General features: G+C 58.6%; 55 protein-coding genes and 1 tRNA gene (2 of these 56 only partly in view). 23 read left to right on the top strand and 33 right to left on the bottom strand.

Annotation, left to right across the window (positions count from 1 at the left end; genetic code table 11):
• The 3 genes from clpB to rluD form a co-directional block, all read right to left on the bottom strand.
• Positions 1-950: the 5' end (the start) of an ATP-dependent chaperone ClpB gene (gene clpB, locus ACW5XC_RS15050; RefSeq protein WP_005339779.1), read on the bottom strand. Its footprint begins 1624 nt before the window's first position; the window shows 950 of its 2574 coding nt (coding positions 1-950); it begins with the start codon at positions 948-950; its stop codon lies off the left edge, out of view.
• Positions 951-1152: 202 nt separating this feature from the next.
• Positions 1153-1890 carry a peptidoglycan editing factor PgeF gene (gene pgeF, locus ACW5XC_RS15045; RefSeq protein ID WP_042054830.1) on the bottom strand — a complete coding sequence of 246 codons (738 nt, stop codon included), beginning with the start codon at positions 1888-1890 and terminating at the stop codon, positions 1153-1155.
• A 112-nt stretch (positions 1891-2002) separates the two neighbouring features.
• Positions 2003-2983, bottom strand: coding sequence for a 23S rRNA pseudouridine(1911/1915/1917) synthase RluD (rluD, locus tag ACW5XC_RS15040; RefSeq protein WP_042054831.1), 981 nt, complete (start codon positions 2981-2983; stop codon positions 2003-2005).
• Between the two features lie 117 nt (positions 2984-3100).
• Here rluD and ACW5XC_RS15035 point away from each other — a divergent pair, with 117 nt between their 5' ends.
• Complete coding sequence (locus ACW5XC_RS15035) at positions 3101-3856, top strand: outer membrane protein assembly factor BamD (RefSeq protein ID WP_019446583.1); 756 nt, start codon at positions 3101-3103, stop codon at positions 3854-3856.
• Positions 3857-4000: 144 nt separating this feature from the next.
• Here the strand turns inward: ACW5XC_RS15035 and ACW5XC_RS15030 are convergent, their stop codons facing one another.
• From ACW5XC_RS15030 to yqhD, 8 genes are all read right to left on the bottom strand, one after another.
• Positions 4001-5329 (bottom strand): CoA-disulfide reductase, encoded by a 1329-nt coding sequence (locus tag ACW5XC_RS15030; protein WP_042054832.1) that lies wholly within the window; start codon positions 5327-5329, stop codon positions 4001-4003.
• Between the two features lie 98 nt (positions 5330-5427).
• Positions 5428-6828: an L-cystine transporter gene (locus ACW5XC_RS15025; protein ID WP_005341918.1), complete on the bottom strand. Its 1401-nt coding sequence runs from the start codon at positions 6826-6828 to the stop codon at positions 5428-5430.
• Between the two features lie 134 nt (positions 6829-6962).
• On the bottom strand, positions 6963-8264 hold the full coding sequence (locus ACW5XC_RS15020) for an L-cysteine desulfidase family protein (protein WP_042054833.1): 1302 nt from the start codon (positions 8262-8264) through the stop codon (positions 6963-6965).
• Positions 8265-8285: 21 nt separating this feature from the next.
• Complete coding sequence (locus ACW5XC_RS15015) at positions 8286-8954, bottom strand: helix-turn-helix transcriptional regulator (protein ID WP_042054834.1); 669 nt, start codon at positions 8952-8954, stop codon at positions 8286-8288.
• Between the two features lie 147 nt (positions 8955-9101).
• Complete coding sequence (locus tag ACW5XC_RS15010) at positions 9102-9881, bottom strand: substrate-binding periplasmic protein (protein ID WP_042054835.1); 780 nt, start codon at positions 9879-9881, stop codon at positions 9102-9104.
• Positions 9882-9979: 98 nt separating this feature from the next.
• The gene (pntB, locus tag ACW5XC_RS15005) at positions 9980-11464 is read right to left on the bottom strand and encodes a Re/Si-specific NAD(P)(+) transhydrogenase subunit beta (protein ID WP_005339759.1); all 1485 of its coding nucleotides are present in this window, start codon (positions 11462-11464) and stop codon (positions 9980-9982) included.
• 11 nt (positions 11465-11475) lie between these two features.
• Positions 11476-13002: a Re/Si-specific NAD(P)(+) transhydrogenase subunit alpha gene (gene pntA / locus ACW5XC_RS15000; protein ID WP_021231470.1), complete on the bottom strand. Its 1527-nt coding sequence runs from the start codon at positions 13000-13002 to the stop codon at positions 11476-11478.
• Positions 13003-13509: 507 nt separating this feature from the next.
• Positions 13510-14673: an alcohol dehydrogenase gene (gene yqhD, locus ACW5XC_RS14995; protein WP_042054836.1), complete on the bottom strand. Its 1164-nt coding sequence runs from the start codon at positions 14671-14673 to the stop codon at positions 13510-13512.
• A gap of 157 nt (positions 14674-14830) precedes the next feature.
• Here yqhD and ACW5XC_RS14990 point away from each other — a divergent pair, with 157 nt between their 5' ends.
• The gene (locus ACW5XC_RS14990; RefSeq protein WP_042054837.1) at positions 14831-15733 is read left to right on the top strand and encodes an AraC family transcriptional regulator; all 903 of its coding nucleotides are present in this window, start codon (positions 14831-14833) and stop codon (positions 15731-15733) included.
• 17 nt (positions 15734-15750) lie between these two features.
• Positions 15751-16263: a lipocalin family protein gene (locus ACW5XC_RS14985; protein WP_042054838.1), complete on the top strand. Its 513-nt coding sequence runs from the start codon at positions 15751-15753 to the stop codon at positions 16261-16263.
• Between the two features lie 65 nt (positions 16264-16328).
• Here ACW5XC_RS14985 and ACW5XC_RS14980 read toward each other — a convergent pair whose 3' ends face one another.
• The gene (locus ACW5XC_RS14980; RefSeq protein ID WP_005357549.1) at positions 16329-18221 is read right to left on the bottom strand and encodes a methyl-accepting chemotaxis protein; all 1893 of its coding nucleotides are present in this window, start codon (positions 18219-18221) and stop codon (positions 16329-16331) included.
• Positions 18222-18428: 207 nt separating this feature from the next.
• A complete protein-coding gene (locus tag ACW5XC_RS14975) occupies positions 18429-18926 on the bottom strand; it encodes a lactoylglutathione lyase family protein (protein ID WP_042054839.1) in 498 nt (165 codons plus the stop codon).
• A 100-nt stretch (positions 18927-19026) separates the two neighbouring features.
• Between ACW5XC_RS14975 and ACW5XC_RS14970 the strand changes: the two genes are divergently transcribed.
• Positions 19027-19899: a LysR family transcriptional regulator gene (locus tag ACW5XC_RS14970; protein ID WP_042054840.1), complete on the top strand. Its 873-nt coding sequence runs from the start codon at positions 19027-19029 to the stop codon at positions 19897-19899.
• A gap of 152 nt (positions 19900-20051) precedes the next feature.
• Here the strand turns inward: ACW5XC_RS14970 and ACW5XC_RS14965 are convergent.
• A tRNA-Trp gene (locus tag ACW5XC_RS14965) sits at positions 20052-20128 on the bottom strand.
• A gap of 201 nt (positions 20129-20329) precedes the next feature.
• Here ACW5XC_RS14965 and ACW5XC_RS14960 point away from each other — a divergent pair.
• The 5 genes from ACW5XC_RS14960 to ACW5XC_RS14940 all read left to right on the top strand — a co-directional run bounded on the left by ACW5XC_RS14960 (position 20330) and on the right by ACW5XC_RS14940 (position 23239).
• Positions 20330-20872 (top strand): hypothetical protein, encoded by a 543-nt coding sequence (locus tag ACW5XC_RS14960; RefSeq protein ID WP_042054841.1) that lies wholly within the window; start codon positions 20330-20332, stop codon positions 20870-20872.
• Positions 20873-20971: 99 nt separating this feature from the next.
• The gene (locus tag ACW5XC_RS14955) at positions 20972-21166 is read left to right on the top strand and encodes a hypothetical protein (protein WP_013724188.1); all 195 of its coding nucleotides are present in this window, start codon (positions 20972-20974) and stop codon (positions 21164-21166) included.
• The gene (gene pyrB / locus ACW5XC_RS14950; protein ID WP_005339735.1) at positions 21147-22067 is read left to right on the top strand and encodes an aspartate carbamoyltransferase; all 921 of its coding nucleotides are present in this window, start codon (positions 21147-21149) and stop codon (positions 22065-22067) included. Before ACW5XC_RS14955 ends, pyrB begins: the two co-directional genes overlap by 20 nt.
• 15 nt (positions 22068-22082) lie before the next feature.
• Positions 22083-22547 carry an aspartate carbamoyltransferase regulatory subunit gene (gene pyrI, locus ACW5XC_RS14945; RefSeq protein WP_005339730.1) on the top strand — a complete coding sequence of 155 codons (465 nt, stop codon included), beginning with the start codon at positions 22083-22085 and terminating at the stop codon, positions 22545-22547.
• A gap of 200 nt (positions 22548-22747) precedes the next feature.
• A complete protein-coding gene (locus ACW5XC_RS14940) occupies positions 22748-23239 on the top strand; it encodes an arginine repressor (RefSeq protein WP_005339728.1) in 492 nt (163 codons plus the stop codon).
• 132 nt (positions 23240-23371) lie between these two features.
• On the opposite strand, the gene ACW5XC_RS14935 is transcribed toward ACW5XC_RS14940, so the two are convergent.
• The 4 genes from ACW5XC_RS14935 to arcA form a co-directional block, all read right to left on the bottom strand.
• On the bottom strand, positions 23372-24778 hold the full coding sequence (locus ACW5XC_RS14935; RefSeq protein ID WP_005339725.1) for a YfcC family protein: 1407 nt from the start codon (positions 24776-24778) through the stop codon (positions 23372-23374).
• Between the two features lie 123 nt (positions 24779-24901).
• Positions 24902-25906 carry an ornithine carbamoyltransferase gene (gene argF / locus ACW5XC_RS14930; RefSeq protein WP_021231476.1) on the bottom strand — a complete coding sequence of 335 codons (1005 nt, stop codon included), beginning with the start codon at positions 25904-25906 and terminating at the stop codon, positions 24902-24904.
• Positions 25907-25985: 79 nt separating this feature from the next.
• Positions 25986-26912 carry a carbamate kinase gene (arcC, locus tag ACW5XC_RS14925; protein ID WP_005339719.1) on the bottom strand — a complete coding sequence of 309 codons (927 nt, stop codon included), beginning with the start codon at positions 26910-26912 and terminating at the stop codon, positions 25986-25988.
• 62 nt (positions 26913-26974) lie between these two features.
• A complete protein-coding gene (gene arcA / locus ACW5XC_RS14920) occupies positions 26975-28195 on the bottom strand; it encodes an arginine deiminase (RefSeq protein WP_005339718.1) in 1221 nt (406 codons plus the stop codon).
• Between the two features lie 747 nt (positions 28196-28942).
• Between arcA and ACW5XC_RS14915 the strand changes: the two genes are divergently transcribed.
• From ACW5XC_RS14915 to ACW5XC_RS14905, 3 genes are all read left to right on the top strand, one after another.
• A complete protein-coding gene (locus tag ACW5XC_RS14915; protein WP_005339717.1) occupies positions 28943-29119 on the top strand; it encodes a hypothetical protein in 177 nt (58 codons plus the stop codon).
• Between the two features lie 97 nt (positions 29120-29216).
• On the top strand, positions 29217-29864 hold the full coding sequence (locus tag ACW5XC_RS14910) for an AAA family ATPase (protein ID WP_005339716.1): 648 nt from the start codon (positions 29217-29219) through the stop codon (positions 29862-29864).
• Position 29865: 1 nt separating this feature from the next.
• Positions 29866-30234 carry a hypothetical protein gene (locus ACW5XC_RS14905; protein ID WP_005339715.1) on the top strand — a complete coding sequence of 123 codons (369 nt, stop codon included), beginning with the start codon at positions 29866-29868 and terminating at the stop codon, positions 30232-30234.
• A gap of 737 nt (positions 30235-30971) precedes the next feature.
• On the opposite strand, the gene hemN is transcribed toward ACW5XC_RS14905, so the two are convergent.
• The 4 genes from hemN to ACW5XC_RS14885 form a co-directional block, all read right to left on the bottom strand.
• On the bottom strand, positions 30972-32345 hold the full coding sequence (hemN, locus tag ACW5XC_RS14900; RefSeq protein WP_042054842.1) for an oxygen-independent coproporphyrinogen III oxidase: 1374 nt from the start codon (positions 32343-32345) through the stop codon (positions 30972-30974).
• A 31-nt stretch (positions 32346-32376) separates the two neighbouring features.
• Positions 32377-32817 carry a DUF2489 domain-containing protein gene (locus ACW5XC_RS14895; protein WP_042054843.1) on the bottom strand — a complete coding sequence of 147 codons (441 nt, stop codon included), beginning with the start codon at positions 32815-32817 and terminating at the stop codon, positions 32377-32379.
• Positions 32818-32828: 11 nt separating this feature from the next.
• Positions 32829-33416, bottom strand: coding sequence for a Der GTPase-activating protein YihI (yihI, locus tag ACW5XC_RS14890; RefSeq protein ID WP_042054844.1), 588 nt, complete (start codon positions 33414-33416; stop codon positions 32829-32831).
• An 836-nt stretch (positions 33417-34252) separates the two neighbouring features.
• Complete coding sequence (locus ACW5XC_RS14885; RefSeq protein ID WP_005339710.1) at positions 34253-34870, bottom strand: c-type cytochrome; 618 nt, start codon at positions 34868-34870, stop codon at positions 34253-34255.
• 142 nt (positions 34871-35012) lie between these two features.
• Here ACW5XC_RS14885 and yihA point away from each other — a divergent pair, with 142 nt between their 5' ends.
• Positions 35013-35669, top strand: a complete 657-nt coding sequence (gene yihA / locus ACW5XC_RS14880) for a ribosome biogenesis GTP-binding protein YihA/YsxC (RefSeq protein WP_042054846.1) — start codon at positions 35013-35015, stop codon at positions 35667-35669.
• Positions 35670-36444: 775 nt separating this feature from the next.
• On the opposite strand, the gene ACW5XC_RS14875 is transcribed toward yihA, so the two are convergent.
• The 9 genes from ACW5XC_RS14875 to ACW5XC_RS14835 all read right to left on the bottom strand — a co-directional run bounded on the left by ACW5XC_RS14875 (position 36445) and on the right by ACW5XC_RS14835 (position 43209).
• Positions 36445-36705 carry a DUF1488 family protein gene (locus ACW5XC_RS14875; RefSeq protein ID WP_042054847.1) on the bottom strand — a complete coding sequence of 87 codons (261 nt, stop codon included), beginning with the start codon at positions 36703-36705 and terminating at the stop codon, positions 36445-36447.
• Complete coding sequence (gene aroE, locus ACW5XC_RS14870; protein WP_042054848.1) at positions 36702-37523, bottom strand: shikimate dehydrogenase; 822 nt, start codon at positions 37521-37523, stop codon at positions 36702-36704. The genes ACW5XC_RS14875 and aroE overlap by 4 nt, the downstream gene beginning before the upstream one ends.
• 103 nt (positions 37524-37626) lie before the next feature.
• On the bottom strand, positions 37627-38535 hold the full coding sequence (gene hemF / locus ACW5XC_RS14865) for an oxygen-dependent coproporphyrinogen oxidase (protein WP_042054849.1): 909 nt from the start codon (positions 38533-38535) through the stop codon (positions 37627-37629).
• A 112-nt stretch (positions 38536-38647) separates the two neighbouring features.
• Positions 38648-39208, bottom strand: coding sequence for a Sua5/YciO/YrdC/YwlC family protein (locus ACW5XC_RS14860; RefSeq protein ID WP_042054850.1), 561 nt, complete (start codon positions 39206-39208; stop codon positions 38648-38650).
• Positions 39209-39343: 135 nt separating this feature from the next.
• Entirely contained in the window at positions 39344-39847 is a 504-nt protein-coding gene (purE, locus tag ACW5XC_RS14855; RefSeq protein ID WP_005339704.1) for a 5-(carboxyamino)imidazole ribonucleotide mutase, read from the bottom strand.
• A gap of 74 nt (positions 39848-39921) precedes the next feature.
• Positions 39922-40479, bottom strand: a complete 558-nt coding sequence (locus ACW5XC_RS14850) for a DNA topoisomerase family protein (RefSeq protein ID WP_042054851.1) — start codon at positions 40477-40479, stop codon at positions 39922-39924.
• Positions 40480-40534: 55 nt separating this feature from the next.
• Positions 40535-41008, bottom strand: coding sequence for a DUF494 family protein (locus ACW5XC_RS14845; protein ID WP_005339699.1), 474 nt, complete (start codon positions 41006-41008; stop codon positions 40535-40537).
• Complete coding sequence (gene dprA / locus ACW5XC_RS14840) at positions 41001-42116, bottom strand: DNA-processing protein DprA (protein ID WP_042054852.1); 1116 nt, start codon at positions 42114-42116, stop codon at positions 41001-41003. Before dprA ends, ACW5XC_RS14845 begins: the two co-directional genes overlap by 8 nt.
• A 1-nt stretch (position 42117) precedes the next feature.
• Complete coding sequence (locus tag ACW5XC_RS14835) at positions 42118-43209, bottom strand: LysM peptidoglycan-binding domain-containing protein (RefSeq protein WP_042054854.1); 1092 nt, start codon at positions 43207-43209, stop codon at positions 42118-42120.
• A gap of 108 nt (positions 43210-43317) precedes the next feature.
• Between ACW5XC_RS14835 and def the strand changes: the two genes are divergently transcribed.
• From def to ACW5XC_RS14810, 5 genes are all read left to right on the top strand, one after another.
• A complete protein-coding gene (gene def / locus ACW5XC_RS14830) occupies positions 43318-43830 on the top strand; it encodes a peptide deformylase (protein ID WP_005357510.1) in 513 nt (170 codons plus the stop codon).
• A 12-nt stretch (positions 43831-43842) separates the two neighbouring features.
• Positions 43843-44787 carry a methionyl-tRNA formyltransferase gene (gene fmt, locus ACW5XC_RS14825; protein ID WP_042054856.1) on the top strand — a complete coding sequence of 315 codons (945 nt, stop codon included), beginning with the start codon at positions 43843-43845 and terminating at the stop codon, positions 44785-44787.
• Positions 44788-44847: 60 nt separating this feature from the next.
• A complete protein-coding gene (gene rsmB, locus ACW5XC_RS14820; protein ID WP_042054857.1) occupies positions 44848-46140 on the top strand; it encodes a 16S rRNA (cytosine(967)-C(5))-methyltransferase RsmB in 1293 nt (430 codons plus the stop codon).
• A 79-nt stretch (positions 46141-46219) separates the two neighbouring features.
• Positions 46220-47596 carry a Trk system potassium transporter TrkA gene (gene trkA / locus ACW5XC_RS14815; protein ID WP_005339689.1) on the top strand — a complete coding sequence of 459 codons (1377 nt, stop codon included), beginning with the start codon at positions 46220-46222 and terminating at the stop codon, positions 47594-47596.
• Between the two features lie 96 nt (positions 47597-47692).
• Positions 47693-49135 carry a TrkH family potassium uptake protein gene (locus tag ACW5XC_RS14810; RefSeq protein WP_042054858.1) on the top strand — a complete coding sequence of 481 codons (1443 nt, stop codon included), beginning with the start codon at positions 47693-47695 and terminating at the stop codon, positions 49133-49135.
• 250 nt (positions 49136-49385) lie between these two features.
• Here ACW5XC_RS14810 and typA read toward each other — a convergent pair whose 3' ends face one another.
• Positions 49386-51197, bottom strand: coding sequence for a translational GTPase TypA (gene typA / locus ACW5XC_RS14805; protein ID WP_005339679.1), 1812 nt, complete (start codon positions 51195-51197; stop codon positions 49386-49388).
• Positions 51198-51548: 351 nt separating this feature from the next.
• On the opposite strand from typA, the gene glnA reads away from it, so the two are divergent.
• From glnA to add, 5 genes are all read left to right on the top strand, one after another.
• Positions 51549-52958, top strand: a complete 1410-nt coding sequence (gene glnA / locus ACW5XC_RS14800; protein WP_005339672.1) for a glutamate--ammonia ligase — start codon at positions 51549-51551, stop codon at positions 52956-52958.
• A gap of 115 nt (positions 52959-53073) precedes the next feature.
• Positions 53074-53652, top strand: coding sequence for a DUF4124 domain-containing protein (locus tag ACW5XC_RS14795; protein ID WP_005356205.1), 579 nt, complete (start codon positions 53074-53076; stop codon positions 53650-53652).
• 86 nt (positions 53653-53738) lie between these two features.
• Positions 53739-54794 carry a nitrogen regulation protein NR(II) gene (gene glnL, locus ACW5XC_RS14790; RefSeq protein WP_005356202.1) on the top strand — a complete coding sequence of 352 codons (1056 nt, stop codon included), beginning with the start codon at positions 53739-53741 and terminating at the stop codon, positions 54792-54794.
• A 9-nt stretch (positions 54795-54803) separates the two neighbouring features.
• Positions 54804-56222 (top strand): nitrogen regulation protein NR(I), encoded by a 1419-nt coding sequence (gene glnG / locus ACW5XC_RS14785; RefSeq protein ID WP_041209491.1) that lies wholly within the window; start codon positions 54804-54806, stop codon positions 56220-56222.
• Between the two features lie 141 nt (positions 56223-56363).
• Positions 56364-57365, top strand: a complete 1002-nt coding sequence (add, locus tag ACW5XC_RS14780) for an adenosine deaminase (protein WP_042054872.1) — start codon at positions 56364-56366, stop codon at positions 57363-57365.
• A 151-nt stretch (positions 57366-57516) separates the two neighbouring features.
• On the opposite strand, the gene rmuC is transcribed toward add, so the two are convergent.
• Positions 57517-57671, bottom strand: the final stretch of a protein-coding gene (rmuC, locus tag ACW5XC_RS14775; RefSeq protein WP_042054860.1) for a DNA recombination protein RmuC. Its footprint extends 1186 nt past the window's final position; 155 of the gene's 1341 nt are visible here — the last part of the coding sequence; the start codon falls outside the window, past its right edge; the stop codon is at positions 57517-57519.

The following is a 57671-nucleotide window of genomic DNA, read 5'->3' as shown; positions in this document are numbered from 1 at the left end:
TCCAGGGTGGTGGCGCCGACGCAGTGCAGGTCGCCACGGGCCAGCGCAGGTTTCAGCATGTTGCCCGCGTCCATCGCCCCTTCGCCCTTGCCGGCACCGACCATGGTGTGCAGCTCGTCGATAAAGAGGATGACGTTGCCCTCCTCCTTGGCGAGATCGGTCAGTACGGCCTTGAGCCGCTCTTCAAACTCGCCGCGATACTTGGCACCGGCCACCAGCGCCCCCATGTCCAGCGACAGCACCCGCTTGTTCTTGAGCCCTTCCGGCACTTCGCCGTTGATGATGCGCTGGGCCAGCCCCTCCACGATGGCGGTCTTGCCGACACCGGGGGCACCGATCAGCACGGGGTTGTTCTTGGTACGGCGTTGCAGCACCTGAATGGTGCGGCGGATCTCGTCATCACGGCCGATCACCGGGTCGAGCTTGCCGATTTCGGCCCGCTCGGTCAGATCGATGGTGTACTTCTCCAGCGCCTGACGGTTCTCCTCGGCGTTGGCATCCTCCACCTTCTTGCCGCCACGCACCTTGTCGATGGCCGCTTCCAGTTTTTCCTTGGTCAGCCCCTGAGCGCGCAACAGCTCGCCCAGCGTTCCCTTGTCGTCGAGGGCCGCCAGCACGAACAGTTCGGAGGAGATGAACTGATCCTTGCGCTGCTGGGCCAGTTTGTCGCAGACGTTGAGCAGACGGCCAAGGCCGTTGGAGAGCTGCACGTCTCCTTCCACACCGCTGACGCGCGGCAGGCGATCCAGCTCCTCACCGAGACGGGAGCGCAGGGCGTTGATATCCATCCCGGTCAGGGTGAGCAACGGACGGATAGAGCCGCCATCCTGATTGACCAGTGCGGTCATCAGGTGAACGGGTTCGATGAATTGGTGGTCACGACCCAGTGCCAAAGACTGGGCATCGGAAATAGCAATCTGGAATTTGCTGGTAAGGCGATCGAGGCGCATTGCACTCCCCCTTCAAACAGGCAGACGCCGCTTGCGCGGCAAACAACATAACTTTCTGAGATGAAAGATGAGGCCCGTACGGGCTATTTCAAGGGGCGATACTGGTTATTTTTTCTGCAAGAGGGGGCAAGAGCAGGATCCCCGCCTCTCTCATATGGCTCTGGTCTTGGGAGAGACGGGGTATTACTTGGCGGGTGATTGCTTAGCGGGCCAACCAGATGAGGGAGGCCATCCGGCCGGTCTGACCGTCGCGACGATAGGAGTAGAACTGCTCGCTATCGCTGAAGGTGCAGTATTCGCCGCCATAGACGGCGGTAACGCCAGCGCGGGCGAGGCGCAACCGCGCCAGCTGGTAGATATCTGCCAGCCATTTCCCCTCATTGGACGAAGGGACGAACGCCGCTCCTGCTTCAGCCTGCTCCGCCATAAAGGCCTCGCGCACCTCGCCACCCACTTCAAATGCGATAGGGCCAATGGCCGGGCCCAGCCAGGCCAGGATCTCGCCCGGCTCGCAGCCCATGGCGACGATGCTCGCCTCCAGCACGCCCTCTTTCAGTCCACGCCAGCCTGCGTGGGCGGCGGCCACCACGGTACCGGCCCGATCGCAGAACAGCACCGGCAGACAGTCAGCCGTCATCACGATGCAGGCCTGATCCGCCTCATGGGCGCAGGCAGCATCGGCATCCGGCGCCCGCTCATAATGGCTGCTGACCGGATGAACCACGGTGCCATGCACCTGATTAAGCCAGTTGAGGGGCCCCGGGATGGCGGCCACCAGCTGCAGCCGGGCCCGGTTGGCCTCGACTCGCACCGGTTCATCCCCCACATGGGCACCCAGATTGAGGCCGGCAAAGACTCCTTCGCTGACACCACCATCACGGGTGGTCGAAAGAGCCCTGACACACGCCGGGGCTGGCCAGTCAGGTTCGATCCATTTCATCTGTGACTCCTTCAATTCACCGATATAAAAACGGGGCTCCTGCAAGGGAACCCCGTTTGGCATCTATTCGGGCCGGATGACGCCAGAAACCGACGCAGCAGGCCCTATCACATCAATTCCAGACTAAATCATCCGGATTGGCGAGAGTATCCGCGCGCAGCACTTCCATCAGCTCCACCATGTCTTGTGGTGTAGCTGAGTGCCACTGCATCACTTCCCCCGTGATGGGGTGAGCCAGTTGCAGCATGGTGGCATGCAGCGCCTGACGGTTGAAGTTACGCAGTGCCAGGGTCAGCTCGGGGGTCGCGTTGCGCAGCGGGCGCAGACGACCACCATAAGCTGGATCACCCACCAGCGGGTGTTTGATATGAGCCATGTGGACACGGATCTGGTGGGTACGGCCGGTCTCCAGACGCAGACGCAGACGGGTGTGGCCACGGAACTTCTCGTGCACCCGGTAGTGAGTCACGGAAGGACGACCATTGGGCACCACGGCCATATGGGTACGCTGGGTCGGGTGACGGCCGATGGGCGCATCGACGGTGCCACCTGCGGTCATGTGACCGATGGCGATAGCTTCGTACTCACGAGTGATCTGGCGCGCCTGCAACGCTTCCACCAGATGGGTCTGGGCGGGTACGGTTTTGGCAACCACCATCAGACCAGTAGTGTCTTTATCCAGACGGTGCACGATACCGGCACGGGGCACCTCGGCAATGCCGGGGTAGCGATGCAGCAGGGCGTTGAGGATGGTGCCATCCGGCGTACCTGCGCCCGGGTGAACCACCAGACCGGCCGGTTTGTCGATCACCAGAATGTGTTCATCTTCATAAACGATGTTGAGCTCGATATCCTGGGCATCCCAGCGGGTATCATCTTCCAGCTCGACATTCACATGCACCTGCTGCCCGGCCAGAATCTTCTCGCGCGGGGTGTTGGCAACCTGACCGTCCAGGGTCACTCTGTCCTGTAAAATCCACTCCTTGATGCGGGTGCGGGAGTAGTCTGGAAACAATTCGGCCAGGGCCTGGTCGAGTCGCTGCCCGAATTGGTGATCCTGGAATTCGCCTGTCAGTTCAATATGCTGGCTCATGTATGGTCTCTTGAGCGGGGGGTATCAATTCGAAATAATCCGGGTATTCTAGCTTTTCTTTTAGCCAAGCATAACGGATACTTTGCCAATTTCGTGGAAATGGACCGGATGTTGTTGATGGGAAAGAAGTCTCACCTGCTGATGTCGCTCGCCTTGGTCGCTACCTTGATCACAGGCTGTTCCAGCACCAAACCCAAGGTACCCGACGAACCGCCGGAGACCCTGTACCAGAAAGCACGCCTCAAACTGGACGTTGGCAATTACGTGCAAGCCACTGAATTGCTGGAGGCTTTGGACTCTCGCTACCCGTTCGGCGCCTACTCCAATCAGGTGCAGCTTGACCTCATCTATGCCTACTACAAGCAGGATGATACCGCTCAGGCGATCGCCAATATCGACCGTTTTATCCGCCTCAATCCGGCGCATAAAAATATCGATTACGTTTTCTATATGCGCGGCCTGACCAACATGGCGGCGGATTACAACTTCTTCCAGAGCCTGTTCGGTATCGATCGGGACGACAAAGACCCTGCTTATGCCCGTCAGGCATTCCAGGATTTCAAGACCCTGCTGCAAAACTACCCCAACAGCGTCTATGCCGCCGATGCCCGTGCCCGCATGATTGGCCTGAAGAATCGTCTGGCCCGATATGACCTGAGCGTGGCCGAGTATTACGTGAAGCGTGATGCACTGGTCGCGGCCGCCAACCGGGCCAAGCTGATTGTCGAGACCTACCCCGACACAGCCGAAACCGAGAAGGCACTGGAGATCATGGTCGAGTCTTACGACGCCCTGAAGATGCCGCAGCTGGCCAAGCATGCCCGCGAAGTGCTGGCCAAGAACTACCCGGAGAACCGCCTCGGCCGTGGCTGAGTGATACGGATCAACCGGTAACAAAAACCGATGCCAAGGCATCGGTTTTTTTATCGCTGCAATTTAGCCACTGATATTACCCGCAGAGACTCTGCAGACCAGGGTCAGCGTGACGGCGCCTTCCCAACGCCGTCATTGCAACGCTTACTTCGCGACATTACCCGCCACGTTCAGGGCATCCCAGGTGCGGGAGAAGGGCGGCGCGTAGGCAAAGTCCAGCATGCCGAGCTGCTCGGTGGTCACTCCCATGGTGATGGCCACCGCCAGCGCGTCGATGCGGTGGACCGCCCCCTTGCGACCGAGGATCTGACCACCCAGCAGCCGCTTGCTGCCCGCCTCATAGACCAGTTTGACGTGAATGTCGGACTGACCCGGGCAGTAGTTGGTGTGGCACTTGTCCTTGATCACCACGGTGCGATAGTCGATGCCCATCGCCTTGGCTTCCTGCTCGGAGAGGCCGGTACGACCCGCCTCCAGCCCCAGCACCTTGAGCGCGGCGGAACCCAGAGTGCCGGGGAACTCCTGCTCGGCACCCGCCAGATTCTCGCCTACCATGCGCCCCAGCTTGTTGGCGATGGTGGCGAGCGGCACATAGACCTGCTGCTGCTTCACGCTGTGCCAGACGCTGGCACAGTCACCGGCTGACCAGACGTTGGCGAGCGAGCTGCGCCCCTGACGGTCCACCTTGATGGCGCCGTTACCGAGCCGCTCGATACCGGTATCGGCCAGAAACTCGGTGTTGGGCTTGACCCCGGTGCAGACCACCACGATATCGGCCTCGTACTCGCCCTGGCTGGTTCGCACGCCGGTCACCCGGCCATCCCCCAGCAGCGCTTCAACCCGCTCGCCAAGATGGAGGGAGACTCCCTGCTCGCGCAGTTCTGTTTCGATATGCTGGGTGATCTCGCCATCAAACGCATCGGGGATGACCCGATCCGCCAGCTCGATAAGACGCACCTCTTTGCCTTGATGGACCAGCGCCTCTACCACCTCCAGCCCGATAAAGCCGGAGCCAATCACCACAGCGCGGCGATTGTTCTTGTCTTGAACCGCAGCTTTGAGCGCAAGCCCGTCGGCCATCCGGCGCAGACCGAATACCCCTTGCTGCAGCAAACCGGGGATGGGGGGCATCACTTCGCGGGCACCGGTGGCGATCATCAGCCGATCGTAGCGGTCGGTGAAGGTGTCGCCGTTGTGCTCTACCACCAGAGTCTGGGCCGCCGCATCGACGCTCAATACCCGATGGCCAATCTTGACCTCGATCCCCTTGGCGGCGAACTGCTCGGGGGTGAACTCGGCCATGTAGCCGGGCTCCTGAAACTCGTCGCCGACAAAGTAAGGCAGGCCGCAGGCACCGAAAGAGATCACCTCGGAGGCCTCATACACCACGATTTCGGCATCTTTGGCCAGACGGCGCGCCTTGGCGGCCGCACTCATACCGGCGGCTTCGCCACCGATGATCAGAATTCTCATTGTTTTTCCTCTCAATGGCGCAGGGAGGGCATGCCCTCCCTGCGGTCTATGACGGGAAAGAGTCACCCCTTTCCACGAGCAGATCAACCGACAGCAAATCAGACGGTGGACTCTTCGCCGTCCAGACTCACTTCGTGATCGCTGTTGAACACATGCATGTCGGTCTCGCCCATCAGGCGGCTGGTGACCGTCCCTGCGGTGATGGAGCCGGAGACGTTGAGCGCGGTACGGCCCATGTCGATCAGCGGCTCGATGGAGATGAGCAGACCGGCCAGCGCCACCGGGAAGTCCAGCGCGGAGAGCACGATCAGTGCGGCAAAGGTGGCACCGCCGCCAATGCCGGCCACCCCGAAGGAGCTGACGGTGATGATGGCGATCAGGGTCATGATGAAACCGGGATCCATCGGGTTGACCCCTACGGTCGGGGCAATCATCACGGCCAGCATGGCCGGATAGATACCGGCACAGCCGTTCTGGCCGATGGTGGAACCGAAGGAGGCGGCGAAGTTGGCGATCCCCTCCGGAATACCCAGCGACTTGGTCTGGGTCTGCACGTTCATCGGGATGGAGCCCGCACTGGTACGGGAGGTGAAGGCAAACGCCAGCACCGGAGTGATCTTCTTGAGGAAGCGCAACGGGTTGATGCCGACCATGCTCACCAGCAGCAGGTGCACGACAAACATGATGGCAATGGCGCCGTAAGAGGCCATCACAAAGCTGAGCAGGTTGAGAATATCCGCATAGTTGGAGCCGGAGACCACCTTGGTCATCAGCGCCAGTACGCCGAACGGGGTCAGGCGCAGCACCAGAGTCACCATTCGCATCACGATGGCATGAGCCACAGCCACGAAGTGGCTGAAGCTGGCGAAGATCTCCGGCTTCTTGCGGGCGATGCCGGTAGCGGAGAGGCCGATGAAGATGGAGAAGATCACCACGGCGATGGTGGAGGTCTTGCGCGCCCCGGTCATGTCGAGGAAGGGGTTGGCCGGAATGAACTCCAGCATCATCTTGGCAAACGACATACTCTCGACGCTGCCGAGGGTGGTCTGCAGCGCGGCGCCACGGGCGCTTTCGGCGGCACCGGAGGTGAGCCCTTCAGCGGTCAGGCCAAACAGGTTGGACATCAGGATGCCTGCCCCGGCGGCGATGGCGGTGGTGAAGATCAGCACGCCTATGGTCATGGCACTGATCTTGCCCAGCGCGGTGCCGCCATTGAGCTTCAAGATAGCGCTGATGATGGAGACCATGATGAGCGGGATGATGATCATCTGCAGCAGCTTCACATAGCCGCTACCCACGATATCCAGATAGTCGATGGTCTGAACAATGACGGGCGAACCTGCACCGTAAAGCAGTTGCAACGCGGCGCCGAACAGAATACCGAGCCCCAGACCGGCAAATACCCGGCGGGTGAAGCTCACATGTTTTTCCTGTAACCGGTAGAGAAAGAACAGCAAGATGGCGGCGATGGCCAGATTGCCGATAACGCTAAATGTCATGGTATGACTCCCCAAAAAGCGGGCTTGGGCCCGAGAAACAAGAGCAAGCGCCATGCTTGCCCTAGCAACCGTGTCAGACGGTCTTCGCCGTCGTGACAAGAACAAGGGGGGTCTATCGCCCCCTTGTCACAGATTCACTGCTTCTGCTGTTTCGCTCGCATGATGTTGATGATTTCGATGTCGGTATCCAGCATCCCCTCTTTGGAGAGGCGGCCCAGATTGGCGATGGTCTGGTCCACGTCATCGGAGACGATCCCCTCGCTCTGGGGGACATGCAGGTTGTTGATGGCCATCAGCGAAGACTTTACCGCCGCCGAGGTGGAAGTGGAGACCTTCATGGAGCAGGCGCTGCCCGCGCCGTCGCAGATGATGCCGGAGACATCGCCAATCATGTTGTTGATGCAGTGGCTGATCTGCTGATACTGGCCGCCCAGCAGCCAGGTAATGGCGGCACCGGCCCCCATGGCGGCGGTACTGGCGGCGCAGAGGGCTGACAGCTTGTTCTGATAGGTCTTGATGTAGATGGCCACCAGATGGCTCATCACCAGTGCCCGGGTCAGCTGCTCGTCGCTCGCCTTGAGGAAGCGGGCAGCCGCGACCACAGGCATGGTGGCGGCAATGCCCTGATTGCCGGAACCGGAGTTGGACATGGCGGGCAGCATGGCACCATCCATCCGCGCATCGGAGGCGGCGGAGGAGAGGCGCATCGCCAGCGTCATCAGGTCATCGGAGAGCAGCTTGCGCTCCACCTGTTCGGTAAGGATCTTGCCGATCTTCAGACCGTAACCCTGCAACCCTTCATCTGCCAGCGCCTGATTCATGGTGGCGGCCTCGCGGATAAAGTCGATCTCCGCCAGCGGCACTTCCAATGCAAAATCGACGATCTCCCGCAGGGTCATGGCCGGTTTGGCGGATTTGGCCGGCTGGATCTGCACGCCGGGGGCACTGGCCTGCTCCATCAGCACCTCGCCATCCTTCTCCATCAGGATGATGCGGGTGTGGTCGGTGCAGATCACCACCCGGGCACTGTGCCCTTCAACTTCGGCCAGCACCTCGGCATAGAGCACGTCCGGCACATCCTTCACATCCACCTTGATGACCGGCAGCAACGTCTTGGCCGCTTCCACCTGTTCTGGTGTAAGGGTCTTGAGCACCTCCAGCCCGGCATCCGGGTTGCCCCCTGTGATGCCGACCGCAGCGGCCACCGGCAGGCCGATCATGCCGGTGCCCGGCACTCCGACCCCCATGCCGTTCTTGAACAGATTGCCACTGACCCAGACGCTGATGCGGGTCGGAGTCTCCCCCAGCAGCTTGCGGCAGTTGGCCGCCGCCAGCGCCACCGACATCGGCTCGGTACAGCCCAGGGCCGGCACCACTTCACGCTTGAGCAAGGTAATAAAGTCGGTCCATTGTGCTTTCATCGCAGTGTTTCTCATGTTCAGGGTGCCCGCAGGCAGTTATTGCTTGTTCAGATCCGCCTTGTGATTGCGGATATGCAGATAAACAGTATGACGGGAGATGCCGAGCATCCGGGCAACCAGCTGGGCAGCCTCCTTGATCTCGAAGATCCCCATGTCGAAGAGCCGGGTCACTATCTCCTTGTTGCGCACCGTGCAGGAGAGCGAATCGTCCCGATCCACCTTCTCAATCACCTGGCTCACCAGATCATCCACCGAGCTGGCAAAGGTCTCGTTGTTGAGCGGAGCCGGTGCCGCTGGCAGCGCAAAAGTATCGAGCAGGCTGCCAAGGGAGGTATCCAGACTGAAGTTCACGCAGAGCATGCCGATGGGCTTGCCCTGCCGGTTGCTGATGGTGATGGAGGAGGACTTCATCAGCGTCCCGTCGCGGGTACGGCTGAAGTAGCTGCTCCACTGGCTGCCCGCCTCCCCCTGCAAGCGGTTGAGGGCAAAGTCGGTGACCGGCGCCCCCTCCCGACGACCGGTGACATGGCCGTTGGCAATCTTGATAACCGATGCATCCAGCGTATCGAACGCATGCAACACCACCTCGCACCCTGCGCCAAACAGCGCGGCCAGCGCCTCGACCGCGGGCTCGAAACTGGCGATCAGATGACGTTCTTCATCCGTTAACGAATTGATCTGGTCAGTGGTGGCTACTGTGGACATATATGAGTAACTTTGAGTAAACCGCAGTTGATTCTACTATCAACAAGATCAACTAATGTTGAGCGGCATCCCCTTTTTGTTCGCCATTATGCCCACCTTTTAACAAAGTGCGACAAATTGTGAAGCGGCGCACAGCAGGGCAGCAACTCAGAGGTGATAGCGGGCCAGCAACTGCTTGTAGGCGGGAGTCTGTTTGAATGCCTTGAGGGCAGAGGAGAAGCGGATAGCCAGCTGGTCGTGGCCGGGCTTGTGGGTAAACGCGAGGAAGTTGCGGTTGTCGTCGGTCAGCAGGCGCGAGCCGTGGTTCACCTGATCCTGCAACCCCTGAGTGTGCAACAGATAACGACCGACCCGCTCGTTGAGCACCACCCCGTCCAGCCGACCGGCCATCATCAGATGCAGCTGTTTGATGGCATTCCCCTCCCCCGTCATCGGCATCCGGATCACCCCGGGATCGGTCAGAAAATCGGGGCTGTAGGCATAATCTTCCTGAATACCTATCCGCAGACCCTTGAGGTCGGAGAGCTGCTTGAAATCCACCGGACGAGCCGATGGATAGAAGAGCACTTCACCGCTGTAAGAGAGCGGCTCTTCGGGGTAGTGGAGCCAGTGCTGGCGGGAAGGTTCAAAGAAGACATCGAGCACCGCATCCCCCTGCCTGAGACGGGCCTGCTGCAGAACCCGCTTCCAGGGCAGTACCCTGATTTCGGTGCGATAACCCATCTGGCGCAACACGGTACAGGCCAGATCGAGATCGGCGCCAGCCAGCTCGCCATTGTCACCACGCATCACATAAGGGGGCCACAGCTCGGTCAGCAGCGTCAGAGTCGGCGGCTCGTCCGCTGCTACGGCCGAACCAGCACCAAACAGGAAGGCCAGCAGCCAGCCGTACAACCCGATCCTTCGCCAACCCTGACACCACATCATGGAGATCCCTCATGGTCCGTATGGATTGAGGATATACAAGGGATGAGCAATAAAAAAGGAGGCCGAAGCCTCCTTGATATCCAGTCTCTGAATGGCACTTACAGTGCTTTCAGGATGGCCTCGACGCTGGCCTTGGCATCGCCAAACAGCATCTGGGTATTTTCCTTGAAGAACAGCGGGTTCTGGACACCGGCGTAGCCAGTGTTCATGGAACGCTTGAAGCCGATGACATTCTGCGCTTTCCACACTTCCAGCACCGGCATACCGGCGATCGGGCTGCCCGGATCTTCCATCGCGGCCGGGTTGACGGTGTCATTGGCACCGATCACCAGCACGGTGTCGGTATCGGCGAAGTCGTCGTTGATCTCGTCCATTTCCAGAACGATGTCATACGGGACTTTCGCTTCCGCCAGCAGCACGTTCATGTGGCCAGGCAGACGACCGGCCACCGGGTGGATACCGAAGCGCACCTTGACGCCGCGATCACGCAGCTTCTGGGTGATTTCAGCCACCGGATACTGGGCTTGCGCCACCGCCATGCCGTAGCCCGGGGTGATGATGACGGAGCTGGAGTTTTTCAGCAGGTCAGCCACTTCCTCGGCGCTGGTTTCGCGGTATTCGCCCATCTCCTGATCAGCCGTGGAGGCCACGCCATCGGAGCCGAAGCCACCGGCGATCACGGAGATGAAGGAGCGGTTCATCGCCTTGCACATGATGTAAGAGAGGATCGCACCGGAGGAGCCCACCAGGGCACCGGTGACGATCAGCAGGTCATTGGAGAGCATGAAGCCCGCCGCCGCCGCCGCCCAACCGGAGTAGGAGTTCAGCATGGAGACCACCACCGGCATGTCTGCGCCACCGATGGAGGCAACCAGATGCCAGCCGAAGGCGAAGGCGATCAAGGTCATCACCAGCAGGGCGAAGGTAGAGCCGCCCGCGTTGACGAAGTAGACCATCAGCGCCAGCGAAGCGACCACGGCCAGCAGGTTCAGCTTGTGGCGGTGCGGCAGCATCAGCGGCTTGGAGGAGATCAGACCGCGCAGTTTGCCGAAGGCAACCACGGAACCGGTGAAGGTTACGGCACCGATGAAGACGCCCAGGAAGATCTCGACCAGATGGATGTTCAGCATGGCGCCGGTCAGGTGCTCGACCTGAGCAACGCTGTTGGCCTGCTCGAACGCCGCACGGGCGGCTGCCAGAGTGGCATCCAGATTGGAACCGACGGAGACGACGACCTCAGCAGGTGCAGAAGGGTGCAGATCGATGAAGCTGTTGAAGCCCACCAGCACCGCTGCCATACCCACGAAGCTGTGCAGCACGGCCACCAGCTCGGGCATCTCGGTCATTTCGACCTTGAGTGCCAGACGCACGCCGATGGCACCGCCGATCACCATGGCCAGAATGATCCAGTGAACACCACTGGTCTCCGGGTTGAATACGGTGGCGAGCAGGGCGATGGCCATACCCGCGATACCGAACAGGTTGCCATGCTTGGCCGTTTCTTGCTTCGACAGTCCCGCGAGACTGAGGATGAAGAGCACGGCGGCAACGATATAGGATGCTGTTACCAGTCCTTGAGACACGTTAAACCCCCTTAATCCTTACGGAACATCTTCAGCATGCGCTGAGTGACGGTGAAGCCGCCGAAGATGTTGATACTGGCAATCAGCACGGCGATGAACGCCAGCGCGGTGACCAGGGTCGACCCTTGCCCGATCTGCAGCAGGGCACCGACCACGATAATGCCGGAGATGGCATTGGTGACCGACATCAGCGGCGTGTGCAGGGCGTGAGAGACGTTCCACACCACGTAGTAACCGACCACACAGGCCAGGATGAATACGGTGAAGTGGGAGAGGAAGGCTGCCGGGGCAACGGACGCAATCCAGCCGAAGGCGGCGATACCGATGGCACCGAACACGAACTTCTTGTTGGAGGGCTTGGCCTCTTCTTTCTTGGCGGCCGGTTTGGCGGCGGCCGGTTTCTGCGGGGCAGCAGAGACGGAGATGGCGGGCGGCGGGAAGGTCACTTCACCGGCCTGGATCACCGTCATGTTGCGCTGAACCACGTCTTCGAAGTCGATGGCAACGTTGCCGTCCTTCTCCTTGCACATCAGCTTCATCAGGTTGACCAGGTTGGTACCGTAGAGCTGGGAGGATTGGGCAGGCAGACGGCCCGGCAGATCGGTGTAACCAATCACCTTGACGCCGTTGGCGGTGACATGCAGTTCACCCGGCACTGTGTATTCACAGTTACCGCCAGCCTGAGCGGCCATGTCCACGATGACGGAGCCCGGCTTCATGCTGTCGACCATCTCTTTGGTGATCAGCTTGGGAGCCGGCTTGCCCGGGATCAGGGCGGTGGTGATGATGATGTCCACCTCTTTGGCCTGCTGGGCGAACAGCTCCATCTCGGCCTTGATGAACTCATCGGACATGACTTTGGCGTAACCATCGCTGGATGCACCGTCTTCGCCACCGAAGTCCAGCTTGAGGAATTCCCCACCCATGGATTCGATCTGCTCGGCCACTTCCAGACGGGTATCGAACGCACGCACGATGGCACCGAGAGAACCGGCAGTACCGATGGCAGCCAGACCGGCAACACCGGCACCGATCACCAGTACCTTGGCAGGCGGCACTTTACCGGCTGCGGTGATTTGACCGGTGAAGAAGCGACCGAACTGGTGCGCAGCTTCAACCACGGCGCGATAGCCACCGATGTTGGCCATGGAGGAGAGGGCATCGAGGGACTGGGCACGGGAGATCCGCGGCACCATATCCATCGCCATCACATTGATGTTGCGCTCGGACAGCTTCTTGACCAGCTCAGGGTTCTGGGCAGGCCAGATGAAGCTCACCAGAGTGGCGCCATCTTTAATTTGTGCGATCTCGGCATCGGTCGGCGCATTGACCTTGAAGATAAGGTCGGCTTGCCAGACATTCGGCACCACGCTGGCACCGGCAGCCTCGAAGGCGGCATCATCGAAGCTGGCCGACAGGCCTGCGCCGGTCTCGATGGCGACCTCGAAGCCGAGCTTTTTCAGCTGCTCGACGGTAGCCGGGGTCGCTGCGACCCGGGTCTCACCGGCGAGACTCTCTCTCGGTATTCCAATCTGCATGACTATTCCCTGATGGTTAATAAACAATCGCTGCCCAGTGTCTCACTTCTGACGAAACAAGACATGACCAAAGTGCAGGTCCAGGGCTCTTTGTTATGAAAATCAGTAGGCTTTACCTCAACCTCCTGTCATGGTCAGGCCCCCGCTTTTCAGGCGCGAAGGTGATTAGTATCAAATTTTGGAGTTTTATTACAACCGCAGTCCCGACGGCACTCGTACAGAATTCAGCCCATCCCTGGCTACGATTAAAAAAAACAAACCAAATTAGAGGCTTATACCAGTAAAAACGGCTGAAAAAAGTGATCCAACCAGTCAAAAAAAATGTTTTACCGGCCCTCTATCTTAGCGTTTTTTGTTCTTACGAAATCCGCTTTCGTCGCACTTCTCGCAGCGAAACGCCGAAAAGTAACATTTTCCCAACAAAAGCGGGGCCGCTCAGCCGCCAGATGGCGGGAGAGGGCCCCGGCAATTCAATCGTTTCGCCCGTTTGGCACCGATTGGCGGCCCTTACCAGGCCGCTTCATAAATATGCTGGCTCTGCACCAGATCGATGTCGCCGTGCTCGCCCAGACGGGTCATACCGTGCTCACCCAGCTTGCCGATCAGGGTGTCGATCCCCAGATCTTTCAGACCGTAGTCGCGCAGTCGGGTCTTGACCCCCATCCGCTCGAAGAAGTCGCGGGTCGCGGCGATGGCATCGTCGATGCGCTCCGCTTCGCTGCCGCTGTTCAGACCCCACACCCGCTCTGCGTATTGCAGCAGCTTGGCATGTTTCTGTTTGCGCTTGGCCTGCAGCAGGGCGGGCAGCACCACCGCCAGAGTCTGGGCGTGGTCGAGGCCGTGCAGGGCAGTCAGCTCGTGACCCAGCATGTGGGTGGCCCAATCCTGCGGCACACCGGCGCCGATCAGGCCGTTCAACGCCATGGTGGCGCTCCACATGATGTTGGCGCGCACCTCGTAGTTGTGCGGCTCGGCCAGCGCCTTGGGGCCCTCTTCGATCAAGGTCAGCAGCAAGCCTTCAGCGAAGCGATCCTGCACCTTGGCGTTGACCGGATAGGTGAGGTACTGCTCCACGATGTGGACGAAAGCATCCACCACCCCGTTCGCCACCTGACGCTCGGGCAGGGTGTAGGTGAGCACCGGATCCAGCACGGCGAAGCGCGGCATCACGAACGGCGAGAAGAAGTGCACCTTGTCGCCACTGCTGCGACGGGTGATGACGGCACCCATGTTCATTTCGGAACCGGTCGCCGGCAGGGTCAGCACGGAACCGAGCGGGATGGCGGAACGCACTTCGTTGCCGACGGTCTCGAGAATGTGCCAGGGATCCTTGGCCAGATCGTAGTGCGCGGCAGCGGCGATAAACTTGGTACCATCGAGCACGGAACCACCGCCAACGGCGAGCAGGAAGTCGACCCGCTCGGCACGGGCCAGCTCCACTGCACCCATCAGGGTCTCGTAGGCCGGGTTCGGCTCGATGCCGCCAAATTCAAACAGGGTCATGCCAGCCAGCTCGTTGCGGATCTGCTCCAGCAAGCCGCTGCGTACCACGCTGCCGCCGCCATAGGTGATCATGACGCGGGCATCGCTCGGGAGCTGCTCGCGCAACTGGGCGATCTGCCCTTGGCCGAACAGGATTTTGGTCGGGGTATGGAGAGTAAAGTTGTTCATCGACATTGCCTTCTTCTGATAGTCAGGGCGGCCTGGCCGCGAAATCGTGATTGCATTTTTCTCCAGAATAACCCTACCATCAAGACAACATCCTGCTTGATTCTTGCCTATTTCTACAAAGCAGCAAAAACCGGAACTATCGAATCAAAGAGCACCCATGCAAAACCGTTACAGCGACCTCGCCGCCAGATTGACCCGCCACATCACTGCACCCGGCATCACCCCATCACCGGTGAAACAGGTCAACCTCATCTATACCACCGAGCACCATGGCCGCACCCCGGTGCTCTACCAACCGCGGATGATCGTTATCCTGCAGGGACACAAGGTGGGTTATCTGGCGGATCAGGTGTTTCGCTACGACCCCAACCACTATCTGCTGATGACCCTGCCGCTGCCCTGCGAGTGCGAGTGCTTCGCCTCCCCCGAGCAGCCGCTTATCGGTTTTACCATCGAGATCGATCTGGTCACCCTGCAAGAGCTGCTGCTGGAGCTGGGCGATGCCCTGCCCGCCCCCGCGCCGCAAAAGAGCGGCGTCCACTCGGTCCCCCTGTCCGAAACCATGTTCTGCGCTGCCGAGCGACTGATCGAGCTGATGGACAACCCGCTGCACGCCAGGGTGTTGGGACCGCAAACGGTGCGGGAGATGCTGTTCCACGCCCTCACCGAGGGGGGCGGCCCGGCGCTGCAGGCGCTCGCCAATCGCCACAACCATGTGGGCCAGATCGCCCGGGTGCTGCGTATGATAGAGTCCCGTTATGCCGACAACCTCACCATGGAGGAGCTGGCGCGGGAGGTGAACATGAGCGTCTCCGCCTTTCACCACCACTTCAAGGCGGTCACTGCCACCTCGCCGCTGCAGTACATCAAGTCGTTTCGCCTGCACAAGGCGCGGATGATGATGCTGCACGACGGTATCAAGGCGGGTACCGCGGCGGCCAGAGTCGGTTACGAGAGCAACTCCCAGTTCAGTCGGGAGTACAAGCGCTTCTTCGGCAGCACGCCGACGGATCAGGCCTCCCGCTTCCGGGATGGCCAGCTGCGCATCATCGAGGGATAACAAGAGAGGGATTACTTATGCGTTCACTGCTTTGCCTGTTCACCGCTTTGCTGCTGACAGCCTGTACCGGGATTGCCGATGGCATCCGCCCCGTTACCGGCTTCCAGCTCGATCGTTATCTTGGCACCTGGTATGAGATTGCCCGCCTCGACCACAGCTTCGAACGGGGGCTGGAGCAGGTGAGCGCCACCTACAGCCTGCGGGACGATGGCGGCGTCAAGGTGCTCAACCGCGGCAAGCAGAGCGATGGCAGCTGGCGCGAAGCCGAGGGCAAGGCCTACTTCGTCGATAGTCCTGACGAGGCGCGGCTCAAGGTGAGCTTCTTCGGCCCCTTCTACGGCGGCTACAACGTCATCGATCTCGATCCCGATTACCAGCTCTCGCTGGTGACCAGCTACAACCACGACTACCTCTGGATCCTCTCCCGCTCACCCAACCCGCCCAAGGCGAAGGTGGATGCGCTGGTCGCCAAGGCGAAGTCGCTGGGCTTTGCCACCGACCAGCTGATTTGGGTCAAACAGACTCTTTAAGCCAGTCGTGAAATAACAAAGGGCAGCCCGCGGGCTGCCCTTTCTGTTGCTGACGTGGCGGGATGTTAAAGCCGGAAGCGGCCGATCTCCTGCTCCAGCCGCTCGGTCAGCGACTTGAGTTCGGCCGCCTGCGCCGCCTCGTTGCCCGCCTGCTCGGCCAGCTCTTGCGAGACGTGGCGGATATTCTCGGTATTGCGGCTGATCTCGCCGGTCACTGAAGTCTGCTCCTCGGCCGCCGCCGCGATCTGGGTCGCCATGTCGCTGATGGAGCCGATCGCCTCGTTGATCCGGGCAAGGCTCTGGTTGGCCGCTTCCGCATCCTCGACGCTGGTACCCGCCAGCTGACGGCTGGTCTCCATGCCACCCACGGCGCGACGGGTGGTCTGCTGCAGGGTCTCGATCATCTGCTGGATCTCGTCGGTAGAGTCGTGGGTACGGCGCGACAGCACCCGCACCTCGTCCGCCACTACCGCGAAGCCGCGTCCCTGCTCACCGGCCCGGGCCGCCTCGATGGCGGCGTTGAGCGCCAGCAGGTTGGTCTGCTCGGCGATGCCGCTGATGGTTGCCAGAATGCCGCTGATCTTCTGGGCATGGCTGTCGAGCTCATTGATGATCTGGCTGGCATCGGCCACTTCGTCCGCCAGACCGGTAATGCTGCGCTGACTCTGGCCAACCTGGGATTGGCCGGCGACCGCCAGTGCGACCGCATCGGTGGCGGTAGTGGCGGCAAACTCGGCGTTGCCGGCGATCTCCTGGGTAGCGGAAGCCATCTCGGTCACCGCGGTCGCCACCATCACTATCTCGTCCTGCTGCTGGCGAACCCGCTGACTGCGGGCCTGCGCCCCGGCCGCCTGAGCGCGAGACTGTGCCGCCAGCTCGACGGTCACATCCCGCAACCGGCTGACGATACCGTGCAGCCGCGCCACGAACTGGTTGAAGTTCTGGGCCAGCTGACCCACCTCATCCTTGCTGTGAGTGTTGATGTGAACGGTGAGATCCCCCTCGCCGTGGGCAATGTCGTGCAGGGCGTGCGCGACCCGACCGAGATCGGCGAACAGGTATTTGAAGGTGGCGGTGAGCAGGGCGCTGAATACCAGCATCAGCACCAGGGTCAGCCCCACCAGCTCCCACAGCAGGCTGCTGAGCGGCGCCTCCAGCACATCGCGATACATCACCATGGCCAGCAGCCAATCGGTGCCCGGCACCGGTTGTACCGCCAGCAGCACGTCGCGCCCGTCGAGGGTGGCGGCGTGCAGCTCGCTGTTTTCGCGGCCCCACTGCTGGAAGGTGGCGGCAGAAAGTCCCGGCGCCAGCTCGGCGATGGGCTTGAGCGCCAGATCCTTCTGCGGATGGCCGACGATGAGGCCACTGCTGTCGAGCAGCATGGCGTAGCCCTCACCCTGCACCTTCATCGCCAGCACTTCGTCGATCAGCTTGTCGAGCGCCAGGTTGGCCCCCACGGCGCCGACCAGCTCCCCCTGATGGCGCACCGGCTCGGAAAGAGTAACCACCAGCTTCTGCATGGTGACGCTGACATAGGGGGCTGTGACGATCAGCTGCCCCGCCTTCACCGCATCCTGATACCAGGGGCGCTCGCGCGGGTCATAGTTGCCGGTGTTGAGGGAGGGATCCTGCCGGGTCATCACCCCCTGCGCGGAGCCAAAATAGGTGAGGCCGAAGCCGCCCGAGGTGTAGGCCTGCTTCAGGTGCGGCACCAGCTCGGCTTGGGGGTTATCGCTGATCAGGTTGACCAGCGCATGGACGGTGTTCTTGCGATCCGTCATCCATTCGCCGATAGCGACTGAGTAGGCGTGGCCATAGTTGACCGCCTCGCTCTGGATGGCGCTCATGGTGCGGGATTTTAGGGTGTGAAAGGCAACGATGCCGAGCAGTGATGCCATCAGCAGCACTACGCCAAGACTGGTGGCCAGCAGCTTGCCGCGCAGAGAGAGGGTCATGACGACGAATCCTTGTTGTTGTGTCAGGCAGGGAAAACCCTGATGTATCAAAGGCTATCGGCCGCAATATGAACAGACTTTAGTGAATCTGTATATTTTCCCATCTATCAACAACAGAACGCGCTATTCGTGTGAAGCAGATCGCTATTCCATGCTACTGACTCTTGTAACAACAAAGCAGCAGGCCGCCCGAAGGCGGCCTGTCACTTACCCCTGATATGCACCGGCGGAGTAGGTCAGCTCATAGCTGTGGCTGTAGATCTCGACGATATTGCCGAAGGGATCTTCCATGTAAACCATGCGGTAGGGTTTCTCACCCGGGTAGTACTCGCGTACCGGCATCCGCTGCTTGCCGCCCGCTGCGACGATGCGCGCTGCCAGCCCCTCGACATCCGGATCCTGCACGCTGAAGTGGAACACCCCGGTCTTCCAGAATTCGAAGTTGTTTTCGCGCTGCTCGCTGTTGGGAAACTCGAACAGCTCGATGCCGATCTTGTCGCCGGTGGAGAGATGAGCGATACGGAAGGAGCCCCAGCCCGGGCCAAACACGTCGTTGCACATCACGCCGATGGCGGAGTCATCCTCGGTGATGGTGGTCGCCGGCATGATGAGATACCAGCCCATCACCTTGGTATAGAACTCGACTGCCTTGTCGAGGTCAGTCACCGTGATGCCGATGTGGGAGAAGTTGCGTGGATAGGTCATACGTCACCTTGAAATTGTGTGTGGGAAACAGGTGACATGATAGGAAGGGGCGACATAATGAAAAATAAGGCCAAAGTAATGGAAGGTATAAATTAAATTTATGGTTAATCCACTCTGGCTCCACACCCTGGTGGTGGTGCATGAAACCGGCAGTTTTACCCGCGCCGCCGAGCGGCTGGATCTCACCCAGGCCGCCGTCAGTCAGCATATCTCGCGTCTCGAGGCCGAGTTTGGCACCCTGCTGCTGCGCAAGCCCCGTCAGCTGGAGCTCACTCCGCGCGGGCTGGTGCTGCTCGACTTCGCCCGCCAGCAGGCGCAGGCCGCCGAACAGCTGCGGGCGCGCCTCTCGGACGATGACCCTCACCGCGGCGCCATCACCCTGTCCACCCCGGGCAGCATCGGTCTGCTGCTCTATCCCCTGCTGCTCGACCAGCAACAGGAGCACCCCGGACTCACCATCCAGCACCGCTTTGCCCCCACCCCCGACATAGTGCAGGCGGTACTGGCGGGGCGCAGCGATCTGGGACTGGTGGATCAACCGCCGGAGCATCCCAGCATCGCCACCGAGCCCTTCGCCCGCGAACCCCTCTGTCTGGTGGTGCCCAACGACGGCGAGGAGCAGAGCTGGCAGCACCTCTGTCAGCTCGGCTTTATCGACCACCCGGATGGCCGCAGCATGGCACAACGCCTGTTGGGACGACGCTACCCCGGCCAGCGCGTTGACGAGATCCCGCTGCGCGGCTTTACCAACCAGATCGGCCTGATCCTGGAGCCGGTCGCCCGCGGCCTCGGCTTTACCGTGCTGCCCCGCTTCGCCGTCACCGCCTTTGCCCAGCAGGAGAAGGTCCGGGTGATCCAGAGCAGCATTGAAGTGATCGACACCCTCTGGCTGATCTACCGCGCCGAGTGGCCGCTCCCCGCCCGCCACCAGCGGCTGGTCACCGTGTTTAAACAGCGGGTTGCTGCACATTGAACGCTCTTGCGGCAGACATCGAGATCAATGTGGCCACAGTCACCGGGGCTAGCGGCTAGAAGGAGAAGAGAGAGAAAAGAAAGGAGAGAGGGATAAATTGGTGAACGCCGGAAATGCGAAAGGCCAGCTCAATGAGCTGGCCTTTCTGAAAATGGCAGGGGCGGCAGGACTCGAACCCGCAACCATCGGTTTTGGAGACCGCTGTTCTACCAATTGGAACTACGCCCCTGCAACAAACGAGGCGTAGTATACAAAGTGGAGATCAAAGGTAAAGGCTTTTTTTACGCTTTCGATGCGATTGCACAAATCCCGAACAAGTCGCGCTTGTTTGTGCAGCAAAGCGGGATAACTTGCTGTATTTGCAGCCCTGCCGGGGTAGGAATGGAACATAAATGGGGGTAGGGTGAAATCAGGTACCGGGAGGCCACTTATGCTCAATTACCGACTGCTCCAACAACTGGCGCCCCTCAACTTCAGGGATGAACGCAAAACAGAGTCCCTGCCCGCCTATCTTGAACGGGTCGCGCCGCTGGTGCCCTTTATTCCTGAAAATGTGCTTTCCCAGTGGATTTACCGTCATTGGCGCGGTTTTGAGTCCAACTGGAGCTTTATCGATCTCGCCAGCCATCAGTTCACCTGTGAAAGCTGGCCCACCGCGCAGCTGGTGGATCAGGTGGACTCCCGCCATATGGAGGTGATCGAGCGCTGGGGCGAGATGCTGCGCAGCAATCGCTATGTGCGCCGCTCCTGGCTCGGCGAGAAGATGCTGAGCGACGGCACCTGGCCCGAACCTGTCATCGTGCTGGTGCCGGAAGAGGGTGCCAGCTACCCGAACGGGCAACCGCTGCCGCAACCCTACTGCTTGCTGGAAGGACACCACAGACTCGGTTATTTGCGCGCCATGGCCCGCGATGGGGAATCGCTGCAAGAGACGCACAAGGTGTGGATTTGTCGTCATGTTTCCGCCACTTAAACGTTTTTCATGCTGAAATTGGCATCGGAAATAAAATTTTGACAATTAAAAAAGCGGCCCTATAATCTGTCCGGTTTTGAAAAAGGTCGGGACGAAACGATGCAGTTTTTGATTCAGAAAACAGCCTTGCAGACGGGTGGTGCGCACCAGAGCGGCCCCGTTGTTTCCGGTTCCCACCCCAACGATCCCCAGTTATTTTTAAAAAAAGCCCCTGTTTCAGGGGCTTTTTTTTGTGCCCGAAAAACCTCCAATGATGTCAAAGGGAATGCAGACGATGACCAATCCACTCTATAAGAAACATGTCATCTCCATTTCGGACCTGACCCGGTCAGAAATGGAACTGGTAGTCTCAACCGCACAACGGTTGAAGGCTGAACCTGACACCAGCCTGTTGAAAGACAAGCTGGTTGCCAGCTGCTTCTTCGAAGCCTCCACCCGCACCCGCCTCTCGTTCGAGACCGCGGTACAGCGCCTTGGCGGCAACATCATCGGCTTCGCCGACGGTGGCAACACCAGCGCCAAGAAGGGCGAGACGCTGGCTGACTCCATCAAGATCATCGGCTCCTACTCGGATGCGGTGGTGATGCGCCACCCGAAAGAGGGGGCTGCCCGTCTGGCCTCCGAGTTCTCCCGCGTGCCGGTCATCAACGGCGGCGACGGCTCCAACCAGCATCCGAGCCAGACCCTGCTCGACCTGTTCACCATCCATGAGACCCAGGGTCGTCTGGACAACCTCAACGTCGCCTTCGTCGGTGACCTGAAATATGGCCGCACCGTGCACTCGCTGGCCCAGGCCCTCAGCCTGTTCAACTGCCGCTTCTTCTTCATCTCCCCGGAAGCGCTGGCGATGCCGGACTACATCTGCGAAGAGCTGGAAGAGAAGGGCATCCAGTTCAGCGTCCACCAGACCATGGAAGAGGTGATGCCGGAGCTGGACATCCTCTACATGACCCGCGTCCAGAAAGAGCGCTTCGACGAGACCGAATACAAGCACATGGCCGCCAAGTTCATTCTGGAGCTGGCGACTCTGGAAGGGGCCAAGCCCACCATGAAGATCCTGCATCCCCTGCCCCGCGTCGACGAGATCGATGTGGCGGTCGACAAGACTCCCCACGCTTGCTACTTCCAGCAGGCGGAGAACGGGGTCTATGCACGCCAGGCGCTGCTGGCACTGGTACTGAACGAAACTGTCTGAGCTTAGGGGAATATCATGTCTGACAAGAACCAACTGCAAGTCGAAGCCATCCGTCACGGCTCCGTCATCGATCACATCCCCGCTGGCCAGGGCATCAAGATCCTCAAGCTGTTCCAGCTGGTTGAAACCCAGGAGCGGATCACCGTCGGCTTCAACCTGAAATCCGGTGCGCTGGGCAAGAAGGATCTCATCAAGATTGAGAATACCCGCCTGACCGAGCAACAGGCCAACCAGCTGGCGCTGTTCGCCCCGAAAGCGACCGTCAACATCATCGAAGACTTCAATGTGGTGAAGAAGCACCAGCTGGAGCTGCCGGAGTTCATCGCCGGGGTGTTCCACTGCCCCAACTCCAACTGCATCTCCCACAACGAGCCGGTAGACAGCTACTTCCGGGTGCGCGAAGTGAAAGGCGTGGTGCGGATGAAGTGCAAATATTGCGAGAAGTCCTTCACTCAGGACATCGTCAGCGAGCGTTACTGATATCTGATTGGGCCCCGCGGGGCCCATTTTTGAACCCTGTCACATCACCGAATTTCCAGTCAGCTATAATTTGCCATCGCAAGATGGTAATGCCCGCTCATTCCCTGCATATAGATGGATTATCAGTGTTTTTGCCTGATAACTGACTGCTATGGCAGATATCGCGCGTTTACCTCCGGTCATCATCAAAGGAATTCGCCGTGGTCAAAACCCTCAGTCGTCCCGTTGCCCAAGAGCCCGACCTGGCCCAGCTGGATGCCTGTCGCCAGATCATCGGTCAGCACTGCTACAGCACCCAGGAAGAGATCCGCCGCGAGCTGTCGGAGCGCGGCTTTGCCGACATCAGCCAATCCACCATCTCCCGCCTGCTGCGCCGCCTCGGCGTGGCCAAGGCCCAGAATGCCAACGGCAAGAAGGTCTACACCCTGGTCGACGAGCAGCTGGAGCCCGCCGGCAGCACCCGCTCGATCCACGACATGGTGCGCGAAGTGGTGCACAACCAGCAGATGGTGCTGATCCACACCACTCCGGGCGCCGCCACCGTGGTGGCTCGCCTGCTGGATCGCAACGCCAATCCCGAGATCATGGGCGCCGTCGCGGGCAATGACGTGGTACTGGTCGCGCCGCGCCATATCAGCCGTACCCGTCAGGCCCATGCCGCCGTGGTGCGCACACTGGCGCAGGCCCGCTAAGCTCTCTCCCCCAAATGTATTGAGGCGACCCGCGGGTCGCCCTTTTGTTGCCTGCGACTTTGTGCCCATCACTTCTTGCGCCTATAAAAAACGGGAGCCCGAAGGCTCCCGCTTCATCTTGCTTGTTATCCCTCAGGAGAGCACGGCGCCCAGGCTCAGGCAGACCACGATCAGCACGGTCAGGATACCGAGCAACGGAGCCACCCACTTCAACCAGCGCACATAAGGCACCTTGGCAATAGCCAGGCCGCCCATGACCACGGCGGAGGTCGGGGTCACCAGGTTCACCAGACCGGAGGCAGACTGGTAAGCAGTCACCACCAGATCGCGGCCCACGTTGGCGAAGTCGGCCAGCGGCGCCATGATCGGCATGGTCAGTACGGCCAGACCGGAGGAGGACGGCACCAGGAAGGAGAGCACCACTTCCAGCACGAACATCACGTTGATAAAGACGATGGTGGAGAGGCCGGTCACGATCCCTTCTGCACTGTGCAAAATGGTGTGAGTGATCATACCGTTATCCATTACCACCACGATACCGCGGGCGATACCGATGATCAGCGCCACACCCAGCAGGTCGCGAGCACCGTCGATAAAGTTGGAGGTCAACTCCTCCTCGCTCATGCGGGAGATAAGACCAACGATGATGGCGGCAGCCAGGAACACGCCGGAGATCTGCGCCATCCACCAGCCCAGCACGGCCACACCGTAGATCATCACGGCGAAGGCAGCGACGAAGATACCCAGCACGATTTTACGGGTCAGGGTGAACTCCAGCATCTGGTCGCTCTTGTTGCCGAGAAAGTGGGCACGGTTCTCTTCCCACTTGTCAGCTACCAGGGATTTGCTCGGATCGCTGCGCACCATCTTGGCGTAACGCATGACGTAGGCAACGCAGAGCAACCAACCAGCCACCAGCATGGCGACGCGCAGCCAGATACCGTCGGTGAAGGAGATACCGGCGGCGTTGGCGGCAATAACGGTGGCAAACGGGTTGATGGTGGAACCGAGAGTTCCGATACCGGCGCCCAGCAATACGGTTGCCGCCGCCACCACAGGGTCGAAGCGTGCGGCCATCATCACCGGTACCAGCAGGGTGTAGAAAGGCAGCGACTCTTCGGCCATGCCGTAGATGGTGCCGCCTGCGGCGAACAGCGCCATCAGGATCGGGATCATCCACTCTTCCCGGCCGCGCAGGCGGTCGGTCACACGTTCAATACCGGCATCGATGGCACCGGTCTTGGTCACAATGCCAAGAAAACCACCGATGATCAGGATAAAGAGGGAGACGTCGATGGCGCCTGCCTCATAGGTGTCGTGGTTGTAGAGGCCATCGATAGGTGCCAGCAGCACATCGACTATCCCCTGGGGATTCCCCTCCACCAGTTTGTAGGTACCCGCCACCGGCACTTCTTTGCCGAGGGCTTCGTTCATGGTCATCTCATATTTGCCGGCCGGCACTATCCAGCTCAGGGCGGCCACCAGGGCGATCAGCACAAACAGTATCGTGTAGGCTGACGGGAACTTGAATTTGGTCATGGTCCAGCTTCCTTCTGTGGGTGTGGTATCCATGCAGGCTGCGGGTTGTAGGGTTAGAGGTATTATGCCGCTGTCACATGGTCGAAAAGCCGGGGGTCGCCCCCCGGCACCACTACTGCGACCTTAGTCGCCCAGCGTAGCAACCATCACTGCCTTGATGGTGTGCATCCGGTTTTCGGCCTCGTCGAACACGATGCTGTGCTCGGATTCGAACACGTCCTCGGTCACTTCCAGGCCTTTCATGCCATATTTGTCAGCCACTTCCTTGCCCATGGTGGTCTCGTCGTTGTGGAACGCCGGCAGGCAATGCATGAACTTCACATCCGGGTTCTTGGTGGCGTTGATGACATCCATGTTGACCTGATACGGGGTCATCAGTTTGACGCGCTGATCCCAGGCTTCTTTCGCTTCACCCATGGATACCCAGACGTCGGTGTAGAGGAAGTCAGCACCCAGCACACCCTCTTTCACATCTTCGGTCAGGGTGATGCGTGCGCCGGTCTCTTCGGCGATCTGGCGGCACTTGGCAACCAGCTCCTCTTCCGGCCAGAAGGCTTTCGGCGCGACCAGACGGATGTCCATGCCCATTTTGGCGGCGCCGACCATCAGGGAGTTACCCATGTTGTTGCGGGCATCACCCAGGTAGGCGAACTTGATTTGATCCAGACGTTTGCCCTTGCCGTGCTCCAGCATGGTCATGAAGTCGGCCAGGATCTGGGTCGGGTGGAATTCGTTGGTCAGGCCGTTCCAGACCGGGACACCGGCGTAGGCGCCCAGCTCTTCCACGATCTCCTGACCGTAGCCGCGGTATTCGATACCGTCATACATGCGGCCCAGTACACGAGCGGTGTCCTTCATGGACTCCTTGTGACCGATTTGGGAACCGCTTGGGCCAAGGTAGGAGACCTGAGCGCCCTGGTCGAAGGCCGCTACTTCAAACGCACAGCGGGTACGGGTGGAGGTCTTCTCGAAAATCAGGGCGATGTTCTTGCCGACCAGATGCTTGCGCTCGTAGCCACCGTATTTGGCTTTCTTCAGGTCGATGGCCAGGTCGATCATGTATTGGATTTCGCGCGGGGTGAAGTCCAGCAGTTTCAGGAAGTTACGGTTACGCAGATTAAAAGCCATGATGAGTTCTCTCTATATAAGTTTCAGACCAGTTCGGGCAGTAGTGTTGACTACGCATTCTCAGTACAGATGTCGGTAATTACGCATGTACGGTGCGGGTGGCGACGATATTGGTGCCGGCTTCCCCTTTGAGGATGGCGAGGCCATCTTCCAGCGAGCCGATGCCGACCATGCCGCCGGTCGCTTTGACAAATTCACAAGAGGCTTCGACTTTCGGCCCCATGGAACCTGCGTCGAACTTGACCCCGGCCAGCTCGTCCGGGCTGGTGACTCGCAGTGGACGCTGGGTCGGTTTGCCCCAATCCAGGTAGACAGCATCGGCATCGGTCAGGATCAGTAGGGCGTCGGCCTTGATCTGCTTGGCCAGATAGGCGGCAGACATGTCCTTGTCGATGACGGCTTCAATACCGGTCAGGCTCTGGCCATCCCAGGTCACCGGGATACCGCCACCACCGGTACAGATGATGAGGTGACCCTGGGCAATCAGGGTTTCGATGGCGTCGCCTTCGACGATGCGCTGGGGCAGCGGGGACGGCACTACGCGGCGGAAGAACTTGCCGTCAGCCTTGACCACCCAGTGCTTCTCTTCTGCCAGGGTGCGGGCTTCAGCCTCTTCGTAGACGGGGCCGATAAATTTGGTCGGGTTGGCGAATGCCGGATCCTTGGGATCGACCTGCACCTGAGTCAGCAGCGCGGTGACGTTGCGGCTCGGCATCAGGTTTTTCAGCTCCTGGATCAGCATGTAGCCGATCATGCCCTGGGACTCGGCACCCAGCACATCCAGCGGATAGGGGGATACCTTGGTGTATGCGCTGTTTTGCAGAGCCAGCAGGCCGACTTGCGGGCCGTTGCCATGCACCAGCACCACGTTGTACTCCTGAGCGATCAGGGCGATGGTCTTGGCGGCGGTGGCGATGTTCTTGCGCTGGATATCCGCTTCCAGTGGCTCACCACGACGGAGCAGTGCATTGCCACCCAGAGCGACGACGACAGTTGGTTTTTTCATAGTGGTTAATCTCGAGTTTGGTTCTGTGTGGCGCCAGCTTCTGCCGGCGCCACACCGTCTCATCAGATGCTGTCGCGTTCCATCGGGCAGCTCATGCAGCGGGCGCCGCCGCGGCCACGGCCCAGTTCATCACCCGGGATGGAGAGGACTGTGATACCGGCTTTGTCATATTTCTCATTGGTGTAGGTATTGCGCTCGTAACCCACCACCACGCCGGGACGTACGGTCAGTACGTTGTTGGCGTCGTTCCACTGCTCACGTTCGGCTTCGAAGCTGTCACCGCCAGTGGTGATGATCTTCAGCTGATCCACGCCCAGCGCTTTCTCGATAGCGGTGACGAAGTAACCCTCTTCCTTGATGTTCATGCCGGTGGCGCCGCCCGGAGTCAGGCTCCAGCACTGCACATCCTTGCGGATCACTTCCGGATAGACGGAGAAGGTGTCGATATCCATATGGGTCATTACGGTGTCCAGGTGCATGCAGCTGCGGTGTTTCGGCAGCTCCATGGCGATGACCTGTTTGGCCTGACCGTGTTTGAACAGGCTGCGAGCCAGGTGCTCGACACCTTGCGGGGTGGTGCGCTCGGACATGCCGATCAGCACGGCACCGCGGCCGATAACCAGTACGTCGCCACCCTCGATGGTGGAGTTGTCGTAGTCACGCTCCTCGTCACCGAAGTACTTGATGAAGTCCTGACCGGCAAACATCGGGTGCCAGCGATAGATAGCCTTCACATGGTTGGTTTCGCGGCGACGAGCCGGCTTGGCCATCGGGTTGATGGAGACGCCACCATAAACCCAGCAGGAGGTGTCACGGGTAAAGAGGTGGTTGGGCAGCGGCTCGATGATGAAATCGGTCGGAGCGTGCATGCCCACTACCATGTTGACACCGCTGTAGGGCATCTCGGAGTAGGTCAGGCCGCCGGAGAGAATGCGGGCCAGTTCGCGGTGCGGCATGTCAGCCAGGAAGCAGCGCACGTCGTTGGCAAAAGAAGAACCGAGGCGGTAGTCGGAGACCTGATGTTGCAACAGCCAGGTTTTGGCTTCCGGCACATCAAGTGTTTCCGCCAGCAGATTGGTCAGCAGGAAAACTTCGACATTCTGATCGCGCAGTACCTGAGCGAATTTGTCGTGCTCCTGACCGGCACGTTCAACAGACAGGACGTCATCGAACAGCAGATCCTGGCAGTTGGAAGGAGTCAGACGCTTCAGACTGAGGTTGGGGCGGTGCAACATGACACGGCGCAATTGGCCAACTTCAGAACCTACATAAAATTTGCTCATGATTATATTCCGTCTAGCAGTGGTCCCTGCGAGTGATTGAATAGATTCCTTCTATTCATGCTCGTGGCTAAGGCGGGATATTCTTTATGTAGGGTACTCGGCTTGTGTTCTATCCTGCCCTTGCCTTTCGAGAGCGAGGTTAGACCTGCCAATCACTGCAAACTTAGAGATTGATCACATTCAATCAGAACTGAATATATTCACCATCCAATCTATGACCCCGGTAGCAAATTGCGCATTTTCCACACAAAGCGCACCGAATAACCATGCAAAATCACCCTGCTATATTTCAAATTGATTCATTTTTTATTCATGCCAGTTCACTGGGGTGATTAAATGCAAATAACAAAAACCGTTAAAAATCATAATAATAAATGAAGCGATAAATAGAATTTGAATATTATCCCCTATGTATTGAATACATCGCCGTGACGAGGGAAACGCGGGAGAAATAAATACTCACATCGACCACATTCACTGCATAAATCTTTTCTTGTTCCAGATCATGGCATTGATGCCAACCCCATCAGGCTCGGCCTCATAAGTCACCACCTCTATGTGTGGCTCAACTTAATATGCACAAAGTCCGCATCGAGGTGGGCAGCCATCCTCGTCGGTCACCACAACGCCTTTTGATACTTTTTTCATTAATTGAATTTATTCGTCTCACCTTGCGCTGGCGCCAACCTCGACTTAACTCAGAAAGTGATCCAGATCACACAGGAATGGCACTACCAAGGAGTTGTTATGAAGATGAAACCCATGCTGTTGCTCGCGACTTTGCTGCTCTCTGCGCTCCCCACCCTCAGTCAGGCTGAAGGAGCCCCTGCCATGCCCATGGTGGTATGCCATGTCGACAAGGCCCCTCAAATGCTGGTACCTGACTATGTCTGCCGCTGGCAGGGAGGCAGCGTTCATTACTAGTCGAAACAACGAGAGGAGCATCACTCCTCTCGCCTTGTGATGAGACTGGCCCCTCCTATACTGAAATCAGCGGTTTTCTCATGGATAGGGGAACGTCATGATCTTGTTGGTCGGTGGAGAGAAGGGGGGGAGTGGCAAGAGCTGCCTGGCACAAAATCTGGCGGTCTACCTCAGATCCCAATTTCAGGGGGAGGTGTTACTGGTCGACTGCGACCCGCAGCGCACCACCTCTGACTGGATTCAGGAGCGCAATGACAACCCGGAGCTACCACAAATCAACTGCGTACAGCTCTATGGCAATATTCGCAACGACCTGCTCAGCCTGAAGAACCGCTACGACTACGTCATCGTCGATTGCGGCGGGCAAGATAACCGGGCTCTGCGCTCCACCATGGCTGTCGCCACCCACGCCCTGATCCCCTTGCGCCCGAAACGTCGCGACCTCAAGACCCTGCCCCACATGGAAGATCTCATCACCACCTGCAAGATGGTTAATCCGACGCTCAATGCAGCCGTAGTGCTGACCCAGTGCCCCGCCCTGCCCAATCAGGTAAAACGCATTCTCGAAGCGAAAGAGGTTTGCTCCTCGTTCGGTGTCGACGTCCTGAACGCCATCACCTACGGCCGCAATGTCTATGACGACAGCGAAGAGAAGGGACTGTCGGTGATGGAGATCGAGCCGGATGGCAAATCCGCCGAAGAGATCCGGGCCATCGCCAAAGAGTTCCTGCAAGTGGGGGTGTGAGATGGGTCTGGCCGATCTGAAGAAAAAGCACCAGCTGCATCACCAGAAGAAGTTCACCGTCGACGAATTTATCGAAGATGCGGAGTTCTACGCCAAAGGCAAACCCAAGGTGGTCAGCCTTGAACTAGGCCTGCATCGTGACGAAGCCTTGTCGGCGCTGGCCTTTATCGAGAGCGGCGAGCACCTGAAGCCCAGCTACAAAAAAGCCACCTTCTCCATGAGCACGGTGGCCATCGACGAGCTGGGTAATCTGACCCAGCAAGACGGCATGAACAAGTCCCTGTTGCTGCGCCTCTTTACCCACTACTTCTCTTCGCTGACTCCTGAAGAGCGCCAGACCATTTATGAGCGGCTCAACCAGCGCTCATAATTTCTCCATTCAACCGCTCTTTGTGTGCCTCGCCAACTCACCTCGAATGACCATCATCAGACTGCAAAATCGGTTTCTGAAGCAACCAAAACGCGCTGTAAGAGATCTGCCATTCCATATGTAAGCCAACAGCCGAAAAGATCCCCGAGATAATCGGAAGATAAGATCTTAAAACATGAAGATGAGCAACTTAACCAGCTGTTTATAAATGAATAAATCGAAACTAACCACTTTCGAAATAGCTAATGACAAAAACGTTTTCCAATCTGGCGTTGTAGCCGGTTAGAAAATCCTTATAGTTACTCATGCACGGACGCAATGAAGTCGGTCAGGAAGATTGGCTGCCAGGGTTGGGCAAATGGACTCACCACAGGATGTGGTAAAGGACACCTCCCAGGACGGAGAAAGTGCGACGGGACAGGATGACTCGTCAGGCCAAGATGGCTAAAGGACACCCCAAAGGATTGGGAAGGGGAAACCTAAAGGAAGAGGTAAACAGTCAGGGATTGCAGGGAGCAACTTCGTTCAAGGATCTGAGCGATACGACTACCGGGGGCGACGCAAGTCGCCCCCATCTTTTTATCTGCATTTCACCGTCCCCTTGCTTGGCTCTCAATTGCTTGCCTCAGCGCAGAGACTTCTTACCAGAACCTTCCCAACCCGCTGCTTAAGCAAAAATACATATGAAAGGGGCGCCACGATGGCGCCCTTTTCTGTTTTCTAATCGGCAAACAAGCTTATATCACGCGAGAAAACTGCTGCTGGCGCGCCTTGTTGCGCAAGTACACGTCGAAGCACATGCAGATATTGCGGATCAGCAGCTGCCCGGTGGAGGAGACCTCCAGATCATCCTCCGTCATACGCACCAATCCATCGTTGATGAAGGTCTGCAACAGCTTGAGATCGTCGGCAAAATACTCTCTGAAATTTAGCCCGTGCGCCTGTTCGACAGCAGCAAAGTTCAGACGGAAATCACAGATGAGCCGCTTGATCACCTCACGGCGGATCAGGTCATCCTGATTGAGCGAGCAGCCTTTCCACTGGGCATGACCCAGCTCTGCAACCTGCGCGTAATAGGCCTTGAGCTCTTTCTGGTTCTGGGAGTAGGCATCACCGATCATGCTGATGGAGGAGACCCCCAATCCCAGCAGATCGCAATCACCTTGTGTGGTATAGCCCTGGAAGTTGCGGTGCAGCTTGCCCTCGCGCTGCGCCACCGCCAGCTCGTCATCGGGTTTGGCAAAATGGTCCATGCCGATGAACTGGTAACCCTGACCAGTGAGGAAGGCGATGGTGTCCTGCAGCATGGCCAGCTTCTCCTGCGGAGCAGGCATGTCGTCTTCTTTCAGCTTGCGCTGGGCGGCAAAGCGGCTCGGCAGATGGGCATAGTTGAAGATGGAGAGGCGCGCCGGATCCGTCTTGAGCACCTCTTCCAGCGTATGGTGGAAGCTGTCACGATCCTGATGCGGCAGGCCATAGATAAGGTCGAGGTTGGTCGAGCGGAAGCCAAGTTCACGGGCCCGTTCCAACATGGCTTTAATAAAGTCGTTGTCCTGCTCGCGGTTGACCGCAACCTGCACATCCTTGTTGAAGTCCTGCACCCCAAGGCTGATGCGGTTGAAGCCGACGTCTCGCAGCACATCCAGCATGGTAATGGCAATCTCGCGCGGATCGACCTCGATGCTGAACTCCCCCTCTTCGGCGAAATGGAAGTGCTCACGCAGCATGGCCATCAGACGGCGCGTTTGCGCTTCATCCAGATAGGTGGGTGTACCGCCCCCCCAGTGCAGCTGGGTAACCAGACGATGCTTGAAGAGCGGGGCTTGCGCCTTGATCTCCTGCTCCAGGTAGTCGAGATACTCGTCAGCCTTGTGCTGATGACGGGTAATGACCTTGTTGCAGCCGCAGTAGTAGCAGAGCTTGTGACAGAAAGGGATATGCACATAGAGCGACAGATTGCGCTCGGGATACTGGCCGGCAGCGTGGACAAAATCCGGATAGCCAAAGCTCTCGTTGAACTCCAGCGCAGTGGGATAAGAGGTGTATCGCGGGCCACTGTAGTTATATTTTTCGATCAGGGCCTGATCCCACACAATCTGTTCTGCTTGCACGCTCGCTTCCTCTCTTGTTGTTATTGTTGGCTCACCGACCTAACTGAAAATCCTTCAGCTGGGCCACATCCTTGAGGATCTGGGCCTCCAGCTCGGCCTCGTAGCCGCTGCGTTCGAGATCCATCTTCATCACTTCATTGCGCTTGAGGGCACGTCTGGCCTCATGAGTCGGCATATCTTTCACCTTCTCATACAGCCCGTACAGACCCGGGAACTCGGCCACGAACGCTCGCCCTTCCTTGATCTGCAACGCATCCAGCAGATTGGTCAGCCGAATGGCGCCTTCGGAGTAATCGCACTGCCCCTCCTGCACCGCATGAGCAATGACCCGCACGCTCTCCAGAATTCGTTCATTGCGAGCGGTAATCGCCTGCCACTGCATCGCTTGCTGTCGTCTCAGCCTGGCCAGCAGCATGCCTGCATAGATGGCCAACCCTGACAAAATCAGGCCGCCCAACAGGGCGGCCAGCATCCATCCACTCATCACTTTTTCTTCGGCTCAGGCTTGGGTTCCGGCTTGAAATCGACCTGGTTGAAACGGTCCCACAACTCCTCTTCGGAGGCCGGTTTCTGCTCGTCGAACTCTGCGTCATCGCCATCATCAAACGGCATCTCATCATCTTCATCATCGTCGTTGTCGATGATGCCCAGCTCATCCATCAGCTCCTGATAACGGTCGACACGCTGATCAACCCAGGCCTGCTCGGCCGCTTCCAGGGTTTCACCTGCATCAAGACGATCCAGCAGATCATTCAAGCGATCATCGTTTTCGATGGAAGCCAGCTCCTGCTCGGGGGTCATCACCAGCTTCTTCTCTTTCACCGCCTTGGGTGCTGCCGGCTTCTTCTGTTTGTCATCCACCACCAGAACTACCGGCTTGCGGGAACCGATACGCGGATCTTTGGACTGGCTGTTGCCAGACTTGTTCTTCGGCTGTTCAACTTGCTGACGAGAACCAGCCTTCAGGCCCTTTCGCTTGGCAGCCCGTTTACGCTCACGGCCTTCCTGTGCACTGACATCAGATTCTTTGCGCTTGCCAGTAGGCTTGCGAGTGGGTTGTTTGGCAGACATGAATGGCTAACTCCGAAAATAACTGGTTTGACCCGTACCCGGGATGATCTCACCCGGTGGGATACGATGCGAGGAACAGTAAGGCTGGAACAAGAGCAGGATCCCGCACCAATCAGGCCCAATCAGGCCACTGAACACCGCAGGATCGGTATCCTCTGGGCATGTTGCTGGTATTTTGACACAGAATGGCTAATCGGGTTAATGACCCAAAAGAAAAAAGGCAGCCGAAGCTGCCTTGATATGTTCATGCGTGCGCCATCCTGAATGGCAAAACAGTCTGTTTCGTCCTCTCCATGACAACTTGTCGCCGCATCATATCGTTGTGTGGTCATCCTGACCTTATATTGGTCGTTCCTGAATGTGCGTGTGCTTGTTTGACCCGTCTCGACCGCATCCTGCCATCGTGCCGGGGAGTCTGCATCCCGCAACCCCATCCCGCTCCGGAGATGGTCACCATCCTGATCCTTCAATCCTTTGCCAGCTCATCCGAGCCCATGGCATCCCGCCACGCCAGCCATCCTCTGCTCACAACACCTTGTCGTGAAACCGCCACCCAATCCGTGGGTGAATCCATTAAGCCTACTGTACCAACTCTATAAAGCGGCTCAATCCACTCAAAACATTCTCAACATGTCGAAAAACATCAACACTCATATAATTCATTGATAAGTAATGATTATTTAATATTTTATGCAATTTTATGAGCCTTGACCTGCCTTGAGAATGGGAGATCTCTTACAGAACGGGGGGATTAAACCGAGAATTATCTGAAAGCCATAAAAACAACGGGGAGCCCAGGCTCCCCGTTTCAACTCAAATCGACCGTATCGACTATATCAGTGCAGACCCGCCACATATTTGGAGAGAGCTTCGATATCCTGATCAGTCAGTTTCTTGGCAACGTCCCGCATCATGCCGTTCGGATCGTTGTCACGCGTCCCGGCACGGAATGCGGTGAGCTGAGCTTTGATATAGGCAGGATGCTGGCCGGACAGGTTGGGATACTTCGCCTGTTCGACACCCGAGCCACGGGGACCATGGCAAGCCGTACAAGCTGCCAGACCGCGACTCATGTCACCACCCATATAGAGTGCCTTGCCCGCTTCGACCACGTCGTCAGGGACAGCGATAGGGGTAACCTTCAGGCTGGAGAAATAAGCCGCCAGGTCATCCATGTCCTGTTCCGACAAAGGTAACGCCATCGGCCCCATCACTGGCGCAACCCGGCCAATTTGACCAGAAGCGGCAGCCTTCAGTTCAACTAACTGCTTTTTGATATATGATGCGTGCTGACCAGCAATTTTGGGGTACATATCAACCAGGCTGTTTCCGTCCGGTCCATGACAAGCCGCACAAACGGCAGCCTTGGTCTGTCCCGCAGCGGCATCGCCCTTGGCTTGTGCCATCCCCGTTACGCCAACCATCAGAGCAAGAGTAATGACTAGGTTCTTCATGGCGTTCCAACTTTTCGTTATTAGGCTTCCAGATCCCATGCCGCTGAAGGCATGTTAAAATAAACGCGTTTAAGCGACGCTATTTTACACCATTTTACAAAAAAGTAACTCTATAACCCTCTATCTCCATGGGGAATTTACGTTGGATACACAAACTCTGAATTTCAATAAGGTGCATTTTGTGACCAGCGCACCCGACATCCGTCACCTGCCAAATGATAGGGGTGTCGAGATCGCGTTTGCCGGCCGTTCCAACGCCGGTAAGTCATCTGCATTGAACACCTTAACCAAACACAAGAACCTGGCGCGCACCAGTAAGACACCCGGTCGTACCCAGCTGATCAACCTGTTTGAGCTGGAACCGGGCAAGCGTCTGGTCGACTTGCCGGGTTATGGTTATGCGCAAGTTCCGCTGGAAATGAAGCTCAAGTGGCAAAAGTCACTGGCAGAGTATCTGCAGCGCCGTGAGTCATTGAAAGGTCTGGTGATCCTGATGGACATCCGCCACCCGCTCAAAGATACCGACATGAACATGCTGGAGTGGAGCTCACACCGTCAGCTGCCCGTCATGCTGCTGCTGACCAAGGCTGACAAACTGAGCCCCGGCCCGCGCAACAACCAGGTGATCAAGGTGCGCCAGGCCGTTGCCAACCTCGGTTCCCAGATCCAGGTCGAAGCGTTCTCCTCCCTCACCCATATCGGTGTGGAGAAGCTGGCGCAAACCCTGACCGAATGGTACGTCAGTGGTGACGATACCGACCTGCTGGACGCTGATGAACAGCAACCTGCCGAGGAGTAATCTACTCCTCGCTCTCCTTGCAATTGGCGGAGCACTCCTCCGCTGATTGAAAGGGTTTCAGATTGCCGCTTTCACCTGCCTTACGACAAACGCCCCGCATGCGCCTCCCCTGCTATATTCAATACAGCTTACAGTTCATATAGATAGGTGGTTAATTCACACAAACAATTAACTTAAGTAGGCATTGATAGCGTTTTCAAATTCGTTCTTTCAAAACGAACAAGAATCACAAAAAGAGACAAAAATGAAATTTAATTACAAGACCTAACCGAAAGGGATAAAAATGAGGCCGGACGACAGTGATGCCATCCAGCCTGAAATAATAAGTTCAAAAAATTGGGAAGAAGCTGAATCTTGAGTACCAGACGACAGGTATTCCTCAAGAAGCAGCCTCATTCTATCAAATGCATCGCCAATTTAAAGCATTTACTCTAAATGATGCGCATAAAAAAACACCCCGACGAGAACCTCATCGGGGCAGCTATTCAGCCACATTCAATTACGTGAAATAAAAGGTCTGAAAGATAGAACATCTTACCTCTGTACCCTACGCAGACAACTGTACAGCAAAGCAGCAGAAAGTGAAAGTAATTTATGTAATTTAGTTTCACAACTTACAGATTAAGAAAAACCCTTTACTTTCATGCAGATAAAAAAATCCCCAGTACGAATACCGGGGAGTTATAAAGGTGACTAGCTAGCACTTCCTCAACTATCTAGTTAGTCAGCGCCATTTCAAAGTAGTTCCGCTACAAAACAAAAAAACTTTGAAAAATCAGAGATAGATAGAGCCATCTTCAGCAAACTCTTGTTCTTCAATGAGTTTTTCAGCCATGTCTTCAATATCAAAACGTACACTTTCGAAGGCTCTGACGATATCATCCTCCCTCGTCAGCGCCAGACCGGTCATTCTCTCCAGTCGCCGCTGGCTGATGTAACAATCTATCAGCGCCCCCATCTGCTGGGCAGGAAAACGCACCCGCTGTTCGTCAGCCTGCCACTCCATCAGGTCGGGAAACAGAATACCCTGGTTCATATCACCCCCAAGTTACGCTTCAACTCTCTCAATACCTGTTTAGTCCCGGGACGAATTCCGCGCCACACGGTAAACGCTTCGGCGGCCTGTTCCACCAGCATGCCGAGTCCATCCATGGTTTGACGGGCCCCATGCTGTTTGGCCCAACTGATAAACGCCGTATCCGAGGCGCCATACATCATGTCGTAGATGGCAATATCAGTGTGGATCAGGGCTGGGGCCAACGGCGGCAGCTCTCCTTGCAGGCTGGCGGAGGTAGAGTTGATGACGAGATCGAATGGCCCTGCCAACTGCTCATAGGTCTGAGCAGTCACAGGCCCTAGATCGTGGAATTCGGCGGCCAACTGTTGCGCTTTTGTGTGGGTACGGTTGGCGATCACCAGCTCGCTCGGCAACTCAGCCAGCAGCGGCGCCAATGCACCGCGAGCAGCGCCACCGGCACCCAGCAGCAGGATCCGGCTATCCGCCAGCGTCACACCATGGGACTTGAGATCGGCGACCAGACCGGCGCCATCTGTATTATCCCCCAGCAACACGCCATCATCGGTCCGCTTGATGGTATTGACCGCGCCCGCCCGTTTGGCCCTTGGGCTCAAGCGATCGACCAGAGTGAATGCCTGCTCCTTGAAGGGCACGGTGACGTTGCAGCCCTTGCCCCCTTGGTCAAAGAAGGTGCGCAGGGCGTGGGCAAACTCGTCGACGGCGGGTTCAGCCAGTCCATACTCCAGCTCTTGCTGGGTTTGTCTGGCAAACAGGGTGTGAATGAAGGGGGACTTGCTGTGGCGCACCGGGTGGCCAAAAACCAGATAACGATCCATCAAAGAGTTCCATCAGAGGGCAATATTCCGATTTAACGGGTTTTCGCACTCGGGAACAAGCCGAATATCGGCCAGTAAAAAGGGGCCATCATGGCCCCTCGGGTCACAGCCATTCTCGCGGCGCGAGATAGTCGGTGTAGAGCAAGGCTTCAGGAGTGCCCGCCTCCGGCTGCCAGTCATACTCCCAACGTGCCAGCGGTGGCATCGACATCAGGATCGACTCGGTACGTCCGCCGGTCTGCAACCCGAACAGGGTGCCACGGTCATACACCAGATTGAACTCCACATAACGGCCGCGACGATAGAGCTGGAACTCCCGCTCCCTCTCGCCATAGGGCACTGCCTTGCGTCGCTCGATGATCGGCAGGTAGGCATCGAGATAACCCCGACCTACCGCCCGCATAAAGGCAAAGCAGTCGGCAAAAGGCCAGCGATTAAGATCGTCAAAGAAGAGACCGCCCACCCCTCGCGTCTCGTTGCGGTGCTTGAGGAAGAAGTAGCGATCGCACCAGGATTTGAACTCGGGGTAGACCTCATCACCAAAGGGCAGGCAGAGATCACGGGAGACCTGATGCCAATGCTGGACATCCTCGGCAAACGGGTAGAAGGGCGTCAAATCGAAACCACCGCCAAACCACCAAATAGGCTCTTCACCCTCTTTCTCGGCGATGAAGAAACGGACGTTGGCGTGGCTGGTCGGCACATAGGGGTTGTGCGGATGGATCACCAGCGACACGCCCATCGCCTCGAACTTGCGACCGGCCAACTCGGGCCGATGGGCTGTAGCAGAGGCAGGCATGGCATCGCCATAGACATGGGAGAAGTTGACGCCCCCCTGCTCGATCACTGCGCCGTGGCGCAGCACGCGAGTGCGACCACCGCCACCGCCTTCACGGCTCCAGGCATCTTCCACAAAGTGTCCACTGCCGTCGGCCTGCTCCAGACCACGGCAGATCTCGTCCTGCAACTGCAACAGGAAGGCCTTGACCTGGGCCACATCCGGTTTGCTCATCTTGTCTCCAGTCAGGCAGGATCGTGAACGCCCTGTCCATTTTTATAGTTAAATCCATCCGATGAGCTCACCGCTCAGCGGATTGATGGCAAATCATGACGTATCCGCCTGCTCAGGAAGGGCGAATAATAGCGCCGGTTCGGGCGTCCTTGATCTCGGAGGGGTTGGCTTGACCACCCACTTCACCGGGCAGGATATAGGCTAACTTGCTTGCCAGCCGCTCACCAATATCGGCCACCCGACGGGCAGGCTCCTCACCGGTCAGGTTGGCGCTGGTAGAGACCAGCGGCTTGCCAAAGGCACGGCACAACGCCTGTACCTGAGGATGAGCCGTCACGCGCACCGCCAAGGTCTCGAACTGCCCGGTCAGCCAGGCCGGCGTCGTCGCACGGGCAGGCATGATCCAGGTAAAAGGACCGGGCCAGCTGGCTTCAACCCGAGCAAGTTGTTCACCGCTAAGCTGGCTCAGATCGATGTAATCCTGCAATTGCGTCAAATCGGCAGCAATCAGGATCAACCCCTTCTCTACCGGACGCTGCTTGATGGTCAGCAGTCGCTGCACCGCCACTTCGGAGTCGGGATCACACCCCAGACCAAACACGGCCTCGGTCGCATAGGCAATCACCCCTTCCTGTTGGAGGGCGGCAACTGCCTGTTCAAATTCATTTGGCATAGGAAAAATGCGGCAGCCTGGCTGCCGCCTCGTCACTTAGTAGCAAGTTGAATCCATACGGCGGCGACCACAACAAAGTGACGTTTTGCTGTAGCACAGGAAAAATACGACACATCCGGATCGCCACCTATTCACTTACTTGAGTTGAGCCTGCAGGGCGGCATCCTTGGCCATCACCTCTTCGGCATTCTTCTGGCGTTCGGCCCGAACCTTGGCCGCCAGTTCATCATCGGCTACTGCCAGCATCTGGGCTGCCAGATAACCTGCGTTCTTGGCACCGGCTTTGCCGATCGCCACGGTCGCCACCGGTACACCACCCGGCATCTGCACGGTGGAGAGCAACGCATCCAGCCCCTTGAGCGGGCCACCATCGATGGGCACCCCGATCACGGGACGAGTCGTGATGCCGGCTACGGCACCCGCCAGATGCGCAGCCAGACCGGCAGCACAGATAAAGACCTTGCAGCCACGGGCCTCGGCATCGGTCACATACTGATGGGTCGCAGCCGGCGTGCGGTGCGCGGAGGTGACTTTGACTTCCACTGCGATATCAAATGACTTGAGCACCTCGAGGGTGGTCTGCATCACGGGGAAATCAGAATCAGAGCCCATCAATACGGCAACAAAGGGTTTATTCATGGTGGGAATTTCCTTACTCCAAGTGGGGGGTTGAAGTTCACCGAAAACGTTTCAATCCGGTTGCGGCGGCGGGATTATACCTGCTCACTTTGGTGGCCGCATTTCTTTTGCGGACAGACCCAACGCAGAGTTCCCCTCACTTTTTTCTCTACCATGATGCCCCAGCCACACGCGGGACAAGGCATGGGGATCGGCTTGTCGTTCACCACATATTTGCAATGGGGATAGCCATCACAGGAGTAAAACTGCTTGCCGTAGCGGGAGGTACGGCTCACCAGATGCCCCTTGCCGCACTCGGGGCAGAGGATCTGGGTATCATCGCTCTCCTGCAGGGATTCGATATGCTGACAGGCCGGATATTGAGTACAACCGACAAACAGACCGTAACGCCCCTTCTTGATCGCCAGCGGCTGTCCGCAATCGGGACAGGCAGAGCCTTCGAGCACTTTTTCGATGTCGCGGCCGGATGGCGTCAGGGAGCGAATGTAATCACAGGCAGGATAGGCAGAACAGCCAAGAAAGGGGCCATGTTTGCCCTGGCGGATCACCAGCTCGGCCCCGCACTGCGGGCACGGCTCGCGCTCGAAGGCATGTTCGTGGGCTGAAAAGAGGTGATGATCGATTTTTGACATGGGCCGCGCCTTGAAATCCAGATGGCCTGAATTCTACCAGCGCGGCACCGGACTGTCAGTGAATGACGCCGTCTGACTCATCAAACACCAGCTCTTCCATCTGCTGGTAGGCATTTTCACTGCCCGGTACGTTGAACAGCACCATCATGACGACCCACTTCAGGTCATCCAGCTCGATATCCGGCTTGTCCAGCTCGAGCAGGCGCTCGATACAGATCTCGCGGGTTTCGGCATTCAACACCTGGGCCTGTTCCAGAAAGAGCAGGAAGCCGCGGCACTCGGTGCTGAGGCGTGCCAGCTCTTGCGGAGCATAGATACGCATCGAGCCTTGCGCGCTGGCGGTAACATAGACCTCCCGCTCGCTATCGTGCAGATTGGCCAGCCGCTCCAGCCAGTCGAGCGCCTTGTCGATCTCTTCTTTATCGAAACCGGCCCGGCTCAACTCGTCGGTGAGCTCATCCTGCTCGACCATCACATCTGCATCGCTGTGGATGTAGGTCTCGAAAAGGTACATCAATACATCAAACATGATTCGCCCTCCTCGCTCTGACGTATCCACCGGCTACCGCCATCACTGCACCGGCCAGCTCCAGCTCTACCAACCTGCCCAATACCACTTCGACAGGAAGCTGGGCCCGCTCGGCAACGGTATCCACGCTCGTGGTCTCATAATCTACGTTATCCAACAAATCGGCATAAGGCAATTCGCTATTATTCGGTTGCTCAGATGGTATGACCGACGAATGTGGCCGTGCGACCCACTCTGGCAGCTCTTCCACTATATCGGCCGCACTCAGCACAAGTTTGCCCCCCTGCTGAATTAATCTGTTGCACCCTATCGCCTGGGCGTTTTGCGGGGCGCCGGGTACCGCAAACACTTCGCGCCCCTGTTCAAGCGCATAGCGAGCGGTGATCAGCGAACCGCTCTGCTCGGTCGCCTCCACCACCAGAGTTCCCAGCGACAGACCACTGATAATACGGTTGCGACGAGGAAAATGTTCAGCCAGCGGCCCTTTATCCGGCGCCAGCTCGGAGATAAGCAAACCACCACTCTCCAGAATCTGTCCTGCCAGCCCCTGATGGCGTTTGGGGTAGAGGCAATCCAGCCCGGAACCCAACACGGCAAGGGTGATACCGCCACAAGCCAGCGCTTGCTGATGGCAAACACCATCGATACCGAGCGCAAGGCCCGAGGTGATGGCTAACCCGCATCCAACCAGCTCGCTACAAAGGCGGGAGGCATTATCTTTGCCTGCATAGGTAGGATGGCGTGTCCCCACCATTGCCAGCTGGGGTAGCGACAGCGCAGCAAGATCGCCACGACAGTAGAGCAACAGGGGGGCCGCGGGAATTTCCCGCAACAAGGGTGGATAAACCGGGTGATCTTGCGGAATAAGGAGATTGTCAGGCAAAGCGGCCCAAGCCAGGCTCTGCTCAACCACCGGCGAGGGCCAGCGCAGTTGTTTGATCTGCTCTGACGACAACCCCATACCATGCAGTTGTGCTTCATCGCTCTGAAACAGGGCCTCAATACTTCCCCCAGCCCGTTCCAACAGACGTGCAGCGGTCACCGGACCAATACCGGTGACCGCATCGAGAGTTAGCCAGAGCGCCAGACGCGCGTCGGGGTAGTTCACCTCAGAAGTGAGTGACCTGATAGCCCGCACTCACCATGTCGTTACTCTGCATGATGAGACCGTAACTCAGCTTGTCATACACCTTGAACAACATGACACGGGCAATCGCTTCAGAGGGCAGTGGTGCCTTCTTGTTGCTGCTGTAAAACACCCGGTTAAAAACCGACGAGAGCTCCTTGTACTGTACATCGCCATTCTTGGTGACCAGAGCAGCACCAGGCCGTCTGACATCCAACACATCCCCGGCGACCAGTTGATCACGGCCACCCCGATTGATCAGCACCACATCAAACTTGCCACCGCCCCGGGTCTTGTTCGGCAAATCGATGATATAGCCCGGCGTGATGGCAGGTGCCGCTTTCGGTGTGAAGACGGCGGGCATGTTTTCCTGAGCCGGCAGCGGCATCACCTTGTCGCCCTGCAGCACTTCGCGCTGGTTATGAGTCAGAGTCACCTCAGTCCGATCGCCATCAAGACGCGCCACGGCCCGCACCACACCGGCAAAGATCGCCTCCTGGCCCAGCAGTTCACCGGTTTCGCGATCCTTGTAGACCACTCCGGGGTGATAAATGCCATAGACCTGCCCCGGTGTCAGGGAGCCCTGCACATAGAGGGTGTCCCCCTCCAGCATGCCGATATGTTTCTGATCCGACCCCAGCAGATAGGGCAAGGTTTTCTGCTGCTGGCTGTCAGCCAGAATATGGTCGGTTTGCAGGAAGGGGCCGATCTCGCTGATAGGCAGGGTCGGAATGGGGTTGGCTTTGTGCTCGTAACGGGTTTTCGGGCCGAGACGGATAACTTGCTTGCCACCCTGCATCGCCTTGCCGAGCCGGGGTTCACCATTGACCCAGCTCAGATGCAGTACATCACCGGGGTAGATCCAGTGAGGATTGGCAATCTGCGGATTGATGTTCCAGAGACGGGGCCAGAGCCAGGGTTCGGAAAGATACTTGCCGGAGATATCCCACAGGGTGTCGCCTTTTTGCACTACATAACTTTCGGGGTAACCCGCTTTCAGCCTGAGCTGATCGGCCAATGCTGCCTGACTCACGGTCACCAGCAGGCAGGCGAGGATGGTTTGCTTCAGATACATAACACTCCCTGTTACTTCTGTACGCAAAGTGTTGCTGTTTTTTGTCGGCGTAAATGACTAGAATTACGCCAATATTGACTGCATTTATACGAAACTAAAGAAAAAACTATGGCCATTCTAGATGTATTGCGTTTTCCCGATGAGCGCCTGCGCACCGTTGCAGCCCCTGTCGAGACCTTTACACCCGAGTTACAACAGATTGTAGATGATATGTTCGAAACCATGTACGCGGAGGAAGGCATTGGCCTAGCCGCGACTCAGGTCGACATTCACCAGCGCATCATAGTGATCGATGTCTCTGAAAACCGTGAAGATCCTCTGGTATTGATCAATCCGGAGGTCATCGAGCAGTGCGGCAGCACCGGCATTGAAGAGGGTTGCCTCTCCGTGCCCGGCAGCCGTGCTCTGGTGCCTCGCGCCGAACAGATCAAAATCCGCGCCCTGGATCGCAACGGCAAGCCGTTCGAGCTGGAAGCCGACGATCTGCTCGCCATCTGCATCCAGCATGAGATGGATCATCTGGTCGGCAAGCTGTTTGTGGATTACTTGTCCCCGCTCAAGCGCCAGCGCATTCGCCAGAAGCTGGAAAAGATGGCCCGTGAAGATCGCAAAGTCCTCTGAGGATCTGCCCCATTGAATAAGCTGAAACTGATTTTTGCCGGTACTCCCGACTTCGCCGCCCGTCACCTGGCGGCGTTGTTGTCTTCCGACCACGAGGTCGTTGCCGTTTATACCCAGCCTGACAAGCCTGCTGGCCGTGGCCAGAAGCTCACCGCCAGCCCGGTCAAAGAGCTGGCACTGGCCCACAACCTGCCGGTTTACCAACCTGCCTCTCTGCGCAAGGAAGAGGCGCAGGCCGAGCTTGCTGCACTGGGTGCCGACCTGATGGTGGTGGTGGCCTATGGCCTGATCCTGCCCAAGGTGGTACTCGATACCCCGCGGCTGGGCTGCATCAACGTCCATGGCTCCCTGCTGCCCCGCTGGCGCGGTGCCGCACCGATCCAGCGCTCTATCTGGGCGGGCGATGCCGAAACCGGCGTCACCATCATGCAGATGGATGTGGGACTGGATACCGGCGCCATGATCCGCAAGGTTAGCTGCCCCATCGCCGCCGATGAGACCTCCGCCAGCCTCTATGACAAGCTGGCCGAGCTGGGCCCGCAAGCACTGGTCGACACCATCAATGCCATGGCCGCCGGTGAAACCGCTGCCGAGGCGCAAGATGATGCGCTAGCCAACTACGCCGAAAAGCTCTCCAAGGAAGAGGCCCGTATCGACTGGTCGATGGAGGCTGTTGCCATCGAACGCTGCATCCGCTCGTTCAACCCCTGGCCCATCAGCTGGTTTGAAGTGGCCGACCAGACCGTCAAGGTATGGCAAGCCGCCGTCATTGACAGCGACCACGGCCAACCCGCCGGCATCCTGCTCAAGGCCGACAAGCAGGGGATCGACATCGCCACCGGCAAAGGGGTACTGCGCCTGCTGACCCTGCAACCGCCCGGCAAGAAGGCGATGTCCGTTTCGGATCTGCTCAACTCTCGCCGCGACTGGTTTGAACCCGGCACGCAATTGAATTGAACTGGATTGAATTGACACAAGCGGGGCCCAGGCCCCGACTTGCGCATCTAAGGTAACTCTATGAAAACACGTGCACAGGCCGCTCTCGTTATTCAACAGGTGCTGGATCAGGGTCAATCCCTCTCCGCTGTTCTGCCTGCTGCCCAGGAGAAGGTTGCACCTCGCGATCGCGCTCTCCTGCAAGAACTCTGCTACGGCACCCTGCGCTGGCTACCCCGCCTCGATGCGGCAGTCAACGAGATGATGGACAAGCCGCTCAAAAACAAGAGCCGCATTTTCCACTACCTCATCCTGGTCGGTCTCTATCAGCTCATCTACACCCGCATTCCGGCTCACGCCGCGGTGGCCGAGACCGTCAACGCCGTCAAACTGCTCAAGGGCACCTCCCTGCGTGGCCTCATCAACGGCGTGCTGCGCAACTTCCAGCGCAGCGCCGAAGTCATTCTGCTGCGTATCGACCGTGTTCCCAGCATTCGCCTCGGTCATCCGGAGTGGCTCACCAAGCGCCTGCGTCAGGCCTATCACGATGAGTGGGAATTCATCATGGAGGCGAACAACCAGCGTCCCCCCATGTGGATCCGCAACAACAGCCAGCGCCAGAGCCGCGATGCCATGCTGGCTCGCATGGCTGAAGTCGGCATCAATGCCGTGGCCGGTGAAGAAGGCGAGGATTGCATCCTGCTGGAGCGTCCTTGCGATGTGACCAAGCTGCCCGGCTTTGAAGTGGGTGACTGCTCGGTACAGGATGGTGCAGCACAACAGGCCGCAGCACTGCTCGACCCGCAACCGGGCGAGTGGGTGCTGGATGCCTGCGCGGCCCCCGGCGGCAAGACTGCCCACCTGCTGGAGCGTCAGCCCAAGTTGGCTGGCGTGGTTGCCGTCGATGCCGACGAAAACCGCCTCAAGCGAGTGCAGGAGAACCTGGACCGCATCGGCCTGAGCGCCAAGGTGATCCATGGCGATGCCGCGGCACCGGAACAGTGGTGGCCGGAGGGTCAGTTCGACCGCATCCTGCTGGATGCCCCCTGCTCAGCCACCGGCGTCATCCGCCGCCACCCAGACATCAAGTGGCTGCGCCGTGATCAGGACATTCGCGAGCTGGCCGAGCTGCAGCGCCGCATTCTCAATGCCCTCTGGGGCAAGCTGAAAAGCGGCGGCACCCTGCTCTACGCTACCTGCTCCGTCCTGCCGGAAGAGAACCGCGAACAGATCCGCGCCTTCCTTGCCGCGACCAAAGATGCCAAATTGGTACCGCTGCACGAACAGGACACCCCGGACTGCCCGGGTCGCCAGTTCCTGCCGGGTGAAGCCGAGATGGATGGCTTCTACTACGCCAAGCTGGTCAAGCTGTGACGCTGACATGCTTCTTCCGGGGCAATCGCCATGCAGGTGAAATGCCCCTTTACTGCCTCAACGTGAGTAGACGTTCCCTATGAAAATCATCATTTTGGGAGCCGGCCAGGTCGGCGGCACTCTGGCCGAGAACCTGGCCGGAGAGAACAACGACATCACCATCGTCGATACCGACAGTGAGCGCCTGCGCGAACTGCAGGACAAGTTTGACCTGCGAGTGGTCAACGGCCATGGCGCTCACCCCAAGGTGCTGCGCGAAGCGGGGGCTCAGGATGCCGACATGCTGGTCGCCGTCACCAACAGTGACGAGACCAACATGATCGCCTGTCAGGTGGCCTACTCCCTGTTCAACACCCCGAACAAGGTGGCGCGGATCCGTTCGCCAGCCTATCTGACCGAACGGGATCGCCTGTTCCTGCCCGAATCGGTGCCGGTGGATCACCTGATCGCGCCGGAGCAGTTGGTGACCGACTATGTGCGTCGCTTGATCGAATATCCGGGCGCCCTGCAAGTAGTTGATTTTGCAGGTGGCCGCGTCGGTCTGGTAGCGGTCAAGGCCTACTACGGTGGCCCGCTGGTGGGCAACGCCCTCTCCACCCTGCGCGAGCACATGCCCAACATCGAGACCCGAGTAGCGGCCATCTTCCGTCAGGGCCGCCCGATCCGTCCGCAAGGTACCACCATCATCGAAGCGGATGACGAGGTCTTCTTCGTTGCCGCCGCGGGCCATATCCGTGCCGTGATGTCGGAGCTGCAGCGCCTCGAGAGCCCCTACCGCCGCATCATGATCGTCGGTGGTGGCAACATCGGCGCGGGTCTCGCCCGCCAGCTGGAGAAGCGCTACAGCGTCAAGCTCATCGAACGCAACCAGAAGCGGGCGGAGCAGCTCTCCGAACTGCTGGAGAACACAATCGTCTTCTGTGGCGATGCGGCGGATCAGGAGCTGCTGGCCGAGGAGCATATCGATCAAATCGACGTCTTCATCGCCGTGACCAACGAGGATGAGGCCAACATCATGTCGGCGCTGCTCGCCAAGAAGATGGGCGCCAAGAAGACCATGGTGCTGATCCAGCGCGGCGCCTACGTCGATCTGGTGCAGGGTGGCTCCATCGATATCGCCATCTCGCCGCAGCAGGCCACCATTTCGGCGCTGTTGACCCACGTGCGCCGGGCCGATATCGCCAACGTCTACAGCCTGCGCCGCGGCGCGGCCGAGGCGATCGAGGCGATCGCCCATGGTGACGAGAACACCTCCAAGGTGGTCGGCAAGACGGTGGGCGAGCTCAAGCTGCCGCCGGGCACCACCATCGGTGCCGTAGTTCGCGGGGATGAGGTGCTGATCGCTCACGATCGCACCAAGATCCAGCAGGATGACCACGTAGTCATGTTTCTGGTGGACAAGAAGTACATCCCGGAAGTGGAGCGGCTGTTCCAGCCAAGCCCCTTCTTCCTGTAACGTCTTCATGCGTACAGGCTGTCAAACCAGACCCGGCTCAGCTCCCCCAAGGGGATGGTCCGGGTCTTTTGTTAATCAACGACCAGGTTATCGAACATGATCAAGCTGCGTCCCATTATCTTCACCCTCGGGCTGGTGCTCTCCAAGCTGGCGCTCTTCATGTGGCTGCCCACCTTGCTGGCACTGCTTACCGGGTCAGAGGGATTTGTCGAGTTTCTCAAGTCCGTGCTGATCACCCACGGCGCCGCCCTGCTCTGCCTCCACTACGGCCGCAAAGCGGAGTTTCATCTGGGGGTGCGGGAGATGTTCCTGCTCACCACCTCGGTCTGGGTGGTGGCCTGCGCCTTCGGCGCCCTGCCGTTTGTTTTCATCACCCACATCAACTTCACCGACGCCTACTTCGAGACCATGTCGGGGGTGACCACCACGGGCTCTACCGTGCTCTCCGGCCTCGACAACATGGCTCACAGCATCCTGTTGTGGCGTTCCATCCTGCAGTGGCTGGGGGGGGTTGGCTTTATCGTGATGGCGGTTGCCGTGCTGCCCTACCTCAACGTCGGCGGTATGAAGCTGTTCCAGACCGAGAGCTCGGACTGGTCGGACAAAAGCGCCCCGCGTGCCAAGACAGTCGCCAACAACATCGTCGTGGTCTATCTGGTGCTCTCCATGCTCTGCTTCATGGCCTACTGGGCCAGCGGCATGAACATGTTCGAAGCGATCAACCACGCCATGACCACCCTCAGTACCGGCGGCTACTCCACCTCCGATCAATCCATGTCCCACTTCTCCAACTCGGCTCACTGGATTGGCACCCTGTTCATGTTCCTCGGCGGCCTGCCCTTCCTGCTCTATGTGCAAAGCCTCAACCACAGGGACTACAGCCTGTTCAAGGATGCCCAGGTGCGCGGCTTCTTCTGGCTGGTGGTGTGGGTTACCGTCATCATGACCTTCTATCTGTGGGAGAGAGACCTGTTCGGCTTCTGGGATGCCCTGCGCATCAGCTGCTTCAACATCGTCTCGGTGCTCACTACCACCGGCTACGGCCTTGGTGACTTCGGCACCTGGGGGCCGCTCGCCAGCATCGTCTTCATCGTGCTGCTGGCGCTGGGGGCCTGCTCGGGCTCGACTGCGGGCGGCCTCAAGATCTTCCGGGTACAGGTGGCATTCGCCCTGTTCAGAAAGCAGATGCGCCAACTGATGCACCCCTCTGCCGTCTTCCCCCAAAAGTACAACGGCCGGACGGTCAATGACGCTATCATCCGCTCGATGATCTCATTCGTACTGGCCTACTTCGCCATCATTCTGGTGATAGCCGCGCTGCTGGGCGCCATCGGGCTTGACCCCCTGACGGCCATATCCAGCTCCATCACCGCTGTCGCCAACGTCGGCCCAGGTATGGGCCCGGTGGTCGGCCCCAGCACCAACTTTGCCAGCCTGCCGGAATCGGCCAAATGGCTGTTGTCATTCGGCATGCTGCTGGGACGACTGGAGATCCTGACGGTCGCCGTGCTCTTCTTCCCCTCCTTCTGGCGCCAGTAACCCCTTACTGCAAGCCAGCAAAAAGCCGCAGCGTTCATCCGCTGCGGCTTTTTTATCTCACCCATCCCCACGACCTTCGCTCAACGCTCATCAGCCCACTCATCATCCATTGCTGATGGCCTGAACGAGCTCATCAGGATGGCCAGAGCGGATCACAAGCATAAAAAAACGGACCCAAACCAGAGGTTTGGGTCCGTTTATCAGTGAACCGTCAGCGGCCGCGAGGGCTGCCGAGACTCAGCACATGGCATTAACCACGGCCAGAGCGCTTGCGATCCAGCTCGGTCAGCAATTTCTTGCGGATACGGATGTTCTTCGGAGTCACTTCTACCAGTTCGTCGTTGTCGATGAACTCGAGAGCCTGTTCCAGAGTCATGCGGATCGGCGGAGTCAGCACTTGAGCTTCGTCAGTACCGGAGGCACGCATGTTGGTCAGCTGTTTGCCTTTCAGGCAGTTAACAGTCAGGTCGTTGGAACGGGAGTGAATACCGATCACCTGGCCTTCGTACACTTCGGTCGCGTGACCGATGAACAGACGACCACGGTCTTGCAGACCGAACAGGGCGTAGGTCAGAGCCTTACCGGTTGCGTTGGAGATCAGCACGCCGTTCTGACGCTCGCCGATGCTGCCACCCTTGTGCGGACCGTAGTGGTCGAAGGTGTGGTACAGCAGACCGGTACCTGAGGTCATGGTCATGAACTCGGTCTGGAAACCGATCAGGCCACGGCTCGGGATCATGAAGTCCAGACGGACACGGCCCTTGCCATCCGGGGTCATGTTGGTCATTTCGCCTTTACGCAGACCCAGTTGCTCCATCACGGAACCCTGGTGCGCTTCTTCAACGTCCACCGTTACGGTTTCGAACGGTTCTTGCAGAACGCCATCAACGGTACGCAGGATTACTTCCGGACGGGACACAGCCAGTTCGTAACCTTCGCGACGCATGTTTTCGATCAGGATGGAGAGGTGCAGTTCACCACGACCGGATACACGGAACTTGTCCGGATCATCAGTCTCTTCCACACGCAGAGCCACGTTGTGGACCAGCTCCTGGTTCAGACGCTCCAGAATGTTACGGGAGGTCACGAACTTGCCCTCTTTACCGGCGAACGGTGAGGTGTTGACCTGGAAGGTCATGTTCACGGTCGGCTCGTCAACGGAGAGCGGCGGCAGGGCTTCAACGGCACCGTTATCACAGATGGTGTCGGAGATTTTCAGCTCGCCCAGACCGGTAATAGCGATGATGTCACCCGCTTGCGCGTCGGTAACTTCAGTACGGGACAGACCCAGGTAACCCAGCACCTGACCGACTTTACCGTTACGGGTCTTGCCGTCAGCACCAACGATGGTGACTTGCTGGTTGGTCTTGACGCGACCACGGGTGATACGGCCGATACCGATAACGCCCACGTAGGAGTTGTAGTCCAGCTGGGAGATCTGCATCTGGAAACCACCTTCGGCATCAGCCTTCGGCGCTTCAACGTTGTCAACGATGGCCTGGAACAGCGGCTCCATGTTCTCGGACTCGACGTCCTGATCCATGGTGGCCCAACCGTTCAGTGCAGAGGCGTAAACAACTTTGAAATCCAGCTGTTCGTCAGTCGCGCCCAGGTTGTCGAACAGGTCGAATACCTGATCCATTACCCAGTCAGGACGAGCACCCGGACGGTCAACCTTGTTGATGACCACGATCGGCTTCAGACCCTGAGCGAACGCTTTCTGGGTCACGAAACGGGTTTGCGGCATCGGGCCGTCTACGGCGTCAACCAGCAGCAGCACGGAGTCAACCATGGACAGTACGCGCTCTACTTCACCACCGAAGTCGGCGTGACCCGGGGTATCAACGATGTTGATACGGTAGTCATTCCAGCGGATCGCAGTGTTCTTGGCGAGAATGGTGATGCCACGTTCCCGTTCCAGATCATTGGAGTCCATGATCCGTTCCTGGCCTTCCGTGGAGCGGTCCAGGGTGCCGGACTGCTGCAGCAGCTTATCAACCAGAGTCGTTTTGCCGTGGTCAACGTGCGCAATAATCGCAATATTGCGTAAATTCTCTAACATTCTCGCCTCAATCACCGGGTAAAATTGGGCGCTAATTGTACTCTTGCCTTTGTGATCTGCCTAGCAGAATTGCAGTACATTCGCGCATAACAACAGATCTGGATCATAGACCTCTCTGACAAACCCTGCTTAGATGGGCGGTGACCGTATTTCGCGCACCATTACAGTGCACCAAAACGATCCACCATCGCACTAAATTGATGCAACGCGAGTCGAGATCGCCTGTTTTTGGGGAGCCTCTTCAGCGAGATTGCCCTGAAATCAAGCTGTCACAAACTTGGCACGATACTGGCTTATGTGAATACGACGACGCATTCACCCAGAGAGTTTTAACACCGGAGGTTACTTAGCATGTCAGCCCAGAACGTTTTGGCCCTGATCCAGGAACACGAAGTCAAGTTTGTTGATCTGCGCTTTACCGACACCAAGGGTAAAGAGCAGCATGTATCCATCCCTGCTCACCAGGTTGATGAAGATTTCTTCGAAGACGGCAAGATGTTCGATGGTTCCTCCATCGGCGGCTGGAAGGGCATCAACGAATCCGACATGGTACTGATGCCGGACGCAGCCTCCGCCAAACTGGACCCGTTCACCGAAGAGACCACCCTGAACATCGTTTGTGACGTACTGGAGCCTGCCACCATGCAGGGCTACGACCGCGATCCGCGCTCCATCGCCAAGCGTGCAGAAGATTTCCTAAAGTCCAGCGGCATCGCTGACACCGTGCTGTTCGGGCCGGAGCCGGAATTCTTCATGTTCGACAACATTACTTTCTCCAACACCATGGGCCACAGCTTCGTGAAAATCGAATCTGAAGAAGCCGCATGGAACTCCGGCACTGCCTATGAGCATGGCAACAAGGGTCACCGTCCGTTCGTGAAAGGCGGTTACTTCCCGGTTGCACCGGTCGACTCCTCCCAGGATATCCGCGCCGCCATGTGTCTGGTGCTGGAAGAGATGGGCCAGGTCGTTGAAGCTCACCACCACGAAGTGGCCACTGCCGGCCAGAACGAAATCGCTACCCGCTTCAACACTCTTACGCTGAAAGCTGACGAAGTGCAGGTACTGAAGTACGTGATCCACAACGTGGCCCACGCCTACAACAAGACCGTGACCTTCATGCCGAAACCCATGTTCGGTGACAACGGCTCCGGCATGCACTGCCACCAGTCTCTGGCCAAGAACGGCGTCAACCTGTTCGCTGGTGACCTGTACGGCGGTCTGTCCGAGATGGCTCTGCACTACATCGGCGGTATCATCAAGCACGCCAAGGCCATCAACGCCTTCGCCAACCCGACCACCAACTCCTACAAGCGTCTGGTTCCGGGTTATGAAGCACCGGTCATGCTGGCCTACTCTGCCCGCAACCGCTCTGCCTCCATCCGTATCCCGGTGGTACCGAGCCCGAAAGCCCGTCGTATCGAAGTGCGCTTCCCGGATCCGGCTGCCAACCCGTACCTGGCCTTCGCAGCCCAGCTGATGGCCGGTCTGGACGGTATCATCAACAAGATCCATCCGGGCGATGCCATGGACAAGAACTTGTACGACCTGCCGCCGGAAGAAGCCGCAGAAGTGCCGACCGTTGCCGGTTCTCTGGACGAAGCCCTGGCCGCTCTGGATGCTGACCGCGAGTTCCTGACCCGTGGCGGCGTGTTCAGCGATGACTTCATCAACTCCTATCTGGAACTGAAACAGCAGGATGTTGACCGTGTGCGCATGACCCCGCACCCGCTGGAGTTCGAACTGTACTACTCCGTCTAAGTCTCAGCAGACTGGCCGTTTAAATCTGGTCAGCTTGCTTAATCGTGACAAAACCCGCCATCTGGCGGGTTTTTTCTCTGATAGGATTAAGCAAAATACCGTCAAGGAGAGATGGATGAACAACAAGCATGGCATAGGGGTGCTCAGCCTCCTGTTGCTGACCTCGTTCGGTGCGGACGCGGCCAAGGTCTACTCCTGGGTCGATGGTAATGGCATCACCCACTACTCGGATGCGCCACCACCCGGCAAAAACGCCAAAGAGGTCGATCTGCGGGTCGCCCCGCTGCTGGGCAGCAGCGCGCCCAGATCGGTGCAGGTGGATAACTTCAACAGCCTGACCGGCGCCGATGCCAAGAAAGAGAAAGAGGCGGCCAAGCTGACTATCGAACTGCTCTCCCCGGAACAGGGCAGCACCCTACGCGACAACACAGGCAACATCGTCTTTCAGGGCACCATCAGCCCCAAACCTCCGACCCAGTATGATGTGCGCCTGACCCTGGATGGCAAAGCCGCCCCCATCGTCAGCAACAGCCTCTCTGTCCGCGTCGAAAACGTCGATCGCGGCGCCCACGAAGCTCAGCTCGAGCTGCTCGCCAAAGACGGTACGATCCTTGCTAAATCCAGTGCAGTCACCTTTTACCTGCATAGAGCGAGCGTGACGCCGGCTCCCAAACCCACCCCCAAAGCCGACTAGGGGTGATATAGCGCACCGATGCGGGTAAACTCTATGCACCATATCGGTGCATAACAGGTGTGTAGCACCGTTTTAGGGAGAAACCTGTGCCAACCCGCTCGGACAACGCCAAAACACTCTTGGATAATTTGCTGACCGCCGTGATCCTGATGGATGAGCGGCTCTGCATCCAGTTCGTCAACCCGGCGGCTGAACAGCTGCTCTCCCTCAGTGAACGCCGGCTGATCGGCATCGAACTGCCCCATCTGCTGGAACATATCTCCCTCGATTTGCAGCGGCTCAAGCAGTGCCTCGTGTCAGGGCAGGGCTTTACCGATAGCGAAGTGACTCTGGTGGTAGAGGGAGAACCGCGACTGGTGGAGCTGAGCGCCACCCCGATGGCCGACCACGAACAGCGTCTGCTGGTGGTGGAGCTGCGCAAGATCGACCAGCAGAAGAAGATCAGTCAGGAACAGCAACAACATGCCCAGCAGCTGGCGGCCAAGGAGCTGGTGCGCGGGCTGGCCCACGAAATCAAGAATCCCCTCGGCGGCCTGCGCGGCGCGGCGCAGCTGCTGCAAAAAGAGCTGCCGGATCCGGCGCTGCGCGAATATACCGGCATCATCATCGAGCAGGCCGACCGGCTGCGGGTGCTGGTCGATCGGCTGCTTGGCCCCCAGCGCCCTGGCCGTCACCAGATGCATAATGTCCATTCGGTGCTGGAGCAGGTACGCCGACTGGTGGAGCTCGAACTCCCTCCCTCTGTTCGCATCGAACGGGATTACGATCCCAGCATCCCCGAATTCGAGATGGAGCCGGATCAGCTGCAGCAGGCGTTTCTCAACATAGTGCGCAACGCCGCCGAAGCACTGGGGGATCAGACCGGGCTTATCCGTATCAAGACCCGCACCGCGTTCCAGATCACCATCCACGGCCAGCGTTACCGGCTGGCGGCGGAGATCAAGATCATCGACAACGGCCCCGGTATTCCCGATGCCATTCGCGACACCCTGTTCTACCCGATGATCACTGGCAAGGAGGGGGGAACCGGGCTCGGCCTCTCTATCGCCCAGAACCTGATCGACCAGCACAAGGGGCGGATCGATTGCATCAGCTGGCCGGGCCACACCGAATTCACCATTTTTCTACCGCTTCGCAAGTAAGGGAACCCCATGACCGCCAAAGTGTGGATCGTCGATGACGACAGTTCTATCCGCTGGGTGCTGGAGCGCACTCTCGGCAGCGAAGGCTTCAACTGCGAAAGCTTTGCCGATGGCGAAGCGCTGCTACACGCTCTTGAGCTGCGCTCGCCAGATGTCATCCTCTCCGATATCCGGATGCCCGGCATCGACGGCCTGAGCTTGCTGGAGCAGATCCACCGCCGTCAGGCCGACCTGCCCATCATCATCATGACCGCCCACTCGGATCTCGACAGCGCGGTCAACGCCTACCAGCGAGGCGCCTTCGAGTACCTGCCCAAGCCGTTCGACATCGACGAAGCGGTGACCCTGGTGCGCCGCGCCGAGAATCACCTCAAGGAGCAGCGCACCAAGCGCAAGTCTCGTCAGCAAGAGGCCACCGCCACTCCCGAGATCATCGGTGAAGCGCCGGCGATGCAGGAGGTGTTCCGCGCCATCGGCCGCCTGTCACGCTCCAGCATCTCGGTGCTAATCAACGGTCAAAGCGGTACCGGCAAGGAGCTGGTCGCCCACGCCCTGCACAAGCACAGCCCGCGCGCCCACAAGAACTTTATCGCCCTCAACATGGCTGCCATTCCGAAAGATCTCATCGAATCGGAGCTGTTCGGTCACGAGAAGGGGGCTTTCACCGGCGCCAACAACATCCGCCACGGCCGCTTCGAGCAGGCCGACGGCGGCACCCTGTTTCTCGACGAGATCGGTGACATGCCGCTGGATGTGCAGACCCGGCTGCTGCGGGTCTTGGCCGATGGCCAGTTCTACCGGGTCGGCGGCCACCAGCCGGTGCAGGTGGATGTACGGATCATCGCCGCCACCCACCAGAATCTGGAGAAACGGGTCGCCGATGGCGAGTTTCGCGAGGATCTGTTCCACCGCCTCAACGTCATCCGCATTCATATTCCCGCCCTCAAGGAGCGCCGTGAGGATATTCCCCAGCTGGCCCGTCATTTCCTGCTGCGCGCCGCCAAGGAGCTGAACGTGGAGGCCAAGAGCCTGCACCCGGATACCCAGGCCTATATCAGCCGCCTGCCCTGGCCGGGTAACGTGCGCCAGCTGGAAAACGTCTGCCGCTGGCTCACTGTGATGGCCTCCGGGCAGGAGGTGCTGGTGAGCGATCTTCCCCCCGAGCTGCTTACCCCCATCACCCACAACGCCGAGCCCGGCCAACCGGCGTTGCCCGGTTGCTGGCAGCAGCAATTGCAGGAGTGGGTGGCCAGCAAGCTGGCGCTGGGAGAGACAGACATCCTGGCCGATGCCATGCCCCAGTTCGAGCGGATCATGCTGGAGACGGCGCTGGAACATACCCACGGCCACAAGCAGGAAGCCGCCCGCCTGCTTGGCTGGGGTCGCAACACCCTCACCCGCAAGCTGAAGGAACTCGATCTCTCCTGAGTCCCGGGGAAAAACGATTCCCATCACGCCTTGATAAATCACCGACCAATAAGACCCCGTTTGCCAGCAAACGGGGTATCTTTTTTGAAAGCCCCGCCTAGAATGGCAGGCTTTCAAACCCGACTCGAAGAAGGCGCCATCATGATTGACAGATCTCTCCCCCTGACCGACCTGCACCGCCATCTGGACGGCAACATCCGTCCGCAGACCATCCTCGAGCTGGGTCGCCAACACAATATTCAGCTGCCCGCCTTCGAGCTGGAGGCGCTGCGCCCCCACGTACAGATCGTCGAGAACGAGCCAAGTCTGGTCGCCTTCCTGAAGAAGCTGGACTGGGGTGTTGCCGTGCTGGCCGACTATGACGCCTGCCGCCGGGTTGCCTACGAAAACGTGGAAGACCTGCTGCGTGCCGGTATCGACTATGCAGAGCTGCGTTTCAGTCCGGCCTATATGGCGATGACCCACAAGCTGCACCCGCAAGGCGTGGTGGAAGCCATCATCGACGGCGTGGCCGCGGGCAGCCGTGACTTCGGCATCAAGGCCAATCTGATCGGCATCATGAGCCGCACCTTCGGCACCGAGCAGTGCAATCAGGAGCTGGCCGCCTGTCTGGCCCACCGCGACAAGCTGGTCGCCATCGATCTGGCCGGTGACGAGCTGGGCTTCCCGGGGGAACTCTTTGTCGACCACTTCCGCAAGGTGCGCGATGCAGGCATGCGCGTCACCGTGCACGCCGGTGAGGCGGCTGGCCCCGAGAGCATGTGGCAGGCCATTCGCGAGCTGGGTGCCGAGCGTATCGGCCACGGTGTCAAAGCGATTCAGGATCCGGCCCTGATGGCCTATCTGGCCGAGCACCGCATCGGCATCGAATCCTGCCTCACCTCCAACGTCCAGACCACCACGGTGGCAAGCCTGACCGAACACCCGATCCGCCAGTTCCTGGCTGCTGGCGTGCTGGCTTGCCTCAACACCGACGACCCGGCGGTGGAAGGGATCGACCTGCCCCACGAATATGAAGTGGCCGCTCCGGCCGCCGGCATGACGGCGAGCGAAATCCGCACCGCCCAGCAGAACGGCCTGACCCTGGCCTTCCTTAGCGATAGCGAGAAAGCCGAACTGGGCGCCCGCGCCGCCAGCCGCTGATCCACACCGGCACTGCAAATAGAAACGGCCCACTTCGGTGGGCCGTTTGCTTTGCGGATTTCTGATGATGGGTAAGCACTGGGCCAGCAGGCAGATAGCAAAAGACCCAAACAGTGTTTGGGTCTTTTGTTGATGTCGGTGCAGGTAAAAACTACTCCTGCTCCTTGTCACGCTCCAGTGCCCGCTCCACCAGCGGCTCTGGCAGGCTCTTGGTCACCTCCACCCCCAGCTCGCGGAAACGCTCGACCTGGGCAATCAGGTTGCCACGGCCGTTGACCAGCCGTCCCATCGCCTTGTCGTAGCTCT

It is taken from the genome of Aeromonas sp. 25-AL00135 (assembly GCF_054052385.1).
Note: the sequence above shows the minus strand (reverse complement) of the source record. Positions and strands in the feature narration are given on the sequence as shown.

Excerpts from the sequence above, each read along its gene's own strand:
- ACW5XC_RS14795 (WP_005356205.1), top strand. The coding sequence starts at position 53,074 with ATGAACAACAAGCATGGCATAGGGGTGCTCAGCCTCCTGTTGCTGACC.
- ACW5XC_RS14980 (WP_005357549.1), bottom strand. The coding sequence starts at position 18,221 with ATGACCCTCTCTCTGCGCGGCAAGCTGCTGGCCACCAGTCTTGGCGTA.
- typA (WP_005339679.1), bottom strand. The coding sequence starts at position 51,197 with ATGTTAGAGAATTTACGCAATATTGCGATTATTGCGCACGTTGACCAC.
- rsmB (WP_042054857.1), top strand. The coding sequence starts at position 44,848 with ATGAAAACACGTGCACAGGCCGCTCTCGTTATTCAACAGGTGCTGGAT.
- ACW5XC_RS15025 (WP_005341918.1), bottom strand. The coding sequence starts at position 6,828 with ATGACATTTAGCGTTATCGGCAATCTGGCCATCGCCGCCATCTTGCTG.
- ACW5XC_RS14975 (WP_042054839.1), bottom strand. The coding sequence starts at position 18,926 with ATGACCTATCCACGCAACTTCTCCCACATCGGCATCACGGTGACTGAC.
- aroE (WP_042054848.1), bottom strand. The coding sequence starts at position 37,523 with ATGGATCGTTATCTGGTTTTTGGCCACCCGGTGCGCCACAGCAAGTCC.
- ACW5XC_RS14985 (WP_042054838.1), top strand. The coding sequence starts at position 15,751 with ATGCGTTCACTGCTTTGCCTGTTCACCGCTTTGCTGCTGACAGCCTGT.
- arcC (WP_005339719.1), bottom strand. The coding sequence starts at position 26,912 with ATGAAAAAACCAACTGTCGTCGTCGCTCTGGGTGGCAATGCACTGCTC.
- def (WP_005357510.1), top strand. The coding sequence starts at position 43,318 with ATGGCCATTCTAGATGTATTGCGTTTTCCCGATGAGCGCCTGCGCACC.
- ACW5XC_RS14910 (WP_005339716.1), top strand. The coding sequence starts at position 29,217 with ATGATCTTGTTGGTCGGTGGAGAGAAGGGGGGGAGTGGCAAGAGCTGC.
- ACW5XC_RS15015 (WP_042054834.1), bottom strand. The coding sequence starts at position 8,954 with ATGTCCACAGTAGCCACCACTGACCAGATCAATTCGTTAACGGATGAA.
- ACW5XC_RS14955 (WP_013724188.1), top strand. The coding sequence starts at position 20,972 with ATGCAGTTTTTGATTCAGAAAACAGCCTTGCAGACGGGTGGTGCGCAC.
- pyrI (WP_005339730.1), top strand. The coding sequence starts at position 22,083 with ATGTCTGACAAGAACCAACTGCAAGTCGAAGCCATCCGTCACGGCTCC.
- ACW5XC_RS14860 (WP_042054850.1), bottom strand. The coding sequence starts at position 39,208 with ATGCCAAATGAATTTGAACAGGCAGTTGCCGCCCTCCAACAGGAAGGG.
- ACW5XC_RS15020 (WP_042054833.1), bottom strand. The coding sequence starts at position 8,264 with ATGAGAAACACTGCGATGAAAGCACAATGGACCGACTTTATTACCTTG.
- argF (WP_021231476.1), bottom strand. The coding sequence starts at position 25,906 with ATGGCTTTTAATCTGCGTAACCGTAACTTCCTGAAACTGCTGGACTTC.
- ACW5XC_RS14845 (WP_005339699.1), bottom strand. The coding sequence starts at position 41,008 with ATGTTTGATGTATTGATGTACCTTTTCGAGACCTACATCCACAGCGAT.
- hemF (WP_042054849.1), bottom strand. The coding sequence starts at position 38,535 with ATGAGCAAACCGGATGTGGCCCAGGTCAAGGCCTTCCTGTTGCAGTTG.
- trkA (WP_005339689.1), top strand. The coding sequence starts at position 46,220 with ATGAAAATCATCATTTTGGGAGCCGGCCAGGTCGGCGGCACTCTGGCC.
- rluD (WP_042054831.1), bottom strand. The coding sequence starts at position 2,983 with ATGAGCCAGCATATTGAACTGACAGGCGAATTCCAGGATCACCAATTC.
- pyrB (WP_005339735.1), top strand. The coding sequence starts at position 21,147 with ATGACCAATCCACTCTATAAGAAACATGTCATCTCCATTTCGGACCTG.
- ACW5XC_RS14935 (WP_005339725.1), bottom strand. The coding sequence starts at position 24,778 with ATGACCAAATTCAAGTTCCCGTCAGCCTACACGATACTGTTTGTGCTG.
- ACW5XC_RS14990 (WP_042054837.1), top strand. The coding sequence starts at position 14,831 with ATGCAAAACCGTTACAGCGACCTCGCCGCCAGATTGACCCGCCACATC.
- yihI (WP_042054844.1), bottom strand. The coding sequence starts at position 33,416 with ATGTCTGCCAAACAACCCACTCGCAAGCCTACTGGCAAGCGCAAAGAA.
- pntA (WP_021231470.1), bottom strand. The coding sequence starts at position 13,002 with ATGCAGATTGGAATACCGAGAGAGAGTCTCGCCGGTGAGACCCGGGTC.
- ACW5XC_RS14810 (WP_042054858.1), top strand. The coding sequence starts at position 47,693 with ATGATCAAGCTGCGTCCCATTATCTTCACCCTCGGGCTGGTGCTCTCC.
- ACW5XC_RS14875 (WP_042054847.1), bottom strand. The coding sequence starts at position 36,705 with ATGAACCAGGGTATTCTGTTTCCCGACCTGATGGAGTGGCAGGCTGAC.
- ACW5XC_RS14915 (WP_005339717.1), top strand. The coding sequence starts at position 28,943 with ATGAAGATGAAACCCATGCTGTTGCTCGCGACTTTGCTGCTCTCTGCG.
- ACW5XC_RS14905 (WP_005339715.1), top strand. The coding sequence starts at position 29,866 with ATGGGTCTGGCCGATCTGAAGAAAAAGCACCAGCTGCATCACCAGAAG.
- add (WP_042054872.1), top strand. The coding sequence starts at position 56,364 with ATGATTGACAGATCTCTCCCCCTGACCGACCTGCACCGCCATCTGGAC.
- ACW5XC_RS15030 (WP_042054832.1), bottom strand. The coding sequence starts at position 5,329 with ATGAGAATTCTGATCATCGGTGGCGAAGCCGCCGGTATGAGTGCGGCC.
- yqhD (WP_042054836.1), bottom strand. The coding sequence starts at position 14,673 with ATGAACAACTTTACTCTCCATACCCCGACCAAAATCCTGTTCGGCCAA.
- ACW5XC_RS14895 (WP_042054843.1), bottom strand. The coding sequence starts at position 32,817 with ATGCTGGCCGCCCTGTTGGGCGGCCTGATTTTGTCAGGGTTGGCCATC.
- purE (WP_005339704.1), bottom strand. The coding sequence starts at position 39,847 with ATGAATAAACCCTTTGTTGCCGTATTGATGGGCTCTGATTCTGATTTC.
- ACW5XC_RS14960 (WP_042054841.1), top strand. The coding sequence starts at position 20,330 with ATGCTCAATTACCGACTGCTCCAACAACTGGCGCCCCTCAACTTCAGG.
- ACW5XC_RS14970 (WP_042054840.1), top strand. The coding sequence starts at position 19,027 with ATGGTTAATCCACTCTGGCTCCACACCCTGGTGGTGGTGCATGAAACC.
- glnG (WP_041209491.1), top strand. The coding sequence starts at position 54,804 with ATGACCGCCAAAGTGTGGATCGTCGATGACGACAGTTCTATCCGCTGG.
- pgeF (WP_042054830.1), bottom strand. The coding sequence starts at position 1,890 with ATGAAATGGATCGAACCTGACTGGCCAGCCCCGGCGTGTGTCAGGGCT.
- ACW5XC_RS15010 (WP_042054835.1), bottom strand. The coding sequence starts at position 9,881 with ATGATGTGGTGTCAGGGTTGGCGAAGGATCGGGTTGTACGGCTGGCTG.
- ACW5XC_RS14835 (WP_042054854.1), bottom strand. The coding sequence starts at position 43,209 with ATGTATCTGAAGCAAACCATCCTCGCCTGCCTGCTGGTGACCGTGAGT.
- ACW5XC_RS15035 (WP_019446583.1), top strand. The coding sequence starts at position 3,101 with ATGGGAAAGAAGTCTCACCTGCTGATGTCGCTCGCCTTGGTCGCTACC.
- arcA (WP_005339718.1), bottom strand. The coding sequence starts at position 28,195 with ATGAGCAAATTTTATGTAGGTTCTGAAGTTGGCCAATTGCGCCGTGTC.
- ACW5XC_RS14850 (WP_042054851.1), bottom strand. The coding sequence starts at position 40,479 with ATGTCAAAAATCGATCATCACCTCTTTTCAGCCCACGAACATGCCTTC.
- glnA (WP_005339672.1), top strand. The coding sequence starts at position 51,549 with ATGTCAGCCCAGAACGTTTTGGCCCTGATCCAGGAACACGAAGTCAAG.
- ACW5XC_RS14885 (WP_005339710.1), bottom strand. The coding sequence starts at position 34,870 with ATGAAGAACCTAGTCATTACTCTTGCTCTGATGGTTGGCGTAACGGGG.